The 57,671-nt window shown below is 71.8% G+C and carries 50 protein-coding genes (2 of these 50 running past the window's edge); 33 read left to right on the top strand and 17 right to left on the bottom strand.

Going from position 1 to position 57,671, the window contains the following annotated elements; genetic code table 11:
• On the top strand, positions 1-548 hold the 3' end of the coding sequence (locus OG521_17810) for a fatty acyl-AMP ligase (protein ID WUW22548.1). The gene continues 1,234 nt to the left of window position 1, outside the view; only the last 548 of its 1,782 coding nucleotides appear in the window; its start codon lies off the left edge, out of view; the stop codon is at positions 546-548.
• A gap of 62 nt (positions 549-610) precedes the next feature.
• On the opposite strand, the gene OG521_17805 is transcribed toward OG521_17810, so the two are convergent.
• Complete coding sequence (locus tag OG521_17805; protein WUW22547.1) at positions 611-2,152, bottom strand: MFS transporter; 1,542 nt, start codon at positions 2,150-2,152, stop codon at positions 611-613.
• A gap of 448 nt (positions 2,153-2,600) precedes the next feature.
• On the opposite strand from OG521_17805, the gene OG521_17800 reads away from it, so the two are divergent.
• The 12 genes from OG521_17800 to OG521_17745 all read left to right on the top strand — a co-directional run bounded on the left by OG521_17800 (position 2,601) and on the right by OG521_17745 (position 15,217).
• Complete coding sequence (locus OG521_17800) at positions 2,601-4,058, top strand: AMP-binding protein (GenBank protein WUW26719.1); 1,458 nt, start codon at positions 2,601-2,603, stop codon at positions 4,056-4,058.
• A complete protein-coding gene (locus OG521_17795; protein ID WUW22546.1) occupies positions 4,048-5,619 on the top strand; it encodes a phosphopantetheine-binding protein in 1,572 nt (523 codons plus the stop codon). The genes OG521_17800 and OG521_17795 overlap by 11 nt, the downstream gene beginning before the upstream one ends.
• Positions 5,620-5,745: 126 nt before the next feature.
• Positions 5,746-6,027: a hypothetical protein gene (locus OG521_17790; protein WUW22545.1), complete on the top strand. Its 282-nt coding sequence runs from the start codon at positions 5,746-5,748 to the stop codon at positions 6,025-6,027.
• The gene (locus OG521_17785; GenBank protein ID WUW22544.1) at positions 6,024-7,223 is read left to right on the top strand and encodes an acyl-CoA/acyl-ACP dehydrogenase; all 1,200 of its coding nucleotides are present in this window, start codon (positions 6,024-6,026) and stop codon (positions 7,221-7,223) included. Before OG521_17790 ends, OG521_17785 begins: the two co-directional genes overlap by 4 nt.
• 5 nt (positions 7,224-7,228) lie before the next feature.
• Complete coding sequence (locus OG521_17780; GenBank protein WUW22543.1) at positions 7,229-8,425, top strand: acyl-CoA/acyl-ACP dehydrogenase; 1,197 nt, start codon at positions 7,229-7,231, stop codon at positions 8,423-8,425.
• On the top strand, positions 8,425-9,225 hold the full coding sequence (ubiG, locus tag OG521_17775; protein ID WUW22542.1) for a bifunctional 2-polyprenyl-6-hydroxyphenol methylase/3-demethylubiquinol 3-O-methyltransferase UbiG: 801 nt from the start codon (positions 8,425-8,427) through the stop codon (positions 9,223-9,225). The genes OG521_17780 and ubiG overlap by 1 nt, the downstream gene beginning before the upstream one ends.
• Before the next feature lie 35 nt (positions 9,226-9,260).
• Positions 9,261-9,749, top strand: a complete 489-nt coding sequence (locus OG521_17770) for a hypothetical protein (GenBank protein ID WUW22541.1) — start codon at positions 9,261-9,263, stop codon at positions 9,747-9,749.
• On the top strand, positions 9,746-10,849 hold the full coding sequence (locus tag OG521_17765; protein ID WUW22540.1) for a type III polyketide synthase: 1,104 nt from the start codon (positions 9,746-9,748) through the stop codon (positions 10,847-10,849). The genes OG521_17770 and OG521_17765 overlap by 4 nt, the downstream gene beginning before the upstream one ends.
• 49 nt (positions 10,850-10,898) lie before the next feature.
• Positions 10,899-11,777 carry a methyltransferase domain-containing protein gene (locus OG521_17760; protein ID WUW22539.1) on the top strand — a complete coding sequence of 293 codons (879 nt, stop codon included), beginning with the start codon at positions 10,899-10,901 and terminating at the stop codon, positions 11,775-11,777.
• A 34-nt stretch (positions 11,778-11,811) separates the two neighbouring features.
• Complete coding sequence (locus OG521_17755) at positions 11,812-13,308, top strand: aminotransferase class III-fold pyridoxal phosphate-dependent enzyme (protein WUW22538.1); 1,497 nt, start codon at positions 11,812-11,814, stop codon at positions 13,306-13,308.
• Complete coding sequence (locus OG521_17750; protein ID WUW22537.1) at positions 13,305-14,576, top strand: FAD-dependent oxidoreductase; 1,272 nt, start codon at positions 13,305-13,307, stop codon at positions 14,574-14,576. Before OG521_17755 ends, OG521_17750 begins: the two co-directional genes overlap by 4 nt.
• Before the next feature lie 38 nt (positions 14,577-14,614).
• Entirely contained in the window at positions 14,615-15,217 is a 603-nt protein-coding gene (locus tag OG521_17745; protein WUW22536.1) for an NAD(P)H-dependent oxidoreductase, read from the top strand.
• A gap of 80 nt (positions 15,218-15,297) precedes the next feature.
• Here the strand turns inward: OG521_17745 and OG521_17740 are convergent, their stop codons facing one another.
• Positions 15,298-15,681 (bottom strand): metal-sulfur cluster assembly factor, encoded by a 384-nt coding sequence (locus OG521_17740; GenBank protein ID WUW22535.1) that lies wholly within the window; start codon positions 15,679-15,681, stop codon positions 15,298-15,300.
• A complete protein-coding gene (locus OG521_17735) occupies positions 15,678-16,796 on the bottom strand; it encodes an amidohydrolase family protein (GenBank protein ID WUW22534.1) in 1,119 nt (372 codons plus the stop codon). The genes OG521_17740 and OG521_17735 overlap by 4 nt, the downstream gene beginning before the upstream one ends.
• Positions 16,797-16,989: 193 nt before the next feature.
• On the opposite strand from OG521_17735, the gene OG521_17730 reads away from it, so the two are divergent.
• The 4 genes from OG521_17730 to OG521_17715 all read left to right on the top strand — a co-directional run bounded on the left by OG521_17730 (position 16,990) and on the right by OG521_17715 (position 22,205).
• The gene (locus OG521_17730; protein WUW22533.1) at positions 16,990-19,134 is read left to right on the top strand and encodes an MMPL family transporter; all 2,145 of its coding nucleotides are present in this window, start codon (positions 16,990-16,992) and stop codon (positions 19,132-19,134) included.
• A gap of 167 nt (positions 19,135-19,301) precedes the next feature.
• Positions 19,302-20,357, top strand: a complete 1,056-nt coding sequence (locus tag OG521_17725; protein WUW22532.1) for a ketoacyl-ACP synthase III family protein — start codon at positions 19,302-19,304, stop codon at positions 20,355-20,357.
• 103 nt (positions 20,358-20,460) lie between these two features.
• The gene (locus OG521_17720; GenBank protein ID WUW22531.1) at positions 20,461-20,823 is read left to right on the top strand and encodes a hypothetical protein; all 363 of its coding nucleotides are present in this window, start codon (positions 20,461-20,463) and stop codon (positions 20,821-20,823) included.
• A 161-nt stretch (positions 20,824-20,984) separates the two neighbouring features.
• Positions 20,985-22,205: a cytochrome P450 gene (locus OG521_17715; protein WUW22530.1), complete on the top strand. Its 1,221-nt coding sequence runs from the start codon at positions 20,985-20,987 to the stop codon at positions 22,203-22,205.
• A gap of 138 nt (positions 22,206-22,343) precedes the next feature.
• Here the strand turns inward: OG521_17715 and OG521_17710 are convergent, their stop codons facing one another.
• Both OG521_17710 and OG521_17705 read right to left on the bottom strand, forming a co-directional pair.
• Positions 22,344-23,594 carry an FAD-dependent oxidoreductase gene (locus OG521_17710; GenBank protein ID WUW22529.1) on the bottom strand — a complete coding sequence of 417 codons (1,251 nt, stop codon included), beginning with the start codon at positions 23,592-23,594 and terminating at the stop codon, positions 22,344-22,346.
• 54 nt (positions 23,595-23,648) lie between these two features.
• Positions 23,649-24,095: an SRPBCC domain-containing protein gene (locus OG521_17705; protein ID WUW22528.1), complete on the bottom strand. Its 447-nt coding sequence runs from the start codon at positions 24,093-24,095 to the stop codon at positions 23,649-23,651.
• Between the two features lie 189 nt (positions 24,096-24,284).
• Here OG521_17705 and OG521_17700 point away from each other — a divergent pair, with 189 nt between their 5' ends.
• The 14 genes from OG521_17700 (at position 24,285) to OG521_17635 (ending at position 41,226) form a co-directional block, all read left to right on the top strand.
• A complete protein-coding gene (locus OG521_17700) occupies positions 24,285-24,986 on the top strand; it encodes a hemerythrin domain-containing protein (GenBank protein ID WUW22527.1) in 702 nt (233 codons plus the stop codon).
• 24 nt (positions 24,987-25,010) lie between these two features.
• A complete protein-coding gene (locus OG521_17695) occupies positions 25,011-26,942 on the top strand; it encodes an HAD-IIIC family phosphatase (protein WUW22526.1) in 1,932 nt (643 codons plus the stop codon).
• Between the two features lie 190 nt (positions 26,943-27,132).
• Complete coding sequence (locus tag OG521_17690) at positions 27,133-28,923, top strand: fatty acyl-AMP ligase (GenBank protein WUW22525.1); 1,791 nt, start codon at positions 27,133-27,135, stop codon at positions 28,921-28,923.
• Between the two features lies 1 nt (position 28,924).
• Positions 28,925-30,700 carry an acyl-CoA/acyl-ACP dehydrogenase gene (locus tag OG521_17685; protein ID WUW22524.1) on the top strand — a complete coding sequence of 592 codons (1,776 nt, stop codon included), beginning with the start codon at positions 28,925-28,927 and terminating at the stop codon, positions 30,698-30,700.
• 98 nt (positions 30,701-30,798) lie between these two features.
• Positions 30,799-32,496, top strand: a complete 1,698-nt coding sequence (locus OG521_17680) for an acyl-CoA dehydrogenase (protein WUW22523.1) — start codon at positions 30,799-30,801, stop codon at positions 32,494-32,496.
• Positions 32,497-32,553: 57 nt separating this feature from the next.
• Positions 32,554-32,832: an acyl carrier protein gene (locus OG521_17675; GenBank protein WUW22522.1), complete on the top strand. Its 279-nt coding sequence runs from the start codon at positions 32,554-32,556 to the stop codon at positions 32,830-32,832.
• A complete protein-coding gene (locus OG521_17670) occupies positions 32,832-35,879 on the top strand; it encodes a type I polyketide synthase (GenBank protein ID WUW22521.1) in 3,048 nt (1,015 codons plus the stop codon). The genes OG521_17675 and OG521_17670 overlap by 1 nt, the downstream gene beginning before the upstream one ends.
• The gene (locus tag OG521_17665) at positions 35,876-36,910 is read left to right on the top strand and encodes a 3-oxoacyl-ACP synthase III family protein (GenBank protein WUW22520.1); all 1,035 of its coding nucleotides are present in this window, start codon (positions 35,876-35,878) and stop codon (positions 36,908-36,910) included. Before OG521_17670 ends, OG521_17665 begins: the two co-directional genes overlap by 4 nt.
• Positions 36,911-36,923: 13 nt before the next feature.
• Complete coding sequence (locus tag OG521_17660) at positions 36,924-37,172, top strand: acyl carrier protein (GenBank protein WUW22519.1); 249 nt, start codon at positions 36,924-36,926, stop codon at positions 37,170-37,172.
• Positions 37,169-38,020 (top strand): 2-oxo acid dehydrogenase subunit E2, encoded by an 852-nt coding sequence (locus OG521_17655; protein WUW22518.1) that lies wholly within the window; start codon positions 37,169-37,171, stop codon positions 38,018-38,020. The genes OG521_17660 and OG521_17655 overlap by 4 nt, the downstream gene beginning before the upstream one ends.
• Positions 37,947-38,825 carry a 4'-phosphopantetheinyl transferase superfamily protein gene (locus tag OG521_17650; GenBank protein ID WUW22517.1) on the top strand — a complete coding sequence of 293 codons (879 nt, stop codon included), beginning with the start codon at positions 37,947-37,949 and terminating at the stop codon, positions 38,823-38,825. The genes OG521_17655 and OG521_17650 overlap by 74 nt, the downstream gene beginning before the upstream one ends.
• Positions 38,826-38,957: 132 nt before the next feature.
• The gene (locus OG521_17645) at positions 38,958-40,031 is read left to right on the top strand and encodes an esterase FrsA (protein WUW22516.1); all 1,074 of its coding nucleotides are present in this window, start codon (positions 38,958-38,960) and stop codon (positions 40,029-40,031) included.
• Entirely contained in the window at positions 40,028-40,210 is a 183-nt protein-coding gene (locus OG521_17640; GenBank protein WUW22515.1) for a hypothetical protein, read from the top strand. Before OG521_17645 ends, OG521_17640 begins: the two co-directional genes overlap by 4 nt.
• A gap of 5 nt (positions 40,211-40,215) precedes the next feature.
• The gene (locus tag OG521_17635) at positions 40,216-41,226 is read left to right on the top strand and encodes an alpha/beta hydrolase (GenBank protein WUW22514.1); all 1,011 of its coding nucleotides are present in this window, start codon (positions 40,216-40,218) and stop codon (positions 41,224-41,226) included.
• 62 nt (positions 41,227-41,288) lie between these two features.
• Here the strand turns inward: OG521_17635 and OG521_17630 are convergent, their stop codons facing one another.
• The 5 genes from OG521_17630 to OG521_17610 all read right to left on the bottom strand — a co-directional run bounded on the left by OG521_17630 (position 41,289) and on the right by OG521_17610 (position 48,437).
• Positions 41,289-43,928 carry a winged helix-turn-helix domain-containing protein gene (locus tag OG521_17630; GenBank protein ID WUW22513.1) on the bottom strand — a complete coding sequence of 880 codons (2,640 nt, stop codon included), beginning with the start codon at positions 43,926-43,928 and terminating at the stop codon, positions 41,289-41,291.
• 49 nt (positions 43,929-43,977) lie between these two features.
• Positions 43,978-45,045, bottom strand: coding sequence for a hypothetical protein (locus OG521_17625; GenBank protein ID WUW22512.1), 1,068 nt, complete (start codon positions 45,043-45,045; stop codon positions 43,978-43,980).
• A 158-nt stretch (positions 45,046-45,203) separates the two neighbouring features.
• Positions 45,204-45,527, bottom strand: a complete 324-nt coding sequence (locus tag OG521_17620) for a ferredoxin family protein (GenBank protein WUW22511.1) — start codon at positions 45,525-45,527, stop codon at positions 45,204-45,206.
• Entirely contained in the window at positions 45,524-46,585 is a 1,062-nt protein-coding gene (locus tag OG521_17615; protein ID WUW22510.1) for a 2-oxoacid:ferredoxin oxidoreductase subunit beta, read from the bottom strand. Before OG521_17615 ends, OG521_17620 begins: the two co-directional genes overlap by 4 nt.
• Positions 46,578-48,437: a 2-oxoacid:acceptor oxidoreductase subunit alpha gene (locus OG521_17610; protein WUW22509.1), complete on the bottom strand. Its 1,860-nt coding sequence runs from the start codon at positions 48,435-48,437 to the stop codon at positions 46,578-46,580. Before OG521_17610 ends, OG521_17615 begins: the two co-directional genes overlap by 8 nt.
• A 255-nt stretch (positions 48,438-48,692) precedes the next feature.
• On the opposite strand from OG521_17610, the gene OG521_17605 reads away from it, so the two are divergent.
• Positions 48,693-49,373: an NADH oxidase gene (locus tag OG521_17605; protein ID WUW22508.1), complete on the top strand. Its 681-nt coding sequence runs from the start codon at positions 48,693-48,695 to the stop codon at positions 49,371-49,373.
• 6 nt (positions 49,374-49,379) lie between these two features.
• On the opposite strand, the gene OG521_17600 is transcribed toward OG521_17605, so the two are convergent.
• The 4 genes from OG521_17600 to OG521_17585 form a co-directional block, all read right to left on the bottom strand.
• Positions 49,380-49,988 carry a response regulator transcription factor gene (locus tag OG521_17600; protein WUW22507.1) on the bottom strand — a complete coding sequence of 203 codons (609 nt, stop codon included), beginning with the start codon at positions 49,986-49,988 and terminating at the stop codon, positions 49,380-49,382.
• Between the two features lie 98 nt (positions 49,989-50,086).
• Positions 50,087-51,148 carry a histidine kinase gene (locus OG521_17595; GenBank protein WUW22506.1) on the bottom strand — a complete coding sequence of 354 codons (1,062 nt, stop codon included), beginning with the start codon at positions 51,146-51,148 and terminating at the stop codon, positions 50,087-50,089.
• Positions 51,149-51,355: 207 nt separating this feature from the next.
• Entirely contained in the window at positions 51,356-53,683 is a 2,328-nt protein-coding gene (locus OG521_17590; GenBank protein ID WUW22505.1) for a TOMM precursor leader peptide-binding protein, read from the bottom strand.
• On the bottom strand, positions 53,680-53,853 hold the full coding sequence (locus OG521_17585; GenBank protein ID WUW22504.1) for a hypothetical protein: 174 nt from the start codon (positions 53,851-53,853) through the stop codon (positions 53,680-53,682). Before OG521_17585 ends, OG521_17590 begins: the two co-directional genes overlap by 4 nt.
• 119 nt (positions 53,854-53,972) lie before the next feature.
• Between OG521_17585 and OG521_17580 the strand changes: the two genes are divergently transcribed.
• Entirely contained in the window at positions 53,973-54,299 is a 327-nt protein-coding gene (locus OG521_17580; protein WUW22503.1) for a hypothetical protein, read from the top strand.
• Between the two features lie 30 nt (positions 54,300-54,329).
• On the opposite strand, the gene OG521_17575 is transcribed toward OG521_17580, so the two are convergent.
• The 3 genes from OG521_17575 to OG521_17565 all read right to left on the bottom strand — a co-directional run.
• The gene (locus OG521_17575) at positions 54,330-55,874 is read right to left on the bottom strand and encodes a PTS transporter subunit EIIC (GenBank protein ID WUW22502.1); all 1,545 of its coding nucleotides are present in this window, start codon (positions 55,872-55,874) and stop codon (positions 54,330-54,332) included.
• Positions 55,875-55,916: 42 nt separating this feature from the next.
• The gene (gene murQ, locus OG521_17570; GenBank protein WUW22501.1) at positions 55,917-56,882 is read right to left on the bottom strand and encodes an N-acetylmuramic acid 6-phosphate etherase; all 966 of its coding nucleotides are present in this window, start codon (positions 56,880-56,882) and stop codon (positions 55,917-55,919) included.
• A gap of 61 nt (positions 56,883-56,943) precedes the next feature.
• On the bottom strand, positions 56,944-57,671 hold the 3' portion of the coding sequence (locus tag OG521_17565) for a MurR/RpiR family transcriptional regulator (GenBank protein WUW22500.1). Its footprint extends 190 nt past the window's final position; 728 of the gene's 918 nt are visible here — the last part of the coding sequence; the start codon falls outside the window, past its right edge — the gene reads right to left on this strand; it ends in the stop codon at positions 56,944-56,946.

Here is a 57,671-nt window from a genome sequence, read left to right as displayed (position 1 = left end):
CCCGCCCCGGGGCGACCGCGGAGACCTTCGGGGCGCGGCTCGCCGGGGAGGACGGGACAGCGGGCGGCTGGCTGCGGACCGGGGACCTCGGTGCCCTCAGCGACGGCGAACTCTATGTGACCGGCCGGCTCAAGGAGATGATCGTGGTCAACGGCCGGAACATCTACCCGCACGACGTGGAGTCCGCCGCCCGCTCGGCACACCCGTCGCTGGGCACGGGTGCGGTGTTCGCCGTGCGGCCGCACGGCGACGTACGCGAACGGCTCGTCGTCGTCCTGGAGGTCAGGGGCCGGGGCGCGGACGCGCAGGCGGCGGACCACCAGGACCTGCTGGAGCGGGTGCAGCGCGCGGTCAACGAGGAGTTCGGGGTGCCGGCGGGCAATGTGCTGCTGGTCGCCCCCGGAACCGTACGGCGCACCACGAGCGGCAAGGTCCAGCGGACCCTGATGCGGCGGCTGTTCCTGGCCGGAGCGCTCGATCCCCTGCTGGAGGTGGTCGAGCCGGCGGTGCGGGAGCTGAGGGAACGTACGCCGGTGACCGTCTCCTGACGACGACGGCCGGCAACGCCCCGTCCAGCACCGGGAGGTGGTGGGCGGGGCGTTGCCGGTCCTCAGTGGGTTCGCTGGCGGGCGGCGTCGGCGTCGGGTGCGCGGTGATCCTCCGCGGCCTCGCCCGTCGCGTCCTCGTCCGGGCCGGCGGGCGCGGGGCCGGGCAGCAGAAGACCGCTCAGCACGGCACCGGCGGCGACGATGGCGGCCGCCACCCGGAAGCCGTCGGACGCGGCCTGTTCGAGGAGATGGCCGGTCCGGCCGGACATCGGCCCCGCGGCCGCCGGTCCGCTGTAGCCGTGGGCGAGGACCGTGCCGACCACGGCCACGCCGAGAGCGTTGCCCAGCTCCTGCATGGTGTCGTTCAGAGCGGCCGCGTTCCCCGAGCGCTCCGGCGGTACGAGGCCCATCACGGTGTCCGTCGCCGGTGCCAGCGCCAGGCCGACGCCGATGCCGCACAGGCAGAGCCCGCCCAGCAGCTGCGGGTAGCCGCCGGACACCGCTCCGAGCGTCCAGATGCCCGTGGCGGTGACCGCGAGGCCGGCCGCGACGCCGCCCCTCGGCCCCGTGCGGCGGGCGAGCCAGGGAGCGGCCGCGGAGCCGGCTCCGACCGCCAGGGCCAGCGGCGCGATCGCGAGTCCGGCCCGCAGCGGCCCGTAGCCGAGGGCGACCTGCAGGTACTGGGTCAGCACGAACAAGGTGCCGGCCAGCCCCAGGAACAGCAGCATGTTGCCCAGGCTCGCACCGAGGAAGGCCGGTCTGCGCAGGAGGGCGAAGTCCACCATCGGATACGGGTGCCGCCACTCCCAGGCCACGAACAGCGCCCCCGCCAGCACCGCCCCGCCGAACGAGGCGAGCACCGCCGTGGACGTCCAGCCCCCGCCCGCCGCATGGATGGCGCCGTACACGAGGCCCACCATGCCGGCCGAACCGAGGACCGCGCCCACCGGATCGGCGGGCCGGGGCACCGGCGCGGCCGACTCCGGCAGCAGCACCGCACCGGCGACGAGCACCGCGGCCACCGGAAGGAGGTTCACCAGGAAGACCGAGCCCCACCAGAAATGCTGGACGAGCGCCCCGCCGATGACCGGGCCCGCGGCGACGCCCAGTGCGGAGGTGCTGCCCCATACGGCGATGGCCCGCGGCCGTTCCTCCTCGGGGAAGACGTCCACGAGGATCGACAGGGTGCCCGGCATGACGAACGCCGCGGCCACGCCCATCACCGCCCGGGCCGCGATGAGCTGTTCCGCACTGTCCGCCGACAGCGCCACCAGCGATCCGGCGCCGAAGAGAACGACGCCCGACAGGGTGGCCCGCTTGCGGCCGTACCGGTCGGACAGCGTGCCCGCGGTCAGCAGACACGCGGCGAAGACCAGGGCGTAGCCGTCGACGATCCACTGCGTCAGGCCGACACCGGCGTGCAGGTCCCGCATCAGGCTGGGCAGCGCCACGTGGAGCAGCCCGTTGTTGAGGATGATCACGAAGAGGGCGAGCGAGAGAATCCCGAGCACCGTCCAGCGCCGCGGGTCCGGGCCCGCCGAGCCCCTGTCCGTACGCATCTCCTGCATCGGGGTCCTTCCGTCGCCGTCGGGAGGGAGCGGCACGTGCGCGCGCTCCCTCCGCGATCCTCACCGCGCCTGCTGAAGCCCCGCTTGCGCAGCGGGCGCCCGCCCTCTCCGGACCGGGCCCGCGCCGTCGTCTTTAGCCGGGCCAAAGCCGGGGCCCCGACCATTCCCGGCAGGCGCATCCCGGGTGCGGTCACGAACCCGTACCGGCGGATGGCGGCAACGACGATGGGAGGACCATGCGCTGGGAACGCGTTCACGTGGCGGATGCCGGAGCCCGGCCGCCGGGGCCGGCCGAATCGCTGCCCGGCACCCCGCTCGCCGAATCCGGCCGGGACTTCGCACGCCGGGCCGGCCACCTCTGCACGGAACACACGGAGGCAGCACCGTGACCACCTTCGCGACCCCGCCCACCGAGGCGCTCGCCGCCTCCACCTTCGTCTCCAGCGATGTCGAGAACGCCGCCGAGACCTTCCTCGGCGCCGCGGTGGCCACCGCCCCCGCGGCCCGTGCGGTCCGTGACCGCCGGGGGGAGTGGAGCTACGCCGAACTCGACCGCGCGGCCCGGGGGTTCGAGCAGCGCCTCGGTGAGCTCGGGGTCCGCCCCGGCGACCGCGTGCTCACCCGGATCGGCAGCGTCCGGGAGTTCCTCGCGCTGCTGTACGGCACCTGGCGCCACGGCGCCACGCTGGTGCCCGTCAGCCCCGCGATGAAGGCGTACCACCTGGGCCCGGTACTCGCCGACTCCGAGCCGGCCCTGATCGTCGTGGACGCCGCGGAACGCACCGCGGCGGACGGCGTGACCTGGCCGGCGGGCACGCCCGTACTGGCCTTCGACGAGATCGACCTCACCCCGTCCGGGCCGGCGGACGGCCCGGCCCGCCCGGTGCCGGCCGACCGGCTGGCCCTGCTCATCTACACCTCGGGCAGCACCTCCGCCCCCAAGGCCGTGGCCTGCCCGCACGCACCGATCGCGTTCGCGGCCCGGGCCATCGCCGCCCGGCTCGGCTACCGCTCGCAGGACGTGGTGCTCACCGCGGTGCCGCTCTCCTTCGACTACGGCCTCTACCAGGCGCTGCTCTGCGCGCTCGCCGGGGCCGAACTGCTGCTCTCCGACGCCGACGAGCACACCCGGCTGCTCGGCTACGCCCACGACCACGGTGCCACCGTGGTGCCGCTCGTCCCCTCGCTCGGCGAGCTGCTGGTCAGGCTGGCCACCCGGGACTCCCGGCCGACGAAGGTGCGCCTGTTCACCAACACGGGCGCCGCGCTCAACGCCCCGCTGATCGCCGCACTGCGCGAGAAGTTCCCCGGCGCGCGGGTGGCCGCGATGTTCGGCACCACCGAGTGCAAGCGCATCACCATCCTGGAACCGGACGGCGACATCGTCCGGCCCGGCTCGGTCGGCCCCGCGCTGCCGGGCACCCAGGTGCTGATCCTGGACGAGGAGGGCCGGCCGCTGCCGCCGCTGGAGACGGGCGAGATCGCCGTGCGCGGGCCGCACCTCATGGCCGGCTACTGGCGGGCGCCCGAGCCCACCGCGCTGCGGTACCGCACCGGTCCCGACGGCGTGAAGACCCTGCACACGGGCGACTACGGATGGCTCGACGGGGACGGGCACCTCTACTTCCAGGGCCGCAGGGACGACCTGTTCAAGCGGCGGGGACTGCGCATGAGCGCCATCGAGATCGAAGCCGCCGCCCTGGACGTCGACGGGGTCCGGGAGGCCTCGCTGCTCGTCCCGGAGAAGGACCGCGACATGGTCCTGTTCGTGGCCGGCACGACGACGGCGCAGGACACCCTCACCCGGCTCGCCGAACGCCTGGAGCCGGCCAAGGTGCCGGACATCTGCCACGTCGTCCCCGCGCTGCCGCTGACCCCCAACGGCAAGACCGACCGCAAGCGGCTCGTGGCCTATCTGAAGGAGACCGACGGTGGCATCTGAACAGCGGGACCCGCGGCCGGGCGGCGACGACGCGCGGGCCGAGCGGCTGCTGGAGGAGTACGGCAGCCCGCTGTACGTCTACGACGTGGGCCGGGTCCGGGAGGCCTACCGGGACCTGACCGCCGCTCTCCCCGAGAACTCCCGTCTCTACTACTCGCTCAAGGCCAACCCGCACCCCGGACTGGTCGCCGAGCTGACACGGGCCGGCGCCCGCGCGGAGATCACCTCCCGGGGCGAGCTCGCCGCGGCCCTCGAAGCGGGCTGCCCCGGCGACGAGTTGCTCTACTCGGGCCCCGGCAAGACGCCGGGTGAACTCGACGAGGCCGTCCGCCTCGGGGTGCGTTCCTACTCGACCGAGTCCTTCGGCGACCTCGAACGCGTCGGCGCGGCCGGAGTCGCGCACGGCGTGACCCTGGACTGCGTCCTGCGGATCAACGCGGCCGGGGCGCCGGGCGAGGCGGGGCTGCGGATGACCGGCAGCGCCTCGCAGTTCGGCTTCGACCTGGACGTCCTGACCGACGCCCCGCACCGGCTGAAGACCGAAGGGGTCCGGATCGTCGGGCTGCACTTCTTCCCGCTGACCAACGCCCGCGACGAGAAGGGGCTGTGCGCCGAGATCATCCAGTCCGCCCGCACCGCGGCCGAACTGCGCGACCTGCTCGGCATCGAGCTGCGCCTGGTGGACCTGGGCGGCGGTTTCGCCGCCCCCTACGCGGTGCCGGGTGACCGGCCCCGCTACCCCGGACTGCGGGCCGCGGTGAGCGAGGCGCTCGACGAGTTCCTGCCCGGCTGGCGCGAGGGCGCGCCGCAGGTCGCCTTCGAGTCCGGCCGCCACCTGGTCGGCGACAGCGGCACCCTGCTGACCACCGTCACCGACGTCAAGGACAGCCGCGGATCCCGCTTCGCGGTGCTCGACTCCGGCATCAACCATCTCGGCGGCCTCTCCGGCCTCGGCCGGCTGCTGCCGATGAAGGCCCGGCCGCTGCACACCGGCCAGGACGCGGCGACCGAACGGGTCACCCTGGCCGGTCCGCTGTGCACGCCGGCCGATCTGCTGGGCCGCGGGGTGGAGCTGGCCGGGGTGCGCTCCGGGGCCGTGCTGGCGTTCCCGAACGTCGGCGCGTACGGACTCTCCGCCAGCCTGCTCGGCTTCCTCGGGCACCGGGCCCCCGCCGAGGTCCTCGTCGACGGCGACGAGGTCGTCTCGGCCACCCGGCTGGCCCTGCACCGGCAGCAGATCCCGGCGGTCACCCGGCCGTCCCCCGCAACGACCGAGAACGGCAGCGAAGGAGCTGACATGAGTGAGCAGTGGGACGAGGCGTTCGAGGGTCTGCTGAAGGAGATCCTGCCCAGGCTGGCCGAGCGGGGCGAGGTCGGGCCCGACATCAGCCTTAAGGCGGTGGGACTCGACTCGCTGGCCATGGTCGAGGTGGTCATCAGCATCGAGAACACGTACGGCATCAGCATCCCCGACGAGGAGCTGGAGCCCGAGGTCTTCACCTCCCCCGCGACCCTGTGGGCCGTGGTCGACGGACTCCGGGAGCGCCAGGCCCTGGCCTGAACCGTACGGCGCAACCGTGGCTACAGGGCCCGGTGCCAGCATCGGCGCCACCGCAGCAGCACATGCAGACAGAGGATATTCAGGCTTCCAGGAGTGAATGTGCAGGACGACCGGGCGCAAGCCTTCTTGACGATACTGACCGAGCAACTCAGCGCCGTGCGGCCCGAGACGGCGGACCGGCCGGTCACCGAACACTCCCGTCTCACCGGAGACCTCGGCTTCGACTCGGTCGATCTCGCCGAACTCTTCGAACGCATCAGGGACGTGCTGGGCGAGGTCGACATAGCCGACTGGCTGGCGATGGCGACCCGGGCCGAAGGGGACACCGTCGGCAGTCTCACCCGCTACCTGAGTACGACCGTGACGGGCGACGTCCACCGCCCGCTGGTGGCGGGGAGGCCGCGATGAGCGTTCTCACCCAGGCGGCCCCGGCCGCCGCGGCAACGGACTACGTCGCCCTCGCGGCGGAGCTGGCGAAGGGGTTCGCGCAGCGGGCCGCGGAGCACGACCGGGACAGCAGCTTCCCGCTGGAGAACTTCACCGAACTCGTCGACTCCGGCTACACGGCGATGACCGTCCCCCGCGAGTTCGGCGGCGGGGGAGCGAGCCTGGAGGAGCTCTGCCGGGCCCAGGAGACCCTGGCCGCCGGCTGTGCCAACACCGCCTTCGCCGTCAACATGCACGTCCACGGCATCGCGATGATCGCGGGCATCGGGGGCCCGGGCGCCGAGCGCGCCTACCGGGCGATCGCCCACGAGGGCTCCGTCATCGCGGGCGGCTTCAGCGAGCCCGGCGTCGGCGGCAACTGGTGGCACCCCACCACCAAGGCCGAGCCGGTGGAGGGCGGATACCTCCTCAACGGCCGCAAGGGCTTCTTCACCGGTTTCCCGGCCGCGGACCTGCTGTTCCTCTCGGCCGCCAGGACCGACGACCGGGGCCTGCCCGAGCCGGTCGGCTTCCTCGTCCCCAAGCCGGAGCGCGGCGTCACCGTCACCTCCGAGTGGGACGCGGCCGGCATGCGCGCCACGGGCAGCCACTCGCTCCTGCTGGACGACCTGTTCGTCGAGGAGGACCGGATGGTCGGCGAGGCGGGAGCCCTGCCGCTGATGTTCATGCAGGGGGTCCACTGGGCGTGGTGCAGCTTCGCCTCCGTCTTCCTCGGGATCGCGCGCGGAGCACTCGACGGAGTCGTGGCCGAACAGCGCGGCCGCACCCTGCACGTCCTGGACCGGACGGTGGCCCACCTGCCCGGAGTGCAGTTCAGGGTGGCGGAGATGAAGACCCGGCTGGCGGCCGCCGAGGCGCATCTGTACCAGGCGGTCCGGGCCGACCACGACCGTCAGATCGCGGCGGACCCGCTCGGCCACTACATCGAGATGAGCGTGATGAAGAACAGCGTGTGCCGCCTCGCCCACGAGGTCGTCACGCTCGCCATGCAGGTGCAGGGCGGCTCCGCCCTGCTCTCCGGCCATCCCCTGCAGCGCGCCTACCGCGACGTGGTGGCGGGACTGCTCGTACCCCCGAACTCCGACGTCACGGCCGAGTGGGCGGGCAAGCACGCGCTCGGCGTGCCGGTGTTCGCCGAACCCCGATGGGAGGGCTGAGCGCCATGGCGACAGCCGTACACGACACGGAGCGCGCCGCCCGCTGGGCGCAGCTGCGCGGCACGGCGCAGGAGCTGGCCGACCGCTTCGCCCAGCGGGCCGAGGAGGGTTACGACAAGGGCGAGTTCATCGGCCGGAACATCCAGGACCTGATCGACTCGGGCCTCACCGCCGTGAACGTGCCCCGCGACATGGGCGGTTTCGAGGCCACGCTGGAGGAGAACACCCGGCTGCTGAGGATCATCGCCGGCGGCTGCGGGTCCACCGCCTTCACCCTCGCCATCCACGCCGTGCTCACCGGCTCGATGCGCAGCGACCTGAGCGTGGCCGTGCGCGAGCGGATGTTCGGCGCGGTACGCGACGGGGCGTTCATCGTCGGCCCGTTCACCGACGAGGGATCGGGCGGCAACTGGGTCATGCCCTCGACCGTGGCCCGGCGCACCCCCGACGGATTCGTCCTCGACGGGGTCAAGCACTTCGCGACCGGCTTCGACGCGGCCACCCACCTGGTGATCACCGCGGGCCTGGACGACGACCACCTGGAACCGCCCTTCAACCTCGCCGCGTTCTTCGTGGAGAAGCCGGAACAGGGCATCGAGGTGGTCTCGCGGTGGAGCGGATTCGCGCTCCCGATGACCGGCTCCCACTCGCTGAAGCTGGACTCCCTGCACGTCGACGCCGACGACTCGGTGTTCCCCGACGGGCTGACGCCCCTGTTCGTGATGGCCCGCCAGCAGTGGGGCCACTACTGCTTCGCGGCCGTCTTCCTGGGCCTCGCCGAGCAGGCCTACGAGCTCGCGGTGCGGCGCACCCGGGGACGCTCCACCACCGCGGTCACCGACCTCGCGCGGCTGCCGGGCATCCAGTTCGCGGTGGCCCGCATGCGGTCCTCGCTGGCCACCATGGACGCGCTCCTCACGGAGTACGCGACCCGCCACCTGGAGCCGGGCGACGACCTGCCCGCGTTCGTGGCCGACACCTGCGTGCCGAAGTACTACATCACCAACGAGGCCGAGCACGTGGTGGCGACCGCGTTCGAGGTGATCGGCGGATCGGGCATCCGGGAGGGCTCCCGCATCGGGCAGATCTGGCGGGACGTGAAGGCCGGCCCGCTGCTGCCCTTCACCAACGACATGGCCCGCGAGTTCATCGGCAAGGCCACCCTGGGCATCAGCCCGGTCGAGACACCGAGGTGGGTGTGATGTCCGCGACCACGGGCCGGACCCGGACGGCCGACGCGCGTCCGGTGCCGATCGACAACGAGTACTACGACGAGGTCGGCGACGACTGGTGGAACACCGAGGGCCCGCTGCGCGTCCTGCACGAGATGAACCCGGCGCGCACCGGCTACTTCGACACGATCCTGCGCAACCGGTTCGCCGGACGGACGCCCGGGCAGATCCGGGTCGTGGACCTCGGCTGCGGCGGCGGGCTGGTCTCCGAGGACCTCGCCTCCCGCGGCTACCCGGTGACCGGCATCGACCTGTCGGCCGGCACCGTGGAGGCGGCCCGGCGGCACGCGGCGGCCACCGGGGTCCAGGTGACGTACCGCGTCGGCTCGGCGTACGGCACCGAGCTGCCGGACGGCTGCGCCGAGGCCGTCGTCGCCTCCGACGTGCTGGAGCACTTCCAGGACCTGCCCGCCGCGCTGGCCGAGATCCAGCGGCTGCTGGTCCCCGGCGGTGTGCTGCTCTTCGACACGGTCAACCGGACGGTCCGCAGCTACCTGCTGCTGATCCTGGTGGCCGAGAAGCTGGTGCGCATCATCAAGCCCGGCACCCACAACTGGCGGATGTTCATCCGCCCCGCCGAGCTGAGCGGCCTGCTGGCGGACCGCGGGATGCGGCTCGCCGACACCCGCGGCCTCGGCCCGGCCCGCGCCCTGCCCGCGGTCCTGCCGGGACTGCTGCTGCACCGCCGGCTCGGCAGGTTCGCCGTCGGCGACGACCTGTCGGCCAGCTACATCGGATACGCAACCAAGCCCGGCCCGTCCGAACGCTGAACCGGGCGCCGGTACTCACACCTGTGAAGGACACCATGGTCTCCATACGCTCTGCCAGTGCGGTAGCCACCGAAGTCCGGGCCGAGCCGGACACCGTACGCGCGCTGCTCCTCGACATCGTCGGCTGCGGCGTGCTGATGCCCGGGGTCGAAACGCTCACCGCCGAAGGCGACGACGTCTACCACTACGTGCTGGCCACCATCTCCAACGGCGCCGTCAGCCACACCCCCGACCACCGGTCCAGGTTCGACACGACCGACCCGGGACGGATCCGCTGGGAGCCGGTCGGCAGCCACAACTTCCGCTCCTGGGGCGAGTTCCGCACCTCGGAAGGCAGTACCCCGGGCAGTACCTACCTGGAGATCGACACCCGCTCGGAGGCCGACGTGGACATCGCGCCCGTCGTGCTGCCGCTCGTCGAGCCGTTCGCCAGGCAGCAGAGCGACCAGGTGACCGAGGGATTCCTGGACGCGATCAAGGACCGGCTGGAGTCCCCGGCCGCGGTCCTGGAGAACGTGGGATGAACGCCGTCACCGAGGCCGCCGCCGGGTCCGGTGCGGCGGGCACCCGCGGGGCCGCGAGACTGCTCGCCCTGCGCACGACGGCACCGGAGAACGTGGTGCCGCAGCAGAGCGCCTTCGACGAGTACTACCGGGAGATGTTCCGGGACGTGCCGAAGGCCGAGGAGATCTTCCGGGGCTCGGGGGTGCGCAGCCGTCACATGGCGTGGGACCCGCGCACCGCCTACCTGGACGGCTTCCCGCCCATCAAGACCCGGATGCTGGCCTGGGAGGAGAACGTCCTGGCCATGAGCCGCCGCACCGTCGGCGGAGTCCTCGACGAGGCGGCCGGCGGTGCCGTGCGGGAGCGCGTCGGCTCGCTCGTGCTGGCCAGCTGCACCGGGTACGCCGGGCCCACCCCCGACATCCTGCTGGCCAAGGAGTTCGAGCTCCGCCAGGACCTGCGCCGCACCTTCATCGGGCACATGGGCTGCAACGCCGCGTTCAACGTGCTGAAGACCGCGCTCGACGCGGTGGCCGCCCGCCCCGACGAACTGGTGCTGGCGGGCTCCGCCGAGGTGTGCTCCGTCCATCTGCGCCCCGAGTACACGGCCGAACAGGCCGTCGTGAACGCCCTGTTCGGTGACGCGGGCGGGATGATGCTGCTCGGCGCCGACGACGGCGGACCGGGCCCCGTCGTCCTCGGCACGCACACCGAGACCCACCCCGAGACCATGCACGCCATGAGCTGGCACATCGAGGACTCGGCGTTCCGGATGACGCTCTCCCCGTATGTTCCGTTCTACCTGGCCGAGAGCATCGAACCGTTCGTCAAACGGCTGCTGGCCCCGCACGGCCTGGAAGCCTCCGACGTACGGCACTGGGGCGTCCACCCGGGCGGCCCGAAGATCATCGACTTCGTCGGCGAGAAGCTGGAGCTCGGCGCCGAGCAGCTCGCCCCCTCCCGGGCGGTGCTCGCGGAGAACGGCAACTGCTCGTCCGCCACGATCCTGCTCATCCTCGACCGCATCCTGCGCGAGGCCCGCCCCGCGCCGGGCGAGCACGGCGTGATCATGGCGTTCGGCCCCGGGCTGACCATGGAGTCTGCGCTCATCCGCTTCTGACCCCCTCCCGCCTCCCGTTCCGATCCCGACTCCGATGGGACATCACGCCATGACGAGCGCACTGAAACCCCGCTGGTCCACGCCGGATCTGCACGCCGCCATCAAGGACCACTACGACGGCCTGATCGAGCTGTACGAGGACCTGTGGGGCGAGCACATCCACCACGGCTACTGGGCCGACGGCGAGCCCGACCCGGGCCGGCACGCGGCCCAGGTGCGGCTGGTCGAGGAGCTGATCTCCTTCGCCCCGGTGCCGAAGGGGTCACGCGTCCTGGACGCCGGCTGCGGCATCGGCGCCTCCTCGGCCCACCTCGCGGCGAAGCTGGACTGCGAGGTGGACGGCATCACCATCAGCGAGGAGCAGATCGGGCGCGCCGAGACGAAGGCCGCCGAGGCGGGGGTGAGCGACCGCACCGCCTTCCGGCTGATGGACGCCATGCACACGGACTACCCCGACGGTTCCTTCGACGTGGTCTGGGCGCTGGAGAGCTGCGAGCTGATGCCCGACAAGCCGGCGTTCCTGGCGGAGTGCTTCCGGGTGCTCAAGCCGGGCGGCACGCTGCTGGTCGCCACCTGGTGCGCCCGCGACGACCGGCTCACCCCCGACGAGTCCCGGCTGCTGGACCGCATCTACCGGGACTTCGTCGTCTCGCACGTGCTGCCCCTGGACCAGTACCGCGACATCGCGGGCGAGCTCGGCTTCGAGGACGTCCGGACCGTCGACTGGTCGGACCGGGTGCAGGACACCTGGAAGCTCTCCACGGACATCGTGAAGCCCGTGGTCCGCGACCCCTCCATGATCTGGAAGCTCGTCCGGGCCAAGGGGATGGACATCTTCCGGTTCCTCAACTCCGTACCGCTGATGAAGCAGGCGTACGAGCGCGACGTGATGCGCTACGGCGTGCTCCGCGCCACCCGGCCGCTGTGACCGATGCCCCGCCCGACCCTTCCTGGAGAACGTGATGACCACAACCGCCGCCGAGGCGACGTCAGTCGAGTCACTGGTCGGTGATCTGCTCTCGCAGCAGTGGCTGATCGACCTGTTCACCGAGCTCACCGAACGACAGACCCGCTCCGTGGCCGCCACCGGGCGGCTGCGTGAGGTGGACGCGTCCACCCATGTCTTCTGGCCCTTCCACTCACCGCAGTTCCCGCTGGTGGTGACCGAGGCGCACGGCAGCCGGATCACCGACCTGGACGGCAACGACTACATCGACTGCCATCTCGGGTTCGGCGCCCAGGCCCTGCACGGGCACAGCCCCGAACCGGTCGTGGAGTTCGTGAAGGAGCAGCTCGGAGCCACCACCGGCAACGGCTACTGCCACCCGGTCGAGGCCCAGCTGGTCGATCTGCTGCACGAGTTCGTGCCGCACGTCGAGAAGTTCGCCTTCCTGAACTCCGGCACCGACGCGACCGCTGCCGCGATCCGGCTGGCCAGGGCGCACACGGGCCGCCGGATGGTGGCCAAGTTCGAGGGCTCGCTGCACGGCGTGCACGACCTCGGGATGCACAACACCGCCTTCTGGTACCACGGGCACCCCACGCAGCCCTTCCCCGGCGAGACGCCCGAGGGCGGGATCGAGCGCCAGTCGGCACTGACCGGGGTCCCGGTCGCCGATCCGCGCGACCTGCTGGTGCTGCCCAACGACCCGGTGCGCGCACTGGAGCTGATCGAGCGCCACAAGCACGAGCTCGCCTGTGTGCTGACCGAGGCGGCCTCCTCCTCCTTCCCGTTCGTCGAGCACACGGTGCCGCTGCTCAAGGCCGTGTCCGAGGCGTGCCGCCGGGCGCGCGTCCCGTTCGTCCTCGACGAGGTGCTGACCGGATTCCGCTACGGACCGGGCGGCGCCGCCGCGCACTTCGGCATCGAGGCCGACCTGTACTGCTACGGCAAGGTCATCAGCGGCCTCGGCATCCCGCTCTCCGCCGTCGGCGGCCGGGCCGCCCTGCTCGACCACACCCAGACCTCGGGGCTGCCGCTCACCGACATCGGGCGCAAGACCTGCGTCCAGACCACCCACGCCGGCAACCACCTGGCGCTCTCCGCCTCGTACGCGAGCCTGCGACTGCTGCACGAGCAGCGCGACACCTACTACACCGAGACCCGCGCCAAGGTCGCCATGGTCCAGCAGCGGCTGGCGGACTTCCGGTCCCGGACCGCCATCCCGCTGCGGCTGGTCGGCTTCGGCGACTTCATCGGCTCGTTCGGCTTCCTGGAGAAGGAGAGCTACGACGACTACCGCTCGTTCGCCGGCTCGGTCAACCCGATCGCGTTCTTCCTGCTGACCCTCATGCTGCGCAAGCGCGGTTTCTACACCCTCAGCCTTCCGATGCTGTTCACCGGAGGCGCGCACAGCACCGAGGACCTGGAGGCGCTCGTCACGGCCGTCACCGACTCGGCGCTCGAACTGGACAAGCACGGCTTCCCGTTCATCCTCCCCGGGGCCGGACAGCAGTGAGCGGGGGGCCGGACGAGTGGGCGGACGCGGTCGTCGTCGGCGCCGGGCTCACCGGCCTCGCCGCCGCGGTGGCGCTGGCCGCCACCGCCGGCCCCGGCCGCCGTGTGGTGCTGCTCGAAGCGGGCGGTGAGGCGGGCGGCCGGGCCCGCACCACCGAGCACGACGGCTACCGGCTCGGGCTCGGCCCGCGCGCCCTGTACCGGGGCACGCAGCGACAGCTCCAGGCCCTGGGCGTCCGCGTCCCGGGCCGTGCACCCGACCTCGCCGGCGCCCTGGCGCTGCGCGACGGGCAGCTGCATCCCGGATACGCCGCGGCCGGACCGCTGCTGCGCACCGGGCTCCTCTCGGTACGCGAACGGGTGTCCGTCGCCCGGCTGCTGGCCCTGTCCGGCCGCCGCTCCGGAACGGACGGGAGCGACGCCGCGCAGTGGCTGGCCGGCCGGCTCCCCACCGAGCGCGCCCGCCAGGCGGCCTTCGCGGTGCTGCGCATCAGCTCCTACGTGGGCCGCCCCGACATGATCGGGGCCAACGCCCTGGCCTCGCACTTCGCCGAGGCGCGGCGCGGTGTGCGGTACGTGGACGGCGGCTGGCGCACGGTGGTCGACGCCCTCCTGGCGCGGGCCGCGGCGCTGGGCGTGCACGTGCGCACCGGCGTCAGGGCCGAGTCGGTGCGGGGCGGGCCGGACGCCCACGTCACCACGGCCGGCGGCCCGGGCATCCGGGCCCGGTCGGTGATCGTCGCCGGGCTGTCCCCGGGAGCCGCCGGACGGCTGCTCCAGCAGCCCGGCCTCGCGGGCACGGCGGGCCGCCCGCTGCACACGGCCTGCCTGGACGTGGCGCTGAGCCGGCTGCCCGAACCGTCCCGGTCCCTCGTCTTCGGCGTCGACGAGCCGCTGTACCTCTCCGTCTTCTCCGGCACCGCCCGGCTCGCACCCGACGGGGGTGCCGTGCTGCACCTGGCGCGGTACGACGACGGGACGGAGCCCGGCGCCCGCGAGGTGCGGAAGCGGCTGTACGCCCTGCTCGACACCTGCCAGCCCGGCTGGCGCGACGTCCTGGTGCACGAGAGGTTCCTCCCCAGGATCACCACCATGACCGCCCTGCCGGAGTCACGGCTCGGCGGTCTGACCGGCCGGCCGGGGCCCGCCGTGGCCGGTGAGCCGGGTGTCTTCCTGGCCGGCGACTGGGTGGGCCCGCACGGGCTGCTCGCGGACGCCGGTGTGCTGAGCGGGGTACGGGCCGCGCGGGAGGCGGCCGCCCGGCTGTGAGTCCGCTCCGATCCGACCGAGACCCTTCCGGAGTCGTCATGCGCCCGATCCGAATCGCCGCCATCGGCGGCTCGTTGCGTTCCACCTCGGTCTCCGCGGCCGTGCTGCGGGACTGTGCCGCACGGGCCCGGCTGGCCGGCGCCCGCGTCACGCTGCTGTCCGGCCCCGACCTCGTGATGCCGCTGTACGACCCGGACGCGGTGACCCGGTCCGGACCGGCGCTGCGGCTGCTGGAGGTGCTGCGGAACGCCGACGGCGTACTGCTGGCCAGCCCCACCTACCACGGGGGGATGTCGGGTCTCCTCAAGAACGCCCTCGACCACACCGAGGACCTGGCGGGGGACACCCCGGGCTATCTGGACGGGCGGGCGGTGGGATGCCTCACGGTCGCCTGGAACGACGTGGCCGGGGCGTCCGCGCTGGCCGGACTGCGGGCCAGTGCCCAGTCGCTGCGCGGCTGGACCGTCCCGATGGGCGTGGTCGTGCCGGCCGGCACGGAGTTCACGGAGACCGGCTGCGCCGACCCCCGGACCGCCCGGCGCCTGGACATCCTCACCGGCCAGGTACTGGACTTCGCCCGGATGCGGCAGGGCCGTGAGGCCGTGGTGCAGGGACGGGAGCCGGCCGGCGCGTCGCTGTAGCACGGGGAAACGGAAGGGGCCGGGCATCCCCCAGGATGCCCGGCCCCTTCCACTGCGCCCCGCGCGCCCGGGCGTCCCGCTCAGTCGCAGTTCTCGTTGACGCTGACCAGCGGCAGGCTGCGACGGTCGGTGGCGCGCGCGGCGGCCAGCAGTTCGCGCCCCTTGTCCGTCATCAGTTCGGGACGCCAGATCGTGCCGCCGTCGAGCTCCACCTTCACCCCGGTGATGCCCGGCACGACGCCCACCTTCTGCTCGACCGACTGCATGATCGTCGGCACGGCCATGCAGAACGGGGCCGTGAGGCTGATCCGTACCGTGGCGTGGCCGTCGTCGCCCACCGCCACGTCCCGCACCAGGCCGAGATCGACCAGGCTCATGGGGCGCTGCCAGGACTGGCTGCAGGGGTCGTACACCTCGCAGAGCGCCGCGTGCACCCGTTCACCGACGGGCGGTTGCGGGCTCATGCCGCGGCCTCGGACTCGGGGGTCCACAGCTGGGGCTGCGTCTCCCGCCAGTAGGACCACATCGGGCGCGTGCCGTGCTCCGCGCGGTAGGCCGCGAACTCGTCGTCGCGGATCCGCTCGGCCGCCGCCGGCAGGTCGATCCCCGCGATGCGGGCGTAGTTGCCGGCCAGGAACGCCGCGCGCTGCTCCTGGGTGATCTGCTCCAGGCCGTACCGCTCCAGGATCCGGTCGGAGAAGGTGAGCCGCGCCATCTTCTCCAGCACCGGCTGCGGGTGGAAGTGCAGGGCCCCGGAGGCGTAGATGATCTTCTCCGCGCCGCCGAGCGAGATGAGCTGGGCCAGCGCCTCCTCCACGTATCCCATGCCGTGCGCCAGGATCGCCGAGGTGATCTCCAGGTTGGCGTAGACGTTGGGCAGCCGCATGAGGGCCATCGCCACCTCCTCCACGAAGGGGGGAAGTCCCGCGTGCACGATCTCGAAGGAGAGATCGATGTGGCGGATGGCGACGTTCTCGAGGTCGTCGATTCCGAAAGGCCCCAGCGGGACAAGCCCATTGGGGACGATCTTGTGAACGGCGATGATCTTTATGCCCAGTTCCTTGGCGAGTTCGAAGAACGGGGTGAACTCCGGATCGTCGAGCCGCCAGCTGTGGTCGGGCGAACCTGCATTGGGATAGACCTTGATGCCGATGGTGCCCGGCAGGAGTTCCACCTGCTCGCGCAGATCGCGCATACAGGCGTCGACGCCGAGCAGCGGATTGATACCCGCGTACGGGACGATCCGCTGGGGCCACTTCTCGGCCAGGACCCGGTTCTTCTCGCCATTGCACAGACCGTCCTCGAAGACGCTGTCGATGCGCAGCCGGTGGTTGACGGCCATGTCCACATCGGACTCGGAGAACAGGGTCCAGGCCAGCAACTCCGGTGGCCAGTCGGTGCAGAACGCCTCGCGCGGTATCGACGAACCCTTCGTCGCGAAGCGCTCGTGCATGCCCCAGAGCATCTCCCGCAGCGCGAATGCGTGCAGGTTCGGGAATTCGCCGTCTTTCCTGAGATTGCTGTCCGCGACATTGTAGGGATGGACGGTGGCATCAATGACGAACATATTGTCGATCAACTGGATCTCCCGTCACAGCGGTTGCCGGCCGCTACGGTTCGGGATGCGGCCGGGGCGAGTGTCCGGCAGCGGACTTCAGCGGGGCTAAAGCGCGCGCGTCCAGACTCGGTGCAACGACGGAAGGTGAGGATCCATGTTCTCTGCCCTGGGCTCAGCGCTGCATACCAGGCGGCGTGCCAGCCTCTTACTGGCCGTGCTCGCCACTGTGCTGGCCGCACTCTTCGGCGGCACGGTGCAGAGCAAACTGACCAATGGGCTCTCCGACTACGACGATCCGGGCGGCGCCAACGTCGCGGCCCGGCACGTCATCGAGAAGGCCACCGGCATCGACGCCCAGCAGGGGTACGCCCTGCTCGTCCGCACCGACGCGCCCCTCGACGCGAAGACCCCGAAGCCGGCCCGGGTGGCGGCCGCGGCCGCGCTGCTGGACGCACGGCCCGAGGTCGAGCAGGTCCTCGACTACGCCTCCGCGTCCAACCCGTCCCTGATCTCGGACGACTCCCGCAGCACCCTCGTCATCGGCTCGGTCGGCCCGATGAAGGAGTCGGCCACCATCGACGCCGAGAAGGCCCTCCAGAAGGCCATCGAGGACGACCCGGCACTCCGGGGCAACGTCTGGCTCGGCGGTCCGACCCCCGGACACGTCCAGGTCGCCGACGTGTCCAACACCGACCTCGCCAAGGCCGAGACGCTGGCCCTGCCGTTCATCCTCATCCTGCTGTTCCTGGTGTTCCGCGGAGTGGTCGCCGCACTGGTGCCGCTCGTCGGCGCGATCGTCTCCCTGCTGCTCACCCTGGCCGGGCTGCGGCTCGCCACACTGTTCACCAGCGTCTCGACGGGAGCGCTCAACCTCGCCTTCGCGCTGGGACTCGGTCTCTCGGTCGACTTCGGGCTGCTGATGGTGTCCCGCTACCGCGAGGAGATCGCGGTGCACGGCGCGGGCAGCGAGGCGGTCCGGCGCACGGTGGCGACCGCCGGGCGCACCGTCCTGTTCAGCGCGCTGACCGTGGCCGCCGCACTGGCCGCCCTCATCGCCTTCCCGCACCCGTATCTGCGCTCCATGGGCCTCGCGGGCGTCATCACCGTCGTGTCGGCCGCCCTGTTCGCCCTGCTGGGGCTGCCCGCGCTGCTCGCGGTCCTCGGCCGGCGGGTCAACTCCCTCGCGCCGCGCCGCTGGCAGCGCGACATCTCGGCGGGCGAGGCGGCGGGCAACCGCTGGCACAAGCTGGCCTCGGCCGTCATGCACCGGCCCGCGGTCGTCGCGGTGGCCGCCACGGCGGTGCTGCTGCTGGTCGCGTCGCCGGTGCTCGGCATCAAGTTCACCGGCGCGGACGCCTCCACGCTGCCCGCCGACACCAGCGCCGGCAAGGTGGCCCAGAGCCTGGAGAAGGACTTCGCGAAGCCGCCCGCCTCGCCGCTCCAGATCGTCCTCGACACGAACGGCGACGGGGCCGCGCTCGCCTCGTACGCCCGGCAGATCGGCTCGGTCCCGGGCGTCGAGTCGGTCGGCGCCCCGTTCCGTCTCGACGACGGGCACTGGGAGATCGACGCCGTGCTCGGCGGCGCGCCGCTGAGCACCGGGGCCAAGGAGGCCGCCGCGGCGGTCCAGGACGTCCAGGCGCCGCACCCGTCCCGCTACACCGGACTGACCGCGGACTTCCTGGCCCAGAAGGAGAGCATCGGCGACAAACTGCCGCTCGCGGCGGGCATCCTCACCGTCGTCACGCTGCTGCTGCTCTTCGCGTTCTGCGGATCGCTGATCCTGCCCTTCAAGGCGCTCGTGATGAACCTGCTGTCCACGGGAGCCGCCATGGGCTTCCTGGTCTGGGTCTTCCAGGACGGCCACTTCGGCTTCGCCGCCCAGAACGGCATCGAGGTCACCACACCCGTGCTGGTCTTCGCGCTCGCCTTCGGCCTGTCCACGGACTACAACGTCTTCCTGCTCGGCCGGATCAAGGAGGGCAGGTCGGCCGGTCTCGACGACCGGGCGGCGGTGGCCGAGGGGCTCGCCAGGACCGGTCCCGTCGTCACGTCGGCGGCGGCCCTGTTCTGCCTCGCGGTCGGCGCCCTCGCGCTCTCCCGGCTGGTCTTCATCAAGGAGCTCGGCCTCGGCACCGCGTTCGCCGTGCTGGTCGACGCGACCGTGGTGCGGGCCCTGCTCGTGCCCTCGCTGATGGCCCTGCTCGGCAGCGCCAACTGGTGGGCCCCGGCCCCCCTGCGGCGACTGCACCGGGCCCTGCGCCTGGACCGGATGGAACCGCCGGACGCCGGACCGTCCGCGCAGGAGCCGGCCCCCGCGCAGAAGAAGGCGGAGCAGCCCGCGGCGAGCGCTTCCTGACCGCCTCCTGACCGCCGCCTCACCGGCGGAGGCGCGGCCCGGGACCCGGGTGACAGGGGTCCCGGGCGGCGCCGTGTCCGGGAACCGGCGCCGGCCCCGCTCTTTAGCCGGGCCAAAGGCGTTGTGCCGATGATCCTGGCAACGTCCGTGTCGAAAGGAGCTGTCCCATGCGCTGGGAGAACGTCTATGTGGCGGGAACGGGAGTGTGGCTGGCCGAGCCCGAGCAGGCTCGCACCGCCGTGGAGGACGGCCGGTACGACGCGGAACAGGCCGAGCAGGACGACCTGATCTCGGTCTGTGTGGCCGACGAGAGCACCGCGCCGCCCGACATGGCGGTCCAGGCCACCACCACCGCCGTCAAGCGGTCCGGTCTGGACGCCGCGGACGTGGGGCTGCTGATCCACTCCGGCATCTGGTTCCAGGGCGTGGAGATGTGGCCGGCCGCGTCGTACGTCGCCGGCCACGCGCTGGGCCGGGACGCGACCGCGTTCGGCTTCCAGCAGGAGTGCAACGCGGCCCTGGGGGCGCTGGAGCTGGCCGCCCGCCAGGTGGACGCGCAGCCGGAGAAGGCGGCCGTGGTCACCACCGCCGACCGGTTCGGCGCACCGCTGATCAAGCGCTGGAGCAGCGAGCCCGGCTTCGTCTACGGCGACGGGGCGACCGCGCTCGTGCTGTCCGGCCGGGGCGGTGTCGCCCGGCTGCTGTCCACCGCCAGTGGCTCGGACAACGCCATGGAGGCCGTGGTGCGCGGCGCCGAGCTGAAGGCCGTTCCGACCGGTGAACCTCTCGACCTGCTCGGCCGGGTGGGTCACTACATGCGTACCAACGCCGGCGGTTTCCGCGCGGCGACGCAGCGGGTCGGTGCCGTGGTGAAGGAGGTGGTGGACCACGCCCTGGCCGACGCGGGCATCGGGCGGGACGACGTCGCGCGGGTCGTGGTGCTGGCGAGCGGCCGCAGCCGGATGCAGTGGCAGGTGCCGCAGCTGCTGGGGCTGCCGTTCGAGAAGTCCACCTGGGACTTCGCCCGCCGGGTCGGCCACCTCGGCGCGGGCGACCAGATCGCCGCCCTCAACCACCTGCTGGAGCACCGTCAGTTGGCGGTCGGCGACCGGGTGCTGATGGTCGGCGGGGGATCGGGCTTCAGCTGCACCTGCGCGGTGCTCGAGATCACCGAGCAGCCGGACTGGGCGCCGGTCGGCCTCGGGGAGGCCGTGCCCGCCTGACGGGCGCGCGGCATCCGAGTCACCGGCAAGTCCCGTCCCCACCCTGCATACTGACGGTCTGTAGTGCGACCGCTACGCCGAATGACACGGAAAGAGAGACGACATGACTCCAGAGAGCACCGACACCGAGCCGAAGTCCGCGTCCGCTGCCGTACGTGTCGCCTGGGGAGTGCTCGGGCTCTTCCTGCTCGTCTGGACGGTCTTCGAGGCGGTGAAGCACACCGGTCTCACCATCCCGCTCGCGGTGGCCGGGCTGCTCGTGCCCTTACTCGCCAGGCTCGCGCCGGGCACGGCGGCCGTCCAGAACCTGGTGCTGCGCGTCTGGATCCCGCTCGCCATCATGCTGGTCTGCTCCGCCATTCCGGGCCCCGCCGAGGACACCGCGGCCCCCTTCACCTTCGGGATGGCCTGGCTGACCCACCTCGCGCTCAGGCGCGCCCTGGGACACGGGATTCCCACGGCCTGACGGACCACCGGCGCCACCCGAAGGGCCCGCGGCCACCCCAGGCCGCGGGCCCTTCGCGGGTCCGGACCCGCGCAGTCCGCGGCGTCCTTTACCGGGCCACTAGCCCCGGCTGGGAGCGTGGGTGCCGATCGACCGTCACCCACAGAAGGAGTATCCAGCCCATGGACAGCACCGCGTCCTCCGTCGGCCAAGACGAGCTTCAGTACCCCTTCCGCCGCCCCTCGGCGGTGCAGGTTCCCCCCGTCTACGAGGAACTGCGCGCCCAGTGCCCGGTGGCCAAGGTCCGGCTCCCCAGCGGGGACGAGGGCTACGTGGTGAGCCGCCACGAGGACGTCCGTGCGGTGCTGGGCGACGCGCGCTTCAGCCGCGCGGCCACCGTGGAGCCGGACGCGCCGAAGCTGACCAACCTGCCGCCCATGCCCGCCAGCCTGTTCACCATGGACCCGCCCGAGCACACCCGGCTGCGCCGGCTGGTGTCCCGCGAGTTCACCGCCCGCCGGGTGGAGAACCTGCGCCCGCGCATCCAGGAGCTCACCGACGAGCTGCTGGACGAGATGGAGAAGATGGACGGTCCGGTCGACCTCAACACCGTCTTCGCCTTCCCGCTGCCGGTCATGGTGATCTGCGAGCTGCTCGGAGTGCCCTTCGAGGACCGCGACAAGTTCCGGGGCTGGTCGGACGCGTTCGTCTCGCTGACGTCGATGTCGCCGGAGGAGATGAACACCAACCGCATGGAGCTGTTCGGCTACCTCGGCCAGCTCGTGCAGCGCAAGCGCGAGGAGCCCGGCGACGACCTGATGAGCGCGCTGGTGAACGCCCACGACGAGGAGGGCAGCCTCAGCGAGATGGAGCTCATCGTCATGGGCATCACGCTGCTGGTCGCCGGCCACGAGACCACGGTCAGCATGATCGGCACCTGTGTGCTGACGCTGCTCCGCCACCCCGAGCACACGGCGGCGCTGCGGGAGCGGCCGGAGCTGATGGTGCACGCCGTCGAGGAGCTGATGCGGATCAACCCCATCGGCGACGGCGGCCCGTACCGGATCACCCTGGAGGACGTCGAGATCGGGGGCACCCTGATACCGAAGAACAGCGGCGTGATCGCGGCGACCAGTTCGGCCAACCGGGACGCCGACCGCTTCACGGACGGCGACCCGGACAGCTTCGACCCGACCCGCCCCTCGGCCACCGGGCACCTCGCCCTCGGCCACGGCGCGCACTTCTGCCTGGGCGCCGCGCTGGCCCGGGCGGAGCTCCAGATCACGCTCTCCACACTGCTGCGCCGCTTCCCGGACCTCGCCCTCGCCGACGACGTGGACAACCTGCGGATGACCACCGGGATGATGGTCCACGGCCTGGAGCGGCTGCCGGTCACCTGGTGACGACCCGGTACGGACCGCTCCACGCCACTGCCCGGACCTCCGACGGAGGCCCGGGCAGTGACATGTCCGGCGACGCACGGCCTGCGCCCTCCCACCGGGCGACCGGTGGGAGGGTGCAGGCCGTGCGTCGCCGGACCCTCAGGCCCCGGCGCGGGGCTGCGTGGTACGGCGGTCGGCGACCGGACCGGGCTTCTGCAGCTGGAAGTAGGCCCCGGCCAGAACCCGCAGCTTGAGCCGCGGGCTGCGATCCATCACCCGGTAGAGCGAGCGCCGCAGCGCGCCGCCCAGCGGGCTGTGCAGCTCGAACAGCTTCTCCTGGCGCAGCTGGAGCCGGCGGGAGCGGCTCACCGGCTTCTCCCGGGAGCGCTGGAACTCCTCGGTGGCCCGCTCCACCGCGCCTGCGTCGCCGGCCGCGAACGCCCGCTCCAGCAGCGGCGCCAGCGTGACGGCGTCGATGATGGCGTGGTTGACGCCCTGCCCCAGGATCGGGGTCAGGGTGTGCGCGGCGTCCCCGACCAGCACCAGACCGGGCATCGACCAGCGCGGCACCACACTGGTGAAGATGTCCAGCATCGAGGTGTCCGACCAGCTGGTGACCTCTTGGCGGACCGCGCCGGACAACTCGGGCGCCAGCAGGTCCAGCCGCTCGTACAGCGCGGTCAGGCCCTTGGCGCGCAGCTCCTTCAGCCCGCCCTTGGGGATGTTGAAACCCACCCGGACGCTGTCGGGGTGGGTGGGGATGAAGAGGCCGTGCTGGTCGCCCCGGATGCGGATGCGGTAGGTGCGGTCGTCCCACTCGGCGGGGAACGGCAGCTTCAGCCACACCACGTCGCGGTCCAGCGGCACCTTCTCGTACGGCAGTCCGGACATCTCGCGGACCTTGCTGAAGCGTCCGTCGGCGGCCACGGTCAGGGCGGCCCGCACGGCGACCTCACCGTCGGGGGTGCGGGCCCGTGCCCCGGTGATCCGGCCGTCGTCGTCACGCAGCAGTCCCACCGCGGTGCCGCGGCGCAGCAGCGTGAAGCCGGGCAGGTCCTCGCCCACCTCGGCCAGTGCGGAGAGCAGCGCGGGCTGCGGAAGCTCCACCGGGTAGGGGTTCGGGTAGGGGAAGCGCTCGAAGTCGGCGCGCATGACGGTCCGTCCGCCGTCCATGATCTCCATGTGGTGCATCCGCTGGTAGGAGCCCTCCAGGCGGTCCAGCAGCCCCAGCCGGTCCAGCAGCCACACCGAGTCGGGCGACACCGACTCGCCGCGGAAGGAGCGGTCGAAGTGGCCGCTCTGCTCCAGCACCACCACGGAGACGGAGCGCCGGGCGAGCTCCACCGCGAGGGCGAGCCCGGCCGGCCCGCCGCCCACCACGCACACCTGGGCGGTCAGCTCTGCTGTCATCGTCGTCCTGCCTCTCTGGGGAGCCACGGTCGGGTCGGATGCTCCAGCGGGGAGCTAAAGGCGTCCTTGCGGGATCTGCGCCTCCACCCGGGTCTTCAGGGCATCCGTCAGGGTGGCGAAACCCTCACCGCTCTCCCGGACGAGCGAGCCGCAGAACGGGACCAGCAGCCCGCTGAACCGCTCGCTCTGCCGTACGTGGGTGCCGCCGTCCCGGGCGGTCAGCTCGAAGCTGTGCAGACCGTCGAAGATCCCCGGAATCCCGAGCCGGCCGCGCCAGCGCAGCAGCCGGCCGGGCTCGGCGGCCAGCACGGTCGGCGCGAAGTCCATCTCGCGGCCGCCGGGCAGCCGGAAGCGCAGCGCCAGCCGGGCGCCGGGATCGGCCCGCCCGGCGGCGGAGACCAGGAACGGGTTCCACTCCTCGAAGCGGGCGAAATCGGTGAGTACGTCCCACACCCGGCCGGGATCGGCGACGATGTGGACCTCGGACGAGATACGGCGCATGGGAGGGTGCACTCCTTTTCACGGCGGCGGGGTCGGGCGGAAATCGGGGCATCCGGCCCCTGCCGCACTCTGCGGTCCTCCGCTTCAGCCCGGCTAAACGCTCCGGGGGCGCCGGTCCGGGTCCCGGTGCGGTCCGCACAAGTACCCCTTAAGAGCACCCGGCCAAGCTCCGGGTGCAACGAACCGATCATGAAGGCCAGGGTGAAGGAAATGGCGGCCAAGCGGCGATCGAGCGAGCCGGACACCGGCGAGATGGTGGTCGTGCACCGGCTCTTCCAGCAGGAGTACCGCACAGCGGTCGGTCTGGTGGAGGCGGTCGACGCCGGGGACACCCGGCGCAGCAGGACCGTGGCATCCCACCTCGACGCACTCGACTCGATGCTGGAGGAACACCACCTTGCCGAGGACGAGCTCGTATGGCCCAGGCTGGAGGGGGACCCGGAGGTCGACCCCGCTCTGCTGTTACGGATGGAACAGCAGCACGAGCGGATCGCGGGATCCCTGGGACAGGTTGCCGACGTGCTGCCCCGCTGGCGGGACTCGGCGGATCCGGCGCTGCGTGACGTACTCGTCAAGGCCTGCACCGACCTCCTGCCGGCCCTGGACGAACACCTCGCGGACGAGGAGCGGCACATCCTTCCGCTGGTGCCCGGCCGGTTCACCGCCGAGGAGTGGGGACGGCTGAGCGAGCGGGGCCGCGACGCCGTGCCCAAGGAATACCGGCTCTACATGCTCGGCGCCATGGCCTCCGCGGCCGGTCCCGAACACTACGACGAGTTCCTCGGCCGGCTGCCCGGACCCGTGCGGCTGCTGTGGCGGGTCGCGGGCAAGGGGCTGCACCGCCGTGCGAGGGCCGGACTTCACGGGACGCGGTCGGCCGGCCGCGCCTGAGCGACAGCGAGGAGGGGAAAGGCCGTGACGGCACCCACAGCACCGAGGACCGCGCAGACCACCCGGGCCGATGCGGCGGAGCGGCTGCGCGCCCTGCACGACGAGGGCCGCATCGCGGCGGAGTACCCCCGGGTCCCGGGGCTGCTCGCCGAGATCGCGCAGGCGAAGGACGGCTGGCGGGGCCTGTCCCGGGCCGGCGGACTGCTCGCCAGGACCGAGCCCGGGGCGGTCCGTGAACTCCACCCCGGCGCGGTCCCGTTGACCGCCGCCGTCACCGGCCACGGCACCCTGGACGCGCTCGGCGCCTCGCTCACCGCGGAGCTCGCCCGGCACGGCGTGCCGCTGCGGCTGCTGCGGGGCGAGCACGACTCCTGGCTGCGGGACCTGCGCGACACCGGCAGCCCGCTGTACGCGCCGGACACCGAGCTCGCGCTCTGCCTGCTCGACGCCCAGATCGTCTTCGACGAACTCCCCGCGCCGTGGGGCCCCGGTGATGTGTCCGAGGTCCTGGACGCCAAGCTCCGGCTCCTCACCGGACTCGTCGAGCAGTACATGCGGCACGGCTCCGGAGTCCTGGTGCTCAACACCCTGCCGCTCCTGACCGTCCACACCCGGCAGCTCGTCGACCACCGCTCCCGTACGGAACTCTCGCTGAAATGGCGCGAGTTCAACACGGGGCTGCTGCGGCTCGCGCTCGATCACCCGCGGGTGCACGTGATCGACCTCGACCCGCTGATCGCCGAGTCCGGACCGGTGCGCGACAGCCGGCTCGCCGCGTACGCCGGTGTGCACCTCGGCGAGGAACTGCTGGCCCGGTACGCCCGGGAGATCGGCCACCTGGCCCGGGCCGTGCGCGGCCGCACCAAGAAGGTGCTGGTCGTCGACCTCGACAACACCCTGTGGGACGGGATACTCGGCGACGACGGACCGGGCGGCATCGCGGCGGCGACGACCTACCGCGGAGCGGCGTTCGGCGCCTTCCAGCAGGTCGTCAAGCAGATCGGCTCCCAGGGCGTCCTGCTCGCCGTCTGCAGCAAGAACGACCGGGACGCCGTCATCGACGTACTGCGCGACCACCCGGACATGCGGCTGCGCGAGGCCGACTTCGTGGCGGTCAGCGCCAACTGGGAGCCCAAGGACGGCAATCTCCGCGCCATCGCCGAGCGTCTCAACCTGGGCGTGGACAGTCTGGTCTTCGCCGACGACTCGCCCTTCGAATGCGGGCTCGTCGCCGCGAACCTGCCCGACACCGCCGTGGTCCGCCTCGACGAGGAGCCCGCCCTGCACATCGGCCGGCTGCTCGCCGACGGCTGGTTCGACACCCGCGAGCTGACCGACGCCGACCGGGACCGGGCCGGTCAGTACCGGGCCGACGCCGGGCGCCGGGACCTCCTGGACAGCACGGGGTCGATGGACGACTACCTGCGGGAGCTGGACGTGCGCGTCGACGTCTCGCCGGTGCGCCCCCACGAACTCGCCCGGATCGCCCAGATCACCCTGCGCACCAACCAGTTCAACCTGACCACCCAGCGGCTGCAGAAGGCCGACGTCCAGCAGCGGCTCGACTCCCCGGACCATCTCGTGCTCGCCATCCGCACCGGCGACCGCTTCGGGGACAACGGCGTCGTCGGGGCCCTGTTCGCGCACCGCGACGAGGACGGCCTGCACCTCGACAACGTCCTGCTGAGCTGCCGCGTCTTCGCCCGCGGCATCGAGCAGGCGGCGCTCGCCGCACTGCTGGACCACGCCAGGGAGACCGGGGCGCCGGCCGTGCACGGCAGCTACCTGCCGACCGCCAAGAACCACAAGGTGCGCGACTTCCTCCCCTCGCTCGGCTTCGAGACCACGGACGAGAACGCCGAAGGGCACCTCGCCTTCCGCCACTCGCTGGCCGTCATCCCCCAGGCCCCCGGCCATGTGACCCTCGACGTCTCCTTCCGGCCCGGCCCCGGCTGACGGGTACCCCAGACCGCCTGCCGTCCGCCCATCCCCCGGGGTGGACGGCAGGCTCCCGCATGCCCGGACGAGCGGGCGAACTCGCAGGTGACACAAGCGATGCCTTAGTGCGGACACGCACGATCGGACCTGTCCGAACACCCTTCGCCGGCACTTTGCCGACGGATCTCGGAGAGGCCAGGGAAAGACGTTGACACGCTTCCGAACCTTTACGGAACTCGTCCTGACGCGCACCGCCGAGCTCGGTGCCGAGGACGCCTTCATCTTCCTGCGGGACGACGCCGGCGGTTCGGCCCCGGAGCACCTGACGTACGCCGGACTCGACCGGGAAGCGCGCCGGATCGCCTCGTGGCTGCAGGACAGCGGGGCCGCCGGCCGCCAGGTGCTGCTGCTCTACCCCTCGGGCACCGACTTCATCAAGGCGTTCACCGCGTGCCTGTACGCGGGGGCCGTCGCGGTGCCCGCCACGCTCCCCACCGAGCAGGGCCAGCACTTCGCCCGCGTCTCCGGCATCCTGCGGGACGCCGAGGTGCGCGCGGTGCTCACCGACTCCGCCAACGCCCCGGAGATATCCGCCTGGCTGGCGGCCGAGGGCATGACGGACGTCGTCTGCCTGGCCACCGACGACGTGTCGGCCGGCGACGCCGGTGCCTACACCGAGACGACGGTGACGCCGCAGGACCTGGCGTTCCTGCAGTACACATCGGGATCGACCAGTGAGCCCAAGGGCGTCATGGTCAGCCACGCCAACCTGCTGGCCAACGAGGCGGCGATCCAGCGCTCGGCCGGCACCACCGCCGAGTCCCGCTTCGGCGGCTGGCTGCCCTTCTACCACGACATGGGACTCATCGGGCACATCCTGCACCCGCTCTACATCGGCGGCTCGGCGGCCCTGATGTCCCCGACGTCCTTCCTCAGGCGGCCCTACCGCTGGCTCCGGATGATCGACGACCACGGCGTGACCATCGGCGGCGGGCCCAACTTCGCCTTCGACCTGTGCGTGCGCCGCATCAGCGACGAGCAGCTGTCCACCCTGGACCTGTCCCGGTGGGTGACCGCGGCCAACGGGGCCGAGCCCATCCGGCGCGAGACGGTGCAGGCCTTCACCGAGCGCTTCGCGCCGGCCGGATTCCGGGCCGAGTCCTTCTTCCCCTGCTACGGCATGGCCGAGACGACACTGCTGGTGTCCGGCACCCCGCTCGGCCTCAGCCCGGTGAACCGGGCCGTGGACCCGGCCGCCCTGGAGCAGGGCCGGCTCGCCGACCCGGCGGACGACGGCCGCTCCCGGACCCTGGTCAGCAGCGGCGTGGTGCACGCCGAGGACTTCGAGGTGCGGATCGTCGATCCGGAGACCTTCCTGGAGCAGCCGGCAGGCGGCGTCGGGGAGATCTGGGTCAAGGGCGAGAGTGTCGCGAGCGGCTACTGGAAGCGCCCGCTGACCAACGAGGAGATCTTCGACGCGCACATCACCGGCGCCGACGGCAGCCCCGACGAGGGCGGCTGGCTGCGCACCGGTGACCTCGGCGCCCTGGAGGGCGGGCAGTTGTACGTCACCGGCCGGCTCAAGGAGATCGTCATCTTCGCCGGCCGCAACCTCTACCCGCAGGACGTCGAACGCGCCGTCCAGTCCAGCGACTCCTCGCTGGGCCTCGGCTCGGGCGCGGTGTTCTCGGTGGAGACCGACCGGGAGCACCTGATCATCGTCCAGGAGGTCCGGGCCAGCGCCGTCAGCACCGACCTGCGCGCGGTCGCCACCGGCGCCCAGGCGCTGATCGGCAAGGAGTTCAACGTCTCCGCGGGCAACGTGATGCTGGTGCGGCCCGGCACCATCCGCAAGACCACCAGCGGCAAGATCCAGCGCACCCTGATGCGCAAGCTGTTCCTGCAGGGCGCGATCACCCCGCTCTACGAGGTGCTCGAACCCGCCGTCCGGGAGGTCGTCGCCGATGCCACCGACCGCCCACTGGAAGCGGCGGTCTGACATGGAGCATCCGCCCTACCGGCTCGCCGAGGAGCTCGACCGCTTCCTCGGCGACCCCGGCGACCCCGCCGGCCCGTTCTCCCACGTGCGCTGTGTGGAGCTGGACGAGAAGGAGGAGTTCCCCGCCGACATCTGCCGCCTGCTGGAGGAATGGGGTCTCACCGACTACTACGTCCCGGCCGAGCACGGCGGGCGGCTGCACAGCTACGAACAGGTGCTGCAGCTCATGCGGACCGTCGCCCGCCGGGATCTGACCGTGGCCGTCGGCCACGGCAAGACCTACCTCGGCGGGGTGTGCGTATGGGTGTCGGGCACGCCCGAGCAGGCCCGCCGGCTCGGTGCGGACGTCCGGGCCGGTGTGCCGGTCTCGCTCGGGCTCACCGAGCGGGCCCACGGCAGCGACCTGCTGGCCGGTGACGTGGCGGGTACGGGCGAGGAGGCGGGCTGGCTGGTCAGCGGCGAGAAGTGGCTGATCAACAACGCCACCCGGGGCAGCCTGCTCTCCCTGCTCACCCGCACCGATCCGGCGGGCGGCCCGCGCGGGTTCAGCGTGCTCCTGGTCGACAAGAGGAAGCTCGGCAAGGGCAGTTACCGCCACCTCCCCAAGGTCCGCACCCACGGCATCCGGGGGGCCGACATCTCCGGTATCGCCTTCGACGGCGCCCTGGTGGACCGGCAGGACCTGGTCGGCACCGAGGGCGGCGGCCTGGAGACGGTCCTCAAGGCTCTTCAGCTCACCCGCACCATGTGCGCGTCCCTGTCGCTCGGCGCCGCCGACCACGGGCTGCGGATCGCCGCGGACTTCGCCGAGGAGCGTGAGCTGTACGGACGCCGTCTGATCGACCTCCCGCAGGCCAGGTCGGTGCTGAGCGCCGCGGCCGCCGACGTGCTGCTGCACGAGGCGCTCGCCGTGTTCGCGGCCCGGGCCGTGCACACCCAGACGGACGAGCTCAGCGTCACCGCGGCCGTCACCAAGTACCTGCTGCCCAGCGGCACCGAGGGCGTGCTCTCCGCGCTGACCCGGGTGCTCGGCGCCCGCGCCTTCCTCAAGGGCGTGTACGCGGGCGGGATGTTCCAGAAGATCGAGCGCGACCACCGGATCGTCGGCCTCTTCGACGGGAACACCCTGGTCAACCTCAACTCTCTGGTCAACCAGTTCCGTTCGCTGGTACGCGGCAGGCGGCGCGGCACCGGAGACGAGGCGGGAGCGGTGGCCGCCTACGACCTTTCGGTGCCGGTCCCGCCGCTGGACCCGGCCCGGCTCTCCCTGGTGGCCCGGCACGGCAGCGGCGTACTGGCCGGCCTGGACGCGTCCGTCGCCGAGCTGCGCCGGCGCGCCGAGGACGACCCGGCCCTGCGCGGCGCCGTCGAGTCCGCCGAGCGGCTGGTCGCCGTGGAGCGCCGGGTGCACACCGAGATGGAGAGCCGGCAGGGCCTGATCGGTGATGTGCCGCCCGAGGTCTTCGACCTGGCGCGCCGGTACACGCTCTGCTACGCGGCGGCGGCCTGCATCGGACTGTGGGTGCACAGCTCGGGCCTGGCGGCCGGCGGCGCCACCGCCGCGCTGTGGCAGGACGGCCTGTGGCTGCGTGCCGCGCTCGACCGGATCCTCGAACGTCTCGGTGAGCCCGGCAGCGGTGACCCCGAGGCGTACGAAGGGCTGCTGGCGCATCTGCGGGCCGGCCGCCGGACCGGAGAGCTGTTCTCGCTGCTGCCCCAGCAGCTGCCGGGACGGCTCCCGCTGAACCACACCGGCGCAACTGCCGGAACGAGCTGAGAGAGGACGCCATGCTGATCGGTACTTCGGCCTCGGGAGCGTATGGAGCGTCTTCCGGCGCCCCTGACGAGACCCACGACGCCGGCCAGGAAGCCAGGGTGGTCGCCCGCGTCGCCGAGCTGGAACAGCGCCTGGGCGACCCGACCGACGAGCGGGGCGAGGTCTCCCACGCCCGGCTCCTGGAGGCCGACGAGGCCGGAGAGCTGTCGGAGCCGGGCGAGCGGGCACTCGACGAACTGGTCCTCAACGCCGACTTCGTGCCGCGGGCGCACGGCGGCAGGCTGGAGCGGATCGACACGCTGGTGCGTGTGATGCGCCAGGTCTTCCGCCGGGACATCGCCCTCGGGCTCGGCTACGGAGTCACCTCCTTCATGGCGGGCGTCAACGTCTGGGCCTCGGGCGACGACGAACAGCGCTCACGGCTCGCCCGGCTGCTGCTCGACGGCGGCAAGGTCTCCGTCGCCTACCACGAGCTGGCCCACGGCAACGACTTCGTGCGCAACGAGTTCCGGGCCGAGCCGGTGCCCGGGGGCTACCGCCTGGACGGCGCCAAGCAGGTCATCAACAACGCCGACCGGGCCAGGGCCTGGGTGCTGTTCAGCCGGACCGACCCCGCGCCCGGCAGCCGCAGCCACTCCGTGCTCTTCGCCGAGCGGGACGGCCTCGACGAGGACCGCTACCGCGTCCTGCCCCGCTACGACGCGGTGGGGGTGCGCGGCTGCCATCTGTCCGGCCTGGACTTCGACGGCTGCCAGGTGCCCTCCTCCGCGCTCGTCGGGGAGCAGGGCAAGGGCGTCGAACTCGCCCTGCGCGCCTTCCAGATCACCCGCAGCGCGGTCCCCGGCATGGCGCTCGGGGCGACCGACACCAACCTGCGTACGGTCGTCGGCTTCGCGCTCGGCCGGCAGCTGTACCGGCGCTCGGCCATGGAGATCCCGCACGCCAGGGCCACCCTGTCCGCAGCGTTCCTCGACCTGCTGATCTGCGACAGCCTCTCGCTCGCCGCCACCCGCGCCGTGCACGTGCTGCCGGAGGAGACCAGCGTCTACGCGGCAGCGGTGAAGTACCTGGTCCCGAAGATGCTCACGGACGCCATGTACGACCTCTCGATCGTCCTCGGCGCCCGCTTCTACGTCCGCGAGGGCGAGTTCGGGATCTTCCAGAAGCACGTCCGGGACCTGCCGGTGCTCAGCCTCGGCCACGCCGGGTCCGCGGCCTGCCAGGCCACCATCATCCCGCAGCTGTCCCGGCTCGCGAAGCGCGCCTGGTTCGCCGGCGACCCGGCGCCGCCCACCCTGTTCCGGTTCCGGGAGGACCTGCCGCCCATCCCGTTCGACCGGCTGACGCTCGCCAGCGGGCGGGACTCCCTCAGCGCCTCGCTCGTCGCGGCCGTGGACGAACTGCCCAGCAGTACGCCCGAGGAGCGGGCCGTACACGGTTCGGCGCTGCGGATGATGGACGAGCTCCGCCAGATCCAGGAGCAGAGCCGGGGCCTGGAGCCGCAGGACCGCACGGCCCTGGCGAGCCCGGGCAGCTTCGCCCTGGCGGACCGGTACGCCGTGCTGCTGGCAGCTGCCTCGGTGATCGGCGTCTGGCAGCAGGCCCGCGACGGTGACGACCCGTTCCTCGCCGACCCCGCATGGGCCGCAGCGGCCCTGCACCGGCTCGGCCGGCGCCTGGGCCGGCCACTGCCCGACCTGCCCGAATCCTGTGAGCGCAGGGTGCACGAAGAGGTGCTCCACCGCTTCCACGAGAACCGCAGTTACGACCTGTACAACACCCCGCTGGCCGGCTGACAGCCGGAGCCCGGTCGGCAACCGCCGCACCGTCCGTCCCTCGCCGAGGAGTGCACCATGCCCGTTCCGACCACCGGACACACCACCGAAGAGCTGACCACGTGGCTGGCCGAGCGCATCGCCCTGTACCTGAAGCGGCAGCCGGGCGAGATCGACCCGGCCGTGCCGCTCGCCGAGTACGGCCTGGACTCGGTGGCCGCACTCAGCCTGTGCGGCGACATCGAGGAGGACTTCGACCTGGTACTGGAACCGACCGTGGCCTGGGACTACCCGACCGTGGCGGCGCTGGCCGGGCACCTGATGGAGACGTTCGCCGACGGGGTGAGGACTGCCTGATGAACGAGATCGCCATTGTCGGGATCGACTGCAGGTTCCCGCAGGCGCCCGATGCCGGGGCCTACTGGGAGCTCCTGATGCGGTCGGGGGACGGGGTCGGTCACGTCCCGGGACAGCGCTGGGACGCCGCCGACTTCCACTCGCCCACCGGAGCCGAGGGGCACTCCAACACCACCGAGGGCGGGTTCATCGACGACCCGGACGCCTTCGACAACGAGTTCTTCACCATCTCGCCGCGCGAGGCGGCCGCCATGGACCCCCAGCAGCGGCTGCTGCTCCAGTGCGCCTGGCGGGCCGTCGAGGACGCGGGACTGCCGCCGCAGCGGCTGGCGGGCACCCGCACCGGTGTCTTCGTCGGCATCATGGGCAACGAATGGGCGCAGCTGCACCTGACCGACTACGCCCGGGTCACCGCCCAGGTGGGCTCCGGCAACGGCTACTGCATGACCGCCAACCGGATCTCGTACCACCTGGACCTCAAGGGACCGAGCCTCGCCGTCGACACGGCCTGCTCCTCCTCGCTGGTCGCCGTGCACCTGGCGGCCAACGCGCTGCTCGCGGGGGAGTGCGACCACGCGATCGCGGGCGGCGTCAACGTCGCCCTCACCCCCGCCCTGTCGATCTTCTACACCCAGGCCGGTCTGTCGGCACCGGACGGCCGGTGCAAGCCGTTCAGCTCCGAGGCGAACGGGATCGGCCGGGGAGAGGGCGTCGGAGCCGTCGTCCTGCGCAGGCTGGAGGACGCGCTGGCCGACGGCCAGCAGGTGTACGCGGTGATCCGGGGCACGGCCGTCAACCAGGACGGCCGCAGCAACGGGCTCACCGCCCCCAACCGCTGGGCCCAGCAGGAGGTGCTGGAGGCCGCCTACGAACGGGCCGGTGTCGAGGCCGCCGACGTCGTGTTCACCGAGGGACACGGCACCGGGACCGCGCTCGGCGACATGATGGAGGTCAAGGCGCTCGGCCACCACCACGCGGGCCGCACCGGCAAGCCCATGGCCCTCGGCTCGGTCAAGGGCAACCTCGGGCACACCGAAGGCGCGGCCGGCATCGCCGGGCTCATCAAGGTGGCGCTCGCCCTGCACCACCGCACCGTGCCCCCCAGCCGGTTCTCGGCCAAGGAGAACCAGCAGCTGAAGCTACGCGAGCACGGTCTGCGGCTGCTCAAGGCACCGCTGAAACTGGCGAACACGCCGACGCTGGCCGGCCTGAGCAGCTTCGGCATGGGCGGCACCAACGCGCATGCCGTGCTGGAGTCCGCGCCCGCCCACGCGGTCCGCCCCCGGTCCGCCCCTCCCGGAGGAGAGGCGGACACCGGCATCGGTTCCGCGGTCTTCACCCTGACCGCGCCCACCCCGGACGCGCTGCGCCGCAACCTGCTGAGCCAGGCCGACGCGCTGTCGGGCCGGCGGGTGCCGGTCGGCCCGCTGAGCTGGACCGGGAACCGGGTCAAGTCCGGTCACCGGTACCGGTTCGCGGTGCCGGCCGGGGACACCGGTGAGCTGGTGCGCGGGCTGCGCGAGGCCGCCGCCGACCCGGATCTGCTGGCGCGTCTCACCGGAGCGCCCACCGGCCGGCCGCGCACCGCGTTCCTCTTCACCGGCCAGGGGTCCCAGTTCCCGCGGATGACCGCGGGGCTGTACGAGGACGCCCCGCTCTACCGGCGGTTCCTCGACGAGGCGGATGCGGCGCTCCTGCCGCACACCGGCCGGTCCGTACGCGATCTGATCCTGGACGGCGACGAGGCGGTGCACCGGACGGCGTGGGCGCAGCCCGCGCTGTTCGCCGTCGGGTACGCCCTCGGGCGCACCCTCCAGGAGCTCGGGGTCCAGCCCGGCGCGCTGCTCGGCCACAGCGTCGGCGAGTACGCCGCCGCCTGCCTGGCCGGGGTGTTCCCGCTGGACGGCGCGGCCCGGCTGATCACGGCCAGGGGCGCCCTGATGCAGGAACTCCGCGAGGGCGGCGGCATGCTGGCCGTGCTGGCCGGCCGCGAGGAGCTCGCCGACCGGCTGGCGGGCGAGGACCAGGTGGGCATCGCGGTGATCAACGGCCCCCGGGCCGTGGTGCTGTCGGGGGATCTGTCGGCGCTGCGCCGGATCGAGAAGGACCTCGGCCGCGACCGGGTCCGCACGCGGATGCTGACGGTCTCGCACGCCTTCCACTCGTATCTGATGGACCCGATGCTGGAACGATTCGCCAAGGTTGCCGACGAGGTGGGCGGCGGGGTCCCCGACCTCCCCGTGTACTCCACCGTGCACGGCCGCCGGCTGGACGGCGAGGCGATGGACGCCGACTACTGGGTGGCGCACATCAGGCAGCCGGTGCTGTTCGCGGACGCCGCCACCGGGCTGCTCGACGACGGCGCGAACCAGGCGGTCGAGATCGGCCCCTCGCCGGTCCTCGCCTCGATGGCACGCAAGCTCGGCCCGCCCCGGCAGGGACCGCGCCCCGCCTTCGTCCTGCCCGTACGGGGCGCGGAGTCCGGCGGCCGGGACCTGGCCCAGGCACTGTCCGATCTCTACCGCGGCGGCCTCGACCCGAACTGGGACGCCGTCTACACCGAGCGGGAACGCACCCCGCAGCGCCTGCCCCTGTACGCCTTCAGCGACGAACACCGCTACTGGACCCGCGGCCCGATCCGGGCCGTGGAGACCCCGCGGGACGACTTCCCGTACGGCCCGGCGGTGCTGGCCGTCCCGGAGACCGCCGGCGCCCCGGGCAGGGACCGGGCCACCGCCGTACTCACACTGAACCGCCCGGCCGCCCCGGACCCCGTGTCCGAGGCCGTGCTGGAGGCGATCGGGCAGGTGGGCGGGTACGAGACCGCCGAACTCGCGCCGCACCTGCGGCTCTACGAGGAACTCGGCTTCGACTCCGTGATGATCATGGAGCTCAAGAACCGGATCGAGGAACGGCTGACGGGCATCGGCCCGCTCACCGTGCAGGACCTGCTTCCCGTCCTGTCCTCGGTCGGCGACCTCGTGAACTACCTGCGCGCACGTGACGCCTCCGCCGCCGGCTCCGGCATCGAGGAGAGGACCGCATGACCCAGGAGACCACCACCCCGACGACGTACATCGTGTCGGTCGGCACCGCCCTGCCGGGCGAACCCGTGGACAACGCCCAGCTCGCCAAGGTGCTCGGCGTCAACGAGGAATGGATCGAGGTGTTCATCGGCACCAGGACCCGGTACTTCGCCCGTGACCTCGGAACCGGTGAGGTCCGCTGGTCGCTCGCGGACCTGTGCGCCCAGGCGTCCGAGCGCGCGCTGGCCGCATCGGACGTCGACCCGGGCGAGATCGACTTCATCGTGCTCGGCACCGCCACCCCCGACACCCTGATGCCCGCCACCGTCAACAACGTCGCCGACCAGCTCGGCCTCGACCAGGTGCCCACCTTCCAGCTCCAGTCGGGCTGTGCCGGCGCCGTCCAGGCGCTGGGCCTGGCCCAGACCATGATCGCGTCGGGGCAGTACCGCACCGGCCTGGTCATCGGCGGTGACGTGTGCAGCAAGCACCTCGACGTCCAGCGCGACCTGACCGGAGCGGCACCGAGCGACCTGGTGAACTTCGTCCTGTTCGGGGACGGGGCGGGCGCCGCCGTCGTCAGTGCCGAACCGCGCGGCCAGCGGGTGGCCCTGCGCCACGTCCTCAACCGGTTCACCGGCCTCGGCCGCAAGCCCGGACAGGTCATCGAATGGTTCGGGCTCGCCGACCGGCACGACGACCGGCAGGCGCTCACCGAGGACTACAAGGCCATCGAGCAGCACGTCCCGGTCATGGCCGTGGAGATCCTCTGGGAACTCCTCGGCGAACTCGACTGGGGTGCGGAACAGCTGGACTACCTGCTCCCGCCGCAGCTCTCCGGCCGGATGACCCGGAAGATCACCGAGGAGCTCGACGTGCCCACCGCACACGAGATCTCCTGCGTCGCCGACACCGGCAACAACGGCAACGCACTGCCCTTCCTCCAGATCGAGAAGACGCTGACGAGGATGTCGGCGGGGGAGAAGGCGCTCGCCGTCGCCATCGAGTCCAGCAAATGGATCAAGGCCGGATTCGCCCTGGAGAAGATATGAACCTGGAGGAGAAATGAGCAGCGCCACCCCCGTCGGATACAGCATCGACGACTTCATCCGTACGGTCCGTGACGAGCTCGGTGTGCCGCTGACCGACGCGCAGTTCGGCGCGGACTTCGACGAACTGCCCGACTGGGACTCGCTCTACCTGCTCAAGCTCGTCACCGCCGTGGAACAGGCCACCGGCTCACCGGTGCCGGTCGGCAAGGTCCTGGAGGCGCGCAGCCTGAAGGAGATCTACGAGCTGGCGGTTCCGGCATGAGCACCGATTCCGGCGGCGGACCCCGCACGGTCCGCCGCCGCAGGCACACCCTCTACTTCCTGGAGTGGGCGGCCGACCAGCGGCCGGTGCACCTGGACACCGACATCGACATGACCCGGATCCAGGAACACCGCGCCGCCGCCCGGGAGCGCGGCGAGCGCCACTCCGTGGTGAGCTATCTGCTGCACTCCGCGGGGCGCGTCCTCGCCCGCCACCCCGAGGCCAACGCGGTGATGGCCCCGGGCTGGCCCGGATTCCTGCGCCGCCCGCGCGTCATGCGGTTCGGGTCGGTCACGGCCAAGCTGGCCCTGGACCGGCCCGTCGACGGGGAACGCAGCGTGCTCTCGGCGCTCGTGCCCGGCCTGGAGTCGGCGTCCCTCGCCGAGATCCAGGAGCGCGTGGAGCGCTACCGGGGCGATCAGGCCGCCGACCTGCCGGAGTTCAAGGGAGTGCGCATGCTCGGCCGGCTGCCCGCACCGCTGGGCCGGCTCGCCTTCGGGGCCGCCCTGCGCGACCCGGGCAAGCGGCCGGGCATTCTCGGCACGGTGTCGGTCAGCTCGCTCGGCCACCGGACCGTCGACGGTTTCCATTCGGCGGGCGGCACGGCCGTCACGCTGTGCGCCGGACGGATCGTGGACCGTGCCGTGGTCCGCGACGGCCGGGTCGTGCCGGCACCGATGATGCGGCTCGGCCTCACCTTCGACCACCGAGTGATCGACGGAGCCACTGCGGCCGACGTCCTGAGCGCTCTCCACCAGACCATGGAGGACTTCGATGACGGCTCCAGGGAAACAGTCCCCGGGCCGGACGTTCGGCGAGCCGATTCTGATCTCCGGACCCGACGGTGACTGGGACAGGGTCAGAGCCGACCTGGCGGAACACGCCTGCGCGGTGCTGTACGCCCGGCTGGAGGACTGGCGCCCGGAACGGGCGGGCGGCCCGCGGCTGCGTGCCCTCCTCGGCCGGGACTGGGCGCGCTACCTGGACCTGACCCACCCGGACGTACGCACCAGGTTCGCCTCGTCCCGCGTGCTCCTCAAGTTCGCGGCCGCCGCGGCGCTCCGCGTACCGCCGCAGGCGGTGGAGCTGGGCTACACACCGTCCGGCAGGCCGTACCTGCGCGGCTACGACGGTGTGCAGATCAGCCTCAGCCACACCGAGAACCTGCTCCTGGTGGGGCTCGCGACCGGCGCGGTCATCGGAGTGGACGCCGAACGCTCCGACCGCGTGCTCTACGGACCCGGCCTCGGCCGCCATCTGTGCACCCCGCACGAGATCGAACTGGTCGAGGCCATGGACCCGTCGGAACGGGACGCCGCACTGATCCGGCTCTGGACGCTCAAGGAGGCGTACAGCAAGGCCATCGGCCTGGGCATGCAGTTCCGCTTCACCGACTTCGGCTTCGAGACGGACGGCACCCCCACGGAGGTCCGCCGCCCCGACGGCACACCCGGCACCGGCAACGAATGGGCCTTCCGCACCTTCTACCTGGACGGCGAGTACACCATCAGTGTCGCCGCCGGGGACTCCGGTTTCGGCGGTACGGGAGACACCCAGGCACACACCACGCTGGACGGCATGATCGTCGACGTCCTCACCGAAGCACTCGGCGAGGACGTCGCGGAGACCCCCACCGACAACGAATGGTGGTGAGCCCCGGCCCCCTCCCGTCCCGCCCGCAGGCACAACCGGGCCGCTAGGGCCCCTCGTTTGGATGAGTCCGGATCGCCGGTCACGGCACCAGGAACAGCGGCGACAGCCGACGTCGACGGGACGGTGAGGGACGTGAACCACCTAGAGGAACTGAAAGAGTTCGCCCGGCTGCACGCCCGCAGCCAGGGCATGGACCCGCAGCACACCGACCGGCTCCTCGGCCGGATCACCAATGACACGGCCGGCGACCCGGCCTCCTGGGCGGCGGTGTGGACGGACGCCGGACGCGCCGCCGCCGACGACGGCGAACTCCTCTCCGCCTGCAGCCACTTCGCCCTCGCCCGGTTCCCGCACCACGGCGACCCCGCCCGGCAGGAGGCACAGCGCCTGGGGGTGCGGACCTTCGACACCTGGCGACGCGGACAGCGGGACATCGAACGGCTGGAGCTGAAGCACCCCGACGGAGACGTGATGTGCTGGGCCTCCGGCCTCGACGCGGCACGCCCGAAGCCCCTGCTCGTCGTGATGGGCGGCATCGTCAGCGTCAAGGAACAGTGGGCGCGGCTGCTGCCCCTGCTGCGGCGCCTCGGATTCGCCGCCGTCGTCACCGAGTTCCCCGGCGTCGGCGAGAACACCACCGCCTACCGGCCCGACTCCTGGCGGCTGCTCACCTTCCTGATGGACCAGCTGGCCGGCCGGGCCGACACCGCCGACACCTCCATGCTGACGCTCAGCTTCAGCGGCCATCTCGCCCTGCGGGCCGCCGCCGACGACCCGCGCATCCGCCGGGTACTGACCGTGGGCGCCCCGGTGGCCGAGTTCTTCACCGACGAGGCCTGGTGGCCGAAGGTGCCGGGCATCACCGCGGACACCCTCGTCCGGCTCACCGAGTCGGACGGCCGCGACGAACTGCGCGAACGGCTCCCGGACTTCGCCCTCACCGCCGGACAGCTGCGGGCCGTCGCCGTCCCGGTGCGCTACGTGGCCAGCAGCCGCGACGAGATCATCCCGGAGGCGGACCACCGGCTGCTGCTCCGCACGGCACCCGACGTGCGGATCAAGACCTTCGACGACGTGCACGGCTCACCCGCCCACCTCGCCCCGATGCGGCGCTGGCTCATCGGATCACTGCTCCGCGCACGACTCACGCGACGACGCACGTCCAGCCGTCCCCGGCCGGCCAACCAGTCAAGGAGGCAGTCATGACGGACAAACGCTATTCCAAGAGCTCGGTCGCCCACGTACGCCCCTGGCACAGTCTCGCCTCGCTCGGCCTGATCGAGAGCGACCTCACCCACACGCGTACGCTCTCCGCCCCCGCCGTCCACGAACGGTTCGGCCACAGAGCGTCCGAGCGCCGCACCGCCCGCCCGGAGGAGGCATGACCGACGTGAGCGACCACAGAAAGGCCCCCGGACGCGCCGCCACCGGGTCGACGATCCGGCTCCGCCACCGCACGGTGCACGGCTACCGGCGGGCGTTCCGGATGGCGGGCAAGGGCGACGCCGTCCTGCTCATCCACGGCATCGGCGCCTCGTCCGAGACCTGGTGCGACATCATGCCGGACCTGGCCAGGACCTACCGGGTCGTCGCCCCCGACCTGCTGGGCCACGGCGAGTCGGAGAAGCCCCGGGCGGACTACTCACTGGCCGCGTACGCCAACGGTATGCGGGACCTGCTCGGCGTCCTCGGCATCGAACGGGCCACCCTCATCGGACACTCGCTCGGCGGCGCGGTGGCGATGCAGTTCGCCTACCAGTTCCCCGAGCGCTGCGAACGGCTCGTCCTCGTCGGCACCGGCGGCATCGGCCGCCAGGTCACCCCGCTGCTCCGCGCGGCCTCGCTGCCCGGCGCCCAGTTCCTGCTCCAGGGACTGCGGCTGCCGACCATGCGCCGGCAGATCGAGATCGCGGTCAAGATACTGCAGCACCTCGGCAACGGCCTCGGCGTCGACGCCCCCGACCTCCTCAGGGTGGTGGACGCACTGCCGGACGCCCACGCCCGCAACGCCTTCATCCGCACCCTGCGCGCGGTGGTCGACTGGCGCGGCCAGGTCGGCACCATGCTCGACCGCTGCTACCTCGCCCAGGGCATGCCCACCATGCTGCTGTGGGGCGGACGCGACCAGGTGGTCCCCGCACTGCACGCGGGCCTGGGCCATGTGTCGATGCCCGGCAGCCGGCTGGAGATCTTCGAGGACGCGGGACACTTCCCGTTCCGCAGCGACCCCGAACGCTTCCTCCAGGTCGTACGCGACTTCATCGCCACCACGGAACCCGCCGACTACAGCGCCGAGCAGTGGCGTCAGATGCTCCGCAGCCGCCGGCCGGCCGTGCACAGCCCCCGGCGCGGCGAGGACGCCGCCGCCCCCGCGGTCCGCGTGCTGCGCCCCGCCCAGTAGGACCGGGCCCGGCGGGTGGGCTCAGGCGGGCGGCTCCGCACACACCGCCCGGCACACCCGCCTCAGCCCAGCGACGGATCCAGCAGCCAGACGCCGGGGCGTACCTCCAGCCGGGCCCACGACGCGTCACCGTTCGCGGCCACCAGAGCGGCGGTCCGCCGGGCGTAGGCGTGCCAGCGCTCGTCGCCCCCCGCGGCCGCCACATCCGCACACTCGGCGAACAGCCCCCGCGCATCGCCGGCCCGCCCCTCGCACAGCGCCACGAAGGCGAGCCCGCGCAGCGCGTCCGCCGCACCCCGGGCATCAACCTCCGCCCGGCCCGCGGCCAGCGCCCGCGCGTAGTGCTTCCCGGCCTCCGCCACCTTGCCGCGGCCGAACAGCACGTCCGCCTCGCCGCAGGAACAACGGCCCGCCCCGATCCGGTCACCCTGCCGGGCGAAGAGCCGCCCGGCGCGCCGGTAGCAGCCGATGGCCCGGTCGTACCGCCGGCGCTGCCAGGCGAGATCACCGAGGGACCGCACCACGACCGCCTCCGCCGTCACGTCCTCGGCCCGGCGGGCGGCGTCGAGCGCGAGATCGTGGCAGCTCTGCCAGTCGTCCCAGCGGGCACACGCCTCGTAGTACCCGCTCATGGCCGACGCCAGGGCGTACGTCAGCCGCCACAGCCCCGCGGCATGGGTCTGCCGGGCGACATCCAGCAGACCGCCGGCCTCCGACCGGAACCACGCCAGCGGTGAGAGGCCGGGCGGCCCCGCCACCGGGAGACCGTCGGACGCGGCCAGCCGGTCCCGGCCCGGGGTGAGCAGCGCGTCCGCCCGGCGCGCCAGCTCGACACACGCCCGGCCGAGCCGGTCCGTCGCCTCGGGCACCACGGACGCGGGCCCCTCGGCCAGTATCTCCAGGGCCAGCGACCGCAGCAGCGAGTGGAATCCGTAGTGGACCGGAGTCCGCGCCCCGGTCTGCTGCCGCGCCTCCAGCAGATGGGCCCGCACGAGACTCTCCAGCCGGCGCTCCGCCTGCGGCGGATCCAGGCCGAGCAGCGCCGCCGCGGTCCACAGCCGGAAGTCGGGCAGCGGGGCGAGGCCGAGCAGCCGGAACGCCGCGCGCTCGGGCTTCCCGACATCCTGGTAGGCGGCCAGCAGCCCGCTGCGCACGTCCAGATCGCCCAGCGTCAGCGCGGACAGCCGGGTCCGCTCGTCGGCCAGCCGCTTCGCCAGCGCGCCCGCCGTCCAGTGCGGCCGGGCCGTCAGACTCCCGGCCGCCACCCGCAGCGCGAGCGGCAGCCGGCCGCACAGCCGGGCCAGCTCGGCCACCGCCGCAGGATCCTGCGCCATGCGCGGCCCGCCCGCGTCCACCAGGAGCCGCCGGGCCTCCTGGGGACTGAGCACATCGAGGACCAGATGCTGCACGTGGTCCAGTGCCGCGAGCGTGCGTCGGCCGGTCAGCACCACCATGCTGTCCGGTACGGACGCGAGCAGCGGCCGCACCTGGGACTCGGACACCACGTCGTCGAGGACGAGCAGCAGCTCACGCCCCCGGGTGTGCCGGTGCAGCAGCTCGCCGAGCTCCTCGGTGCCCGCCGGGAGAGGCCCGGCCGCGTCCGCGCCGTCGGCCCACAGACGCCGCAGCAGCATCGCCATCGCCGCCGGCGCGGGCACCGCCGCGCCCGCCGCGTTCCGTAGCCCGATCTGCACCTTGCCGTCGGCGAACCCCTCGGCGGAGTGTGCCAGTTGCACGGCCAGCGAGGTCTTGCCCACCCCGGGCCTGCCCGAGATGGCCAGCACCCGGTCCGTCGCGGCACCACCGGCCGCCAGGAACCTCCTCCCGCGCGCCAGTTCCTCCGTACGGCCGGTGAAGTGCGCCGTCACCGGAGGCAGCCGGTGCGGCGGCGCGGCCTCCTTCGGCCCGGCCGCCGGGGCCGCCGCACCCGTCCCGGACTCCCGGACCGGGGCGTCGTGCCAGGCAAGCCCGGGATCGGCGGCCAGCACCCGGTCGAGGAGCCGGGTCAGCGTCGGACCGGGCTCGACCCCCAGTTCGTCGATCAGCGTCCGCCGCGCCCGGTGGTAGGTCTGCAGGGCGTCCGACTCCCGGCCCGACCGGTACAGGGCGACCATCAGATGCGCGTGCAGCGTCTCCCGCATCGGGAACTCGTGCACCAGCGCCATCAGTTCACCGATCAGCTCCTGATGGTGCCCCAGCAGGAGATCGGCGGCGATCCGCTGCTCCAGCACCTCCGTGCGCAGTTCGTTGAGCCGTATCGCGTTCGTCTCCAGCGACGGCCCGTGCGGAATCCCGGACAGCGCCGGCCCCGACCACAGGGCCAGCGACTCACCGAGCAGCCGGGAGGCCGCCTCGTAGTCACGCCGCTCGTACGCGGCCCGGCCCCGGGTGCGCAGCGACTCGAAGACCGCGAGGTCCAGCTCGTCCGGGCGCACCTGGATCACGTAGCCGGGCGGCCGGGTCAGCAACGGCTGCCGGTCGTCGCCGGCGTCGACGAGTGCCTTGCGCAACTGCGACACGTACACCTGGAGCGTCGTCGCGGCGGTGCGCGGCGGCTCCATGCCCCACAGCTCGTCGATCAGGCTGTGGGTGGAGACAACGTTGTTGCTCTGGACCAGAAGCGTGGCGAGGACGATTCTGGGCTTGGCGGCGGACGGGGTTCTCTGTTCCATCCGGACCGGGCCCAGCACATGAAAACGCATGGTGTGCTCCCTTGCGGCCCTCCGGCGGCGCGAGGCCGGAACGGGCCGATCAGCAGATCTGCAGGACGGACGCCGCGACGCTCGCCACCACGTGCGACCCCTGGAAGAAGGTCAGCTGAAGCTCCGCGACGGGCTGCCCGGACGCGTTCCGGCGCAAGTCGGAATCGGTGTACCCACCGAGCGGCCGCACGGAGCAGCGCAGCGGCAGTCCGGGCTCCGCGAAACCGCGGAACGTGGCGCGCCAGTTCGTCAGCAAGGTGTAGGAGGGTGCGAAGCCGTAGAGCTCACCGGCGGCGAACAGCGCGGCCTGCCGGGAGGCCTCCAGGAAGAGCGAGGCGGGCACCTCAGGCCCCGTGTCGGGCAGCACCTCCCGGGCCGCGGGCACGTCGACCGGAAACGTCAGCCGCTCCTCCGACTCGTCGAAGGGCAGCCCGATCACGACGTTGCGGGCGGAGGCCCGGCCGACCAGCTCGGGCGCGGGAGTGCTGTGGCCCGGCGGGAGCCCGCTGTTGCCGCGGCCGGCCCCCTCGCTCTCCCGGCGGCCCTGCTTGCGGTGGTTGCGGTAGACCCCCGGCATCAGAAAGACGAGCCGGGCCTCGGCGGTGCCGCACTGCGTACCGTCGATGCTCACCGCCGCGCGGCACCGCATTCCGCGCGGCACGCCCTTCACCACCTCGGTCGGTGTCAGATCGAGGTCCAGCGTGAGCTGGCCGCTGGGACGGGAGCGCTGCCAAGGAGCCACGTCCGTGATCACCGCGGCGCCGGAGGAGACGAGCGTCCGCCGGTTCTCCGGCACCCGGAAGTACCGCCCGGCAGCGAAGACCGCCGTCTGCCTCAACGACTCGACCGGGTACAGCAGGTCGTGGAACGGCGCGGTGGCGTCGGAGAACAGCGGGTTGCTCTGCGGAATCTCGGTGGAGAAGGCGAAGTGCTGCCGGACCGGGACCGTCGAGGCGAGCACGAACGCCTCCGGAGTGTCCGGGCAGTGCACCAGGTGGTGGGGGCCGAGAAACGACGCCGAAGGTGAGGGCGCGGGCAGGGGAGCGGGGTGCGTGGTGCCGCCGGTCCGCGGGCCGGAGGACTGCCCAACAGCGGAGGTCGGGGAAGCGATGTCCATGAAGATCCTTTGCGAGTGTGCGGACGGCTCTTCGACGGTGGCGTCAAGCAAATGGCTCAATATGGCTTCCTCCACCGTGGACCTTCCCACTGAAGAACCAGGGGAGAAGGACGGGAGGCCGAGGCGCTCCGGACACCCCGGCCCGTCCCGGCAGCGGCTCAGCCGGCCTCGCGCACCGGCTCCGCCCCGACAGTGGGGTGGTCCTCGGCGAACACGCCGAACGAGGCGGCGCCGGCCGGTGACCCCAGGGGAACGAAGATCTCCTGGTCGGCGGCCGCGTACCCGGCCCATTCATTGGGCAGCGCGTCCTCGTAGAAGATCGCCTCTACCGGGCAGACGGGCTCGCAGGCCCCGCAGTCGACGCACTCGTCGGGGTGGATGTACATCTTGCGCGGACCCTCGTAGATGCAGTCCACGGGGCACTCGTCGATGCACGCCTTGTCCTTGAGGTCCACACAGGGCTGGGCGATGACGTACGTCATGGAGCCTCCACGGTCCAGTTGTCGTTGCTGGCGAGCAGAGTGGCCAGATCGCTCTTGCCGAGTTGTTCGACCGCGGTGTCGAGTTGGTCGGCCATGAGGGTGTCGTAGACGGGTCGTTCGATGCTGCGGAGCACGCCGATCGGGGTGTGGTGCAGGGTGTCGGGATCGGCGAGGCGCGACAGGGCGAACGCGGTCGTGGGACTGGGGGCGTGTGCGTCGTGGACGAGGATCTGTGACTTGTTGTCCTCGGTGACCGCGACCACGTTCAGGTCACCGGTCAGGGTGTCCCGCACGACGCCTTTGGAGTTGTCGGTGCCGAAGAGGATCGGCTGGCCGTGTTCCAGTCGGATGACGGCTTCCTGGGCCTGCTCGCGGTCCTTGAGGACCTCGAAGGCGCCGTCGTTGAAGATGTTGCAGTTCTGGTAGATCTCCACGAGTGCTGTGCCGGGGTGGTCGGCCGCTGCGCGGAGCACGCTGGTGAGGTGCTTGCGGTCGGAGTCGACGGTGCGGGCGACGAAGGACGCCTCCGCCCCGATCGCCAGGGACACCGGGTTGAAGGGCGCGTCGAGCGAGCCCATCGGTGTGGACTTGGTGATCTTGCCGACTTCGGAGGTGGGGGAGTACTGGCCCTTGGTCAGTCCGTAGATCCGGTTGTTGAAGAGGAGGATCTTGAGGTTGACGTTGCGGCGCAGGGCGTGGATGAGGTGGTTCCCGCCGATGGAGAGTGCGTCGCCGTCGCCGGTGACGACCCAGACGGAGAGGTCTCGTCTGGAGGAGGCGAGCCCGGTGGCGATGGCGGGGGCGCGGCCGTGGATGGAGTGCATTCCGTAGGTGTTCATGTAGTACGGGAAGCGGGAGGAGCAGCCGATGCCGGAGACGAAGACGATGTTCTCCTTCGCCAGTCCGAGCTCGGGCATGAAGCCCTGGACGGCGGCGAGGACGGCGTAGTCGCCGCAGCCGGGGCACCAGCGCACTTCCTGGTCGGACTTGAAGTCCTTCATGGACTGCTTGGCCTCGGTCTTCGGCACCAGCGACAAGAGTTCGTTGGTCTCAGGCATCGATGGCCTCCTGGAGGGCCGTCGCGAGCTGCTCGGCCTTGAACGGCATGCCGTTGACCTGGTTGTAACTGTGTGCGTCCACCAGGTACTTGGCCCGGATGAGGGTGGCGAGCTGTCCGAGGTTCATCTCCGGGACGACCACCTTGTCGTAACGCTTCAGCACTTCGCCGAGATTGCGAGGGAAGGGGTTGAGGTGCCGTAGGTGGGCTTGGGCGATGGGGCGTCCGGCTGAGCGCAGGCGGCGGACAGCGGCGGTGATGGGTCCGTAGGTGGAGCCCCAGCCCAGTACCAGGGTCCTGGCGCCTGCCGGGTCGTCGACGTCGACATCGGGGACCTGGATGCCGTCGATTTTCGCTTGTCGGGTGCGGACCATGAAGTCGTGGTTGGCGGGGTCGTAGGAGATGTTGCCGGTGCCGTCCTGTTTCTCGATGCCGCCGATGCGGTGTTCGAGGCCGGGGGTGCCGGGGACGGCCCAGGGGCGGGCGAGGGTTTGTGGGTCGCGCTTGTAGGGCCAGAACACTGCGGTGCCGTCGCCCAGTTCGTGATTGGGCCCGCCGGCGAACTGGACGCGCAGGTCGGGGAGGCTGTCGGTCTCCGGGATGCGCCAGGGCTCGGATCCGTTGGCCAGATAGCCGTCGGACAGGAGGAAGACCGGGGTGCGGTAGGTCAGGGCGATCCGGGCGGCGTCCAGTGCCGCGTCGAAGCAGTCGGCCGGGGTCTTCGGCGCGACGATGGGCACCGGTGCCTCGCCGTTGCGCCCGTACATGGCCTGGAGGAGGTCGGCCTGCTCGGTCTTGGTCGGCAGCCCCGTGGAAGGCCCGCCCCGCTGGATATCAATGATGAGGAGCGGGAGTTCGAGGGAGACGGCGAGGCCGATCGTCTCGGACTTCAGGGCCACGCCCGGGCCGGATGTCGTCGTCACCCCGAGCGCTCCGCCGAAGGCCGCACCGAGTGCGGCGCCGATGCCGGCGATCTCGTCTTCCGCCTGGAAGGTGCGGATGCCGAAGTTCTTGTGCTTGCTGAGTTCGTGCAGGATGTCGGACGCCGGAGTGATCGGGTAGGACCCCAGATACACGGGTAGGTCGGCCTGTCGGCCGGCGGCGATCAGGCCGTAGGACAGGGCGAGGTTCCCCGAGATATTGCGGTACGTGCCGGTGGGGAAGGCCTGGGTGGCGGGTGCGACCTCGTAGGAGACGGCGAAGTCCTCGGTCGTCTCGCCGAAGTTCCAGCCGGCGCGGAACGCGGTGACGTTGGCTTCGGCGATCTGTGGTTTCTTGGCGAACTTGGCGCGCAGGAACGTCTCGGTGCCTTCGGTGGGGCGGTGGTACATCCAGGAGAGGAGTCCGAGCGCGAACATGTTCTTCGAGCGTTCGGCTTCCTTGCGGGAGAGCCCGAATTCCTTCAGTGCCTCGATCGTGAGGGTGGTCAGTGGCACCGGGTGGACGTTGTAGGCCTCCAGGGACCCGTCTTCCAGCGGACTGGTGTCGTAGCCGACTTTTGCCATGGGGCGTTTGGTGAACTCGTCGGTGTTGACGATGATTTCGGCGCCGCGTGGTACGTCGGCGATGTTGGCCCGCAGTGCGGCGGGGTTCATGGCGACCAGGACGTTGGGGGCGTCGCCGGGGGTGAGGATGTCGTGGTCGGCGAAGTGGAGCTGGAAGGAGGAGACGCCCGGCAGGGTTCCTGCGGGCGCTCGGATCTCGGCGGGGAAGTTCGGCAGCGTGGAGAGATCGTTCCCGAAGGACGCGGTCTCCGAAGTGAAACGGTCACCCGTGAGCTGCATACCGTCCCCGGAGTCACCCGCGAAACGGATGATCACCCGATCCAGACGACGAACCTCCTTCCCCGCCACGTGACTTCGCGGCGGCGGCTCTCCTCCACGCGCCCCGGCTGTGTGAACGGCCACCGGCCGCCCTCCTCTCCCGTCGACTCGGCTTGTCGTCCTGCAGACCGCACCGTAGGAAGGTGCACTTGTGACCTGCCAAAGCGCCCGGGCGCGACCTCCGGGTATGAGATCTTCACCCCCGGTACGTGGCCTCGTGGCTGTGAACCGGCCGTGCACGGAGTCAGAATCGACGGTGTCTCCAGCTGACGAAAGGGGGGCGCCATGGCGCGGTCCACCGGCAGTCACACGGTCGATCTGTGGTCCCTGCGCGAGGACGTCGTGGTCGAACCGGACGAGACCGGAGAGGTGCTCGTACTGCGGGGCCGGCTGGGCACGGAGCGGATCAGCAGACCCGGTCCGCTGGTCCGGGAGGCCCTGCGGCGGATGGAGCTCGGCCCGGTTCTCCTGGCGAACATCGAGGAAGAGGCCGAGGACACGGACGGCGAGGGCAGTACGTATCTGGTGCTGCTGCCGACGTTGCGCCCGCTCTCCCACCTGATCGTGCGGACCCTGGGGATCGACGACCTCAACGGCCCGCTGCTTTCGGTGTCCGCCACGTCCAGGCACGCCACGTTCGCACCCGTGCGCGTGCCGGCCCGGCGGCGGCTGAGGCTGCCCGGGGGAGTGTCCCTCACCCTGGAGAAGGCGGGGTTCGTCCTGGAGGCCACCGGATCACCGCACCGGGTCCAGCTGCACCGCCCCGAAGCGGTCTGGGTCGTCGGCCTGCTCGCCTGGCCCATCACCCCGGACGCGGCGTCGGCCGCGCTGCCGCTGCCCGCCGAGGTGACGGAGGCCATCCTCGGGTATCTGGCGGCGGCCGGCATGGCGGCCCCGGTGGGCGACGAACAACCGGGCCGTGCGGCGCCTCCGCCCGTCAACCAGCCGTGGGACGGCGAGGGTTGAACCCGGTCACAGCAGCCAGCCCGACTCCTGGGCGATGAGGATGGCGTCGACCCGGTTGCGGGCGTTCAGCTTCGCCAGGATGGTCGTCAGGTAGTTGCGCACGGTGCCGGTCGACAGGTGCAGCGAGGCCGCTATCTCCGGTGGCTCCGCGCCCTTCGCGGCCAGCCTGAGCACCTCGGTCTCCCGGTGTGTCAGCGGGTTGGGGCCCACGCCCCATGCGGAGACGGCGAGTTGCGGGTCGACCACCCGGTGTCCCGCGGCCACACGCCGTACCGCGTTGGCGAGTTCCTTGGGCGGGGCGTCCTTGAGGAGATAGCCCGACACCTGGGCTCCGATGGCGCGGTGCAGTGTGCCGGGCCTGCCGAGACTGGTCAGGATCAGCGTGTGGCACTGCGGCAGCCGCTCGCGGAGCTCGGTCGCCGCTGTCAGTCCGTCCATACCCGGCAGGTCGATGTCGATGACCGCGACATCCGGCCGGTGCTCCACGGCTCCGGCCACGATCTCGTCCCCGCGCTCCAGCTCGCACACGACCTCGAAGTCGTCCTCGAGATTGAGCAGTGCCACCAGTGCCCCGCGGACCATGTTCATGTCTTCGGCCAACAGAATCCGAATCACCGTGTCCCCCGATCTCCGGCCACGCCCCCGCGCCGCACGCGGGGCGATGGTACGGCATCCGGGCCGGTTCCCGACGGTGAGCCGGGGCGGATTCCCGCTCACGCGGTGGGCGCCTCGGCCCGTACCTGGAACCCGCCGTTGTTCTTCTGCCCCGATACGAGGCTGCCACCGACCTCGCTCAGCCGCAGCTGCAGGTTCCCGAGGCCGCTCCCGCTGTGCGGCGACGGGTCGCGGTGCCCGGGGTCGGTGCCGTCGTTGAGTACGGAGAGCCGGACCCGGTCCGCCCCCTGCGACGCCTCGATGACGCACCGCTGGGCCTCGCTGTGACGCAGTACATTGGTCACCGCCTCGCGCAGCACCGCCGCGAGGACGTTCTCGATCCGCTGGCTGATGTCGCTGATCGCGACCCTGACCTCCACGTCCACGCGAGCCGCTATCAGCACGGACTCGGCGATCTCTATCTCCTGGGTCAGCGACATGTCCCGGAAGCCGCTGGCGACCCTGCGGACATCGGCCAGGGACTGCCGGGAGATGGAGAGGACGTCCTCGACCTCCGCCATGGCCCGGTCGGGCTGCTTCGGGATCAGCCGGTGGATGAGTTCGCTCTTGAGCGTGATCGCGGACAGGCTGTACCCGAGCAGGTCGTGCAGGTCCCGGGCGAACCGCAGCCGCTCCTGGGTCACCGCCATGCGCGCGACCTCGTCGCGGGCGCTGTGCAGCTCCTGGATCAGCTCGGCGAGGCGGGAGAGTCCGTATACGACCAGGCCGGTCAGGAGCGTGCTCTGCCCCGAGTAGAAGGTGTCGACGAGCGGGTAGCCCTTCAGGAACGGCGCCAGGAACATGCTGACGCCCACCAGACCGTAAAGAGTCCATCCGGCGCGGGTCGGCAGCATCAGGAGGAGCGAACCGGCGAGGAAGCCGGCCATCGACCCCCACTGCGCCCCGAAGAACAGGACCGGCAGGTAGGTGAGCAGCGCCTGGGTGCCCAGGGTGAGGCACTTGCGCGCGGCCGGCGCCCGGTTGGCGTCCGGTGCGGAGTGGACGAGCTGGATCACGAAGACCGCCGCGAGCACGGCGACGGCGAGGGCCTTGACGCCCACTTGCAGATCCGTGGCGAAGATATTGAGTGCGATGATGACCAGATAACTCAGCACAGCCACCCGGAGGATTACCCGCGCCAGCAAAGGACCTGGGAGGTTCTTGCTGTGTTTACGGGGATTTTCCCTGTTGGCAATTGCCTCCGGGCGGCTGTCTCTCTCGCCTGACGCGTCGCTCGTTCCCGTTCCCACAGCCTCCTCTTTCGCAACTGTGTGCGCTTTTTGGGGATCCTATGGGAAGGAACCGAGGGGCAGTGGCCGGATTCCGTCTCAGACGAAGAGCGGAATGGGGTTGAGTGCGCCGTAGTCGGTTGGCCGGGACAACCGCCCCAGTTCCACCGGGACTTGGTACAGCCTGCCGGGTCCCAGACGGGCCCAGAAGTGCCGCATGCCCGGCACGATGACCTTCACCACCGGCATGGCCAGATCGGGGCGTGTCTGGTCGAGCACCAGAAGCTCCATGCCACGGGAGCGCACGAGCCGTGTGATGTGCTCCACATCGGCCAGCAGGTCCGCATGGGGCGTGTACACCCAACTGCGCGGGGTGCGGGCGCATATGCCTGGATCAGGCTGCAGATATGGCTGGTTGTCAGTGGTAGCCGTGTGCCACCAGGTGCACAGGTCCGGATCGTCGAGGGCGTAACCCGAGCCATCGGCCCGTGCCATGGACACCGCCGGCAGCAGTTGCCCCATCTCGGTCAGTGCCCTGCGCAGGGCCACACGCGGGTCGAAGTGGGCGCCGAAACCGAAGATCACGTCCTGGGCGGGCTTGTCGGTGCGCCGGGACAGCGCCGCCATGACCGGAATCCCGAAGTCCGAGGTCAGGTCGAGTACCCACAGCTCGCGGCCGATCCTGCGGTAGCCGTCCCTGAAGCGCCGGACGTAGGGCGCGTCGAAGGCGTCGAGATCGACGGCCGGCTGCCGTGTGCGGTTGTACCACCACAGGGCGACCGCGTCCCGTTCGACGATTTCCAGGAACCCCTGGATCAGTGCGTCCTCGGGGCTGCTGCCCGCGGCGTTGCCATTGGAATCGGCCAGCAGCCCGTCGCCGGTGCCGCCGCCGGCGAGCGACCCGTTCCCGAAGTAGAGCATCGAGGTGGGCAGCAGCCGTTGCGTCCGCTCCGTCAGCGACCACACGGGTGTCCACTCGGTCGGCATGTCCTCGTCGAACGGCCGGGGTACGTACTGGAAGTGGGAGCGGCCCCGGTTCCAGGCCTCCCGGGTCCGGTACTGCCGCTCGTCGTACAGCTGGCAGGAGTTGGGGTGCACGGCCGCCGGGCCCAGCGCACGGTAGCTGTCCCGTACCACCGGCTCGTCGCCCTGCCGGGTGCCGCTGTAGCGCTCCACCGCCTCGCACAGGGCGCTCGTCCGGGCCTCCGTGCCGCTGAGCCCCTTGCCGCCGCTGAGTGCGCGCAGTCCGGAGCGGAGCCCGGCGAGGGTGTGCGGGCTGACCGCGAGATTGTGGCCGGACAGATAGCTGTTGACGAAGTCCGGGGTGTGCGGGGCGCGGCGGATCTCCTTGACGATCCCGGTGACCGGGCTGACCAGGTGTCCGTACCGGTCGAGCATCTCCTCGGGGGTCAGCGCCCGGTCGCCGCCCAGCTCCTGATCGGCCTTGGGCCGCGACACGGGTACGAAGGGGGCGCGTACGGTCCGGGCGACCGTGCCCGGGTCGCCGCAGACCGCGCACTGCGGCAGCCGGCTCACGGGGTGGGTGCGGACCTGGAGGAGCAGGGTGTCCAGGGTGTGGACGAGGTTCTGCGAGGGGTAGCGCATACCGGCCATCCACTTGGCCGTTTCGAGCACCGCGATGTGGACGGCGATGGAACGGCCGGCCGCCAGCGACGCGGTCGGCCGGGCGAGCGGCCCGTCCAGGCCCAGTGCGCGCCGGACGGGCCGCTCGGAACCGCGGTGGCAGCGCAGCCGGGCCGCGAGGCAGGACCAGCACGGGCCCCGGTCCGGCCGGAACACCGGCCCCACCCAGGGATCGGCGCCGGACATCTTCGCGATCAGCCAGGGTGTGCCGCTCGCCCGGTGTTCGGCGTCCACCTCGCGCAGCCCGGGCGCCAGGTAGTCGTCGCACAGGACGAGGGAGAACCCGGCGGGGGCGCCGGGGGCCGCCACCGTGATCCGGGAGTCCCGGCAGGCGTCCCCGACCGACTCGGCGTTCAGATCCCCGACCGTCACGATCCGCACGCTGGACTTCGCCAGTTCCGCGGAGGCCTGGCCGCCGTCGAGGCCGGCCAGGTCCCAGTAGGCCTCGGCCACCGGATCGGAAAGGGCCGCGGGGGAATTCCCGGACGGTGCCGGGCGGAAATTCAGCAGCCCCGAGCCGGTCAGTTCCCGTAACGAGTTGCCGGCCTCCTCGGCGGTGAGCGCCGGTGCCGCGGCGTGCAGCACCGAACGCACACTCCGGGTGCCGTCGAGCAACGGCACCAGAACCTCGGCGTGGACGCCGTGGAGTGCCGTGACATTCCGGGGGGACACCAGGTACGTCGCTTCCCCCGGGACGACGGTGGGGTGCAGATGACGCTTGAACCCCACCAGCGCGTCGTCCGGCATCGCTGCCAGGACGTCTCTTCCCCCCGGCGCGGTCATGCCGCGAGTGGCTCGATCGACTCGGTGCGGATGCACCAGCTCAGCAACGCGACGTGCTGTTCGGAGAAGAGATCGAGATGCTCGATCACAAGATTCCGGGGGCCGGAGCCGGCGGGCGGTGCGGTGATCTCGTCCAGGTTCCGAACGCCGGTCGATATGACGTTGTCCATGGATACACGAACCTTTCCTCTACTAAGGGATGAGGGTCTGTGCTGGAGATGTGAGCCGGTGTTGCTTCGCGACGATTCTGCGATAAAGCGCTCCGGGCCAGACAGTGGCCCCGTCATCCGTGGAGCGTGAAGTTCTCACGCACATGGGGCCGATCGGCCGAACGCCCTTTAGCGCCATCCAAGTCATGTGCGGCATCGTCGGCAGTCCGTCCGCGCCGGCAGAAGAGGTGAGCCCGTCGATGCGTCGTCCTTTGTGCGGATTCGGCGCCCGTCTGGTGCGCAGTTTCTACCGCGCGCTGATCGCGGCCGGCCGGATCTGGGTGCACATCCCCGATTGTCCGCCGCCACCGCCGCACCCGTGTGAACTGGAGCGGCTGCGGCCGGACATTCCGCTGAGCGCGGTGGAGATCGCACTCGACCGCCAGCTCAGCGATCTGGAGCGCTGAGCCGGCGGCCGTTGTGGTGGGGACGGGAGGTCAGACGCCCGCGGGTTCCTTCATCGGGGTGTCGGGGCCGGTGGCGGAGGCCGCCGGAGCCGTGGAGGCGGCCGCGACCGTGGAGCCGGCCGGCTCCTGCGAGACGTTGAACTCCGCCAGCAGGTCCTTGCTGAAGCCGAAGAAGTACGTGGCGACGAAGCCCGCCAGATAGCCGACGACCAGGCCGCCCGCGTAGATCGCGATGGTCACGCCCAGGCCGTGGTTGCCGTCGACGAGCGGGAACAGGGCCCAGCCGGACGGGCCGATGGCCGTGGAGCCCACCGCGTCACCGAGCTGGTTGAAGAAGCCGATGAACGCGCCGCCGAAGGCACCGCCCACGCACGCCGTGACGAACGGACGGCCCAGCGGCAGCGAGACACCGTAGATCAGTGGCTCGCCGACGCCCAGGAAGCCGGCGGGCAGCGCGGACTTGATGGTCCGGCGGATCGACTCGTTGCGCGGCAGACGGAAGTAGACCGCGATGGCCGCGCCGACCTGGCCGGCACCGGCCATGGCGAGGATCGGCAGCAGGACCGTGTAGCCCTGCTGCTCGATCAGGGTGGTGTGGATCGGGATCAGCGCCTGGTGCAGCCCGAGCATGACCAGCGGCAGGAAGAAGCCGCCGAGGATCAGACCCGCGCCCGCGCCGCCGTTGGAGAGCAGCCAGTCGGCGGCCGTGCCGATGGCGGTGGAGACCTCACCGGCCACGTACATCAGACCGAAGATCGTCACCAGGCCGGAGATCAGGACCGTCAGCGTCGGGGTGACGAGGACGTCCAGCGCCTCAGGGACCCAGCGGCGGCACCACTTCTCCACGTACACCGCGAGCACCGCCGCGCCCAGGGCGCCGAGCACGCCGCCCTGGCCGGGGGAGAGCTTCTGGCCGAACGCCTCGATGTTCGCGACGCCCGGGAAGACGATGATGGCCGCGACCGCGCCGCCGAGGATCGGCGTGCCGCCGAACTCCTTCGCCGTGTTGTAGCCGACGAAGACGGCGATCAGCGCCATGAAGCCGGACGCCATGGCCGCCAGGGCCGGAGTGACGGACGTCAGCCAGCCGAGGTTGACCAGCAGCCCGTTGAGGCCCGCGATGATGCCGCAGCCGATCAGGGCCGGGATCAGCGGCACGAAGATGTTGGCGATCCGGCGCAGGAACAGCTTGAACGGGGTGGCGTTCTTCGCCTTCCGGGCCGCCCTCATCTCGGCGCCCTGAGCGGCCAGCTCCTCCGCGGTGAGCGGGGCGGCGGAGGCCGGGGCGGGGGCGGCCGCCGGGGCCGCGGCCTTCCCCTCCTCGACGAGCTTCTCGAACTCGGGGGTGACGCGGGCGACCGTACCGGGACCGAGAACGATCTGGTACGTGTCGTCCTCGACCACACCCATGACGGCCGGAACGGCCTTCAGAGCCTCGTCCTGGACGAGCGAACGGTCATGCAGCCCGAGCCGGAGCCGGGTCATGCAGTGGGCGATGGAGCTGACGTTCGCGGCGCCACCGACGAGCGGAAGGATCGCGGCGGCAGTGGCGCGGTTCTTGTCTTCTGTAGCCATGGTGCGTGGTGCCTTGCTGTGCGGGGGAGGTGGAGCAGGGGGTCAGGTGGTGCGCGGGGCGGCGGCGAGCGCGGCCCGGAGGTGGCCGTCCGACGCGGACAGCAGCGTCGCGGCGGTGGGACCGTCGACCTGGCCGAGGATGGTCAGGATGGCGTTCTTCACCTCGCCGTCGGTCGCGGCGAGCGCGGCCTCGATCTCGGCGTCCGAGGCACCGGTGGCCAGCGAGACGATCCGGCGCGAGCGGGCGCGCAGCTTCTCGTTGGAGGCGCGGACGTCGACCATGAGGTTTCCGTACGTCTTGCCGAGCCGGATCATCGTGATCGTCGAGACCATGTTGAGCACGAGCTTCTGCGCCGTGCCCGCCTTGAGGCGGGTCGAGCCGGTGAGCAGCTCCGGGCCGACGACGACCTCGACGGGGTGCTCGGCGGCCGCGCCCAGCGCGGAGTCCGCGTTGCAGGACAGGCCGATGGTCAGCGCGCCCTTGGTGCGGGCGTGCTCGACGGCCCCGATCGCGTACGGCGTACGGCCGGAGGCGGAGATGCCGACCACCGTGTCGTCGGCGGTCAGGCCCAGCGCGTCGAGGTCGGCTGCGGCCAGCTCCTTGCTGTCCTCGGCACCCTCGACCGCGGTGACCATCGCTGACGGTCCGCCCGCGATCAGGCCGACCACGTCGGCGGGGTCGGTGTTGAAGGTGGGCGGGCACTCGCTGGCGTCCAGGACACCGAGCCGGCCGGCGGTGCCGGCGCCCGCGTAGATCAGCCGTCCGCCGCGGGCCATGCGCGCCGCGGTGGCGTCGATCGCGGCGGAGATCTCGGGCAGCCGGGCGGCGACGGCGGCGGGGACGGTCTGGTCCTCGCCGTTCATGATCCGGGCTATCTCCGAGGTGGGCAGCTGGTCGATCTCGGCGAGCTCGGGGCGGAACGCCTCGGTCGTGAGGGTGGCGAGCTGGGCGCGAAGTTCGCCGTATCCGTCGGGAGCGGTGGCGTCGGCGTCGGTGAGGGAGGTCATGGAGAGCGGCTCTGCTTTCTTGAACTCGTGCGGTTCTGCGGGTGCGGGTGCTTCGGTGAGGTCAGCGGGTGCGCGGGTTGTGGCGGTGGGCCAGCGCCTCGTAGGAGGCGGCGAGGGCCGGGGCCGCCGTCTCGTACGTACGCTGCGCGACTCCTATGAACAGGCAGTCGACGACCAGGAGCTGGCTCGTGCGGCTCGACATGGCCGCCGGGCGCAGCTCGCTCTCGCGGGCGGTGGACGTGGTCAGCACGTGGTCGGCGTACTGCGTGACCGGTCCGTCGGGGCGGCCGGTGATCGCGATCGTGGTCGCGCCGCGGTCGAAGGCGACCCGCAGCGGCTCGATGACGTCGCCCGTCGAGCCGGAGTGGGTGATCGCGATGGCCACGTCGCCCGCGCGCATCTGCACCGCGTTGGTCACCGCGAGGTGCGGGTCCATGTGGGAGTGCGCGATCAGGCCGATACGGGCCAGCTTCTGGGCCAGGTCCTGGCCGACGAGCGAGGAGGCGCCCACGCCGTAGATGTCGATCCGGCGGGCGGTGGCGGCCGCGGCCACGGCGGCACCGAGCTGGACCGTGTCGAGCCCGGCGGCCGTGTCGGCGAGGGTCTGCTGCTCGTCGTAGGCCAGCTTGGCGACCACGTCGGCGATCGGGTCGTCGACCGCTATGTCGGCGGTCACGGCGGGGGCCCGGCCGGACTGCTGGTGGGCGGCGAGACCGGCGAGCGCGAGGCGCAGGTCGCGGTAGCCGGGGTAGCCGAGGAGGCGGGCGGTGCGGACCACGGTCGCCTCGC

The sequence above is a fragment of the Streptomyces sp. NBC_01463 genome, from assembly GCA_036227345.1.
Classification (GTDB): Bacteria; Actinomycetota; Actinomycetes; order Streptomycetales; family Streptomycetaceae; genus Streptomyces.
Note: the sequence above shows the minus strand (reverse complement) of the source record. Positions and strands in the feature narration are given on the sequence as shown.

Bases quoted from the DNA above. Each gene is read 5' to 3' on its own strand.
- OG521_17785 (WUW22544.1), top strand. From the start codon at position 6,024: ATGAGCGTTCTCACCCAGGCGGCCCCGGCCGCCGCGGCAACGGACTAC.
- OG521_17780 (WUW22543.1), top strand. From the start codon at position 7,229: ATGGCGACAGCCGTACACGACACGGAGCGCGCCGCCCGCTGGGCGCAG.
- ubiG (WUW22542.1), top strand. From the start codon at position 8,425: ATGTCCGCGACCACGGGCCGGACCCGGACGGCCGACGCGCGTCCGGTG.
- OG521_17770 (WUW22541.1), top strand. From the start codon at position 9,261: ATGGTCTCCATACGCTCTGCCAGTGCGGTAGCCACCGAAGTCCGGGCC.
- OG521_17765 (WUW22540.1), top strand. From the start codon at position 9,746: ATGAACGCCGTCACCGAGGCCGCCGCCGGGTCCGGTGCGGCGGGCACC.
- OG521_17760 (WUW22539.1), top strand. From the start codon at position 10,899: ATGACGAGCGCACTGAAACCCCGCTGGTCCACGCCGGATCTGCACGCC.
- OG521_17755 (WUW22538.1), top strand. From the start codon at position 11,812: ATGACCACAACCGCCGCCGAGGCGACGTCAGTCGAGTCACTGGTCGGT.
- OG521_17745 (WUW22536.1), top strand. From the start codon at position 14,615: ATGCGCCCGATCCGAATCGCCGCCATCGGCGGCTCGTTGCGTTCCACC.
- OG521_17740 (WUW22535.1), bottom strand. From the start codon at position 15,681: ATGAGCCCGCAACCGCCCGTCGGTGAACGGGTGCACGCGGCGCTCTGC.
- OG521_17725 (WUW22532.1), top strand. From the start codon at position 19,302: ATGCGCTGGGAGAACGTCTATGTGGCGGGAACGGGAGTGTGGCTGGCC.
- OG521_17720 (WUW22531.1), top strand. From the start codon at position 20,461: ATGACTCCAGAGAGCACCGACACCGAGCCGAAGTCCGCGTCCGCTGCC.
- OG521_17715 (WUW22530.1), top strand. From the start codon at position 20,985: ATGGACAGCACCGCGTCCTCCGTCGGCCAAGACGAGCTTCAGTACCCC.
- OG521_17710 (WUW22529.1), bottom strand. From the start codon at position 23,594: ATGACAGCAGAGCTGACCGCCCAGGTGTGCGTGGTGGGCGGCGGGCCG.
- OG521_17705 (WUW22528.1), bottom strand. From the start codon at position 24,095: ATGCGCCGTATCTCGTCCGAGGTCCACATCGTCGCCGATCCCGGCCGG.
- OG521_17700 (WUW22527.1), top strand. From the start codon at position 24,285: ATGAAGGCCAGGGTGAAGGAAATGGCGGCCAAGCGGCGATCGAGCGAG.
- OG521_17685 (WUW22524.1), top strand. From the start codon at position 28,925: ATGGAGCATCCGCCCTACCGGCTCGCCGAGGAGCTCGACCGCTTCCTC.
- OG521_17675 (WUW22522.1), top strand. From the start codon at position 32,554: ATGCCCGTTCCGACCACCGGACACACCACCGAAGAGCTGACCACGTGG.
- OG521_17670 (WUW22521.1), top strand. From the start codon at position 32,832: ATGAACGAGATCGCCATTGTCGGGATCGACTGCAGGTTCCCGCAGGCG.
- OG521_17665 (WUW22520.1), top strand. From the start codon at position 35,876: ATGACCCAGGAGACCACCACCCCGACGACGTACATCGTGTCGGTCGGC.
- OG521_17660 (WUW22519.1), top strand. From the start codon at position 36,924: ATGAGCAGCGCCACCCCCGTCGGATACAGCATCGACGACTTCATCCGT.
- OG521_17655 (WUW22518.1), top strand. From the start codon at position 37,169: ATGAGCACCGATTCCGGCGGCGGACCCCGCACGGTCCGCCGCCGCAGG.
- OG521_17650 (WUW22517.1), top strand. From the start codon at position 37,947: ATGACGGCTCCAGGGAAACAGTCCCCGGGCCGGACGTTCGGCGAGCCG.
- OG521_17640 (WUW22515.1), top strand. From the start codon at position 40,028: ATGACGGACAAACGCTATTCCAAGAGCTCGGTCGCCCACGTACGCCCC.
- OG521_17630 (WUW22513.1), bottom strand. From the start codon at position 43,928: ATGCGTTTTCATGTGCTGGGCCCGGTCCGGATGGAACAGAGAACCCCG.
- OG521_17625 (WUW22512.1), bottom strand. From the start codon at position 45,045: ATGGACATCGCTTCCCCGACCTCCGCTGTTGGGCAGTCCTCCGGCCCG.
- OG521_17620 (WUW22511.1), bottom strand. From the start codon at position 45,527: ATGACGTACGTCATCGCCCAGCCCTGTGTGGACCTCAAGGACAAGGCG.
- OG521_17615 (WUW22510.1), bottom strand. From the start codon at position 46,585: ATGCCTGAGACCAACGAACTCTTGTCGCTGGTGCCGAAGACCGAGGCC.
- OG521_17605 (WUW22508.1), top strand. From the start codon at position 48,693: ATGGCGCGGTCCACCGGCAGTCACACGGTCGATCTGTGGTCCCTGCGC.
- OG521_17590 (WUW22505.1), bottom strand. From the start codon at position 53,683: ATGACCGCGCCGGGGGGAAGAGACGTCCTGGCAGCGATGCCGGACGAC.
- OG521_17585 (WUW22504.1), bottom strand. From the start codon at position 53,853: ATGGACAACGTCATATCGACCGGCGTTCGGAACCTGGACGAGATCACC.
- OG521_17575 (WUW22502.1), bottom strand. From the start codon at position 55,874: ATGGCTACAGAAGACAAGAACCGCGCCACTGCCGCCGCGATCCTTCCG.
- murQ (WUW22501.1), bottom strand. From the start codon at position 56,882: ATGACCTCCCTCACCGACGCCGACGCCACCGCTCCCGACGGATACGGC.